The 57,528-nt window shown below is 69.6% G+C and carries 47 protein-coding genes, 1 rRNA gene and 2 pseudogenes; 33 read left to right on the top strand and 17 right to left on the bottom strand.

Annotated features, from left to right (window positions below; translation table 11 throughout):
* Window positions 1-21 precede the first annotated feature (21 nt).
* Both K228_RS0109635 and purD read left to right on the top strand, forming a co-directional pair.
* Window positions 22-1,311: an adenylosuccinate synthase gene (locus K228_RS0109635; protein ID WP_018822460.1), complete on the top strand. Its 1,290-nt coding sequence runs from the start codon at window positions 22-24 to the stop codon at window positions 1,309-1,311.
* Window positions 1,312-1,378: 67 nt separating this feature from the next.
* Window positions 1,379-2,629, top strand: coding sequence for a phosphoribosylamine--glycine ligase (gene purD, locus K228_RS0109630; RefSeq protein ID WP_025618256.1), 1,251 nt, complete (start codon window positions 1,379-1,381; stop codon window positions 2,627-2,629).
* 22 nt (window positions 2,630-2,651) lie between these two features.
* On the opposite strand, the gene K228_RS0109625 is transcribed toward purD, so the two are convergent.
* From K228_RS0109625 to K228_RS0109615, 3 genes are all read right to left on the bottom strand, one after another.
* Entirely contained in the window at window positions 2,652-3,989 is a 1,338-nt protein-coding gene (locus K228_RS0109625; RefSeq protein WP_025618255.1) for an MFS transporter, read from the bottom strand.
* A gap of 265 nt (window positions 3,990-4,254) precedes the next feature.
* A complete protein-coding gene (locus tag K228_RS0109620) occupies window positions 4,255-5,469 on the bottom strand; it encodes an acyl-CoA dehydrogenase family protein (RefSeq protein WP_025618254.1) in 1,215 nt (404 codons plus the stop codon).
* 2 nt (window positions 5,470-5,471) lie between these two features.
* The gene (locus tag K228_RS0109615) at window positions 5,472-5,924 is read right to left on the bottom strand and encodes an SCP2 sterol-binding domain-containing protein (protein WP_025618253.1); all 453 of its coding nucleotides are present in this window, start codon (window positions 5,922-5,924) and stop codon (window positions 5,472-5,474) included.
* A gap of 67 nt (window positions 5,925-5,991) precedes the next feature.
* On the opposite strand from K228_RS0109615, the gene K228_RS0109610 reads away from it, so the two are divergent.
* A complete protein-coding gene (locus tag K228_RS0109610; protein WP_245603438.1) occupies window positions 5,992-6,648 on the top strand; it encodes a TetR/AcrR family transcriptional regulator in 657 nt (218 codons plus the stop codon).
* Window positions 6,649-6,741: 93 nt separating this feature from the next.
* Here K228_RS0109610 and K228_RS0109605 read toward each other — a convergent pair whose 3' ends face one another.
* From K228_RS0109605 to K228_RS0109595, 3 genes are all read right to left on the bottom strand, one after another.
* Window positions 6,742-7,359 carry a DedA family protein gene (locus K228_RS0109605; RefSeq protein WP_025618251.1) on the bottom strand — a complete coding sequence of 206 codons (618 nt, stop codon included), beginning with the start codon at window positions 7,357-7,359 and terminating at the stop codon, window positions 6,742-6,744.
* Window positions 7,360-7,428: 69 nt separating this feature from the next.
* Window positions 7,429-8,322 (bottom strand): MaoC/PaaZ C-terminal domain-containing protein, encoded by an 894-nt coding sequence (locus K228_RS0109600; protein WP_025618250.1) that lies wholly within the window; start codon window positions 8,320-8,322, stop codon window positions 7,429-7,431.
* The gene (locus K228_RS0109595; RefSeq protein ID WP_025618249.1) at window positions 8,322-9,677 is read right to left on the bottom strand and encodes a 3-oxoacyl-ACP reductase; all 1,356 of its coding nucleotides are present in this window, start codon (window positions 9,675-9,677) and stop codon (window positions 8,322-8,324) included. Before K228_RS0109595 ends, K228_RS0109600 begins: the two co-directional genes overlap by 1 nt.
* Before the next feature lie 54 nt (window positions 9,678-9,731).
* Here K228_RS0109595 and K228_RS0109590 point away from each other — a divergent pair, with 54 nt between their 5' ends.
* The 4 genes and pseudogenes from K228_RS0109590 to purB all read left to right on the top strand — a co-directional run bounded on the left by K228_RS0109590 (window position 9,732) and on the right by purB (window position 15,334).
* Window positions 9,732-11,024, top strand: a complete 1,293-nt coding sequence (locus K228_RS0109590) for an acetyl-CoA C-acetyltransferase (protein WP_025618248.1) — start codon at window positions 9,732-9,734, stop codon at window positions 11,022-11,024.
* Window positions 11,025-11,180: 156 nt separating this feature from the next.
* Window positions 11,181-11,895: pseudogene (locus K228_RS0109585) on the top strand (GntR family transcriptional regulator).
* A gap of 201 nt (window positions 11,896-12,096) precedes the next feature.
* Window positions 12,097-13,814: pseudogene (argS, locus tag K228_RS25465) on the top strand (arginine--tRNA ligase).
* 95 nt (window positions 13,815-13,909) lie between these two features.
* Complete coding sequence (gene purB, locus K228_RS0109575; RefSeq protein ID WP_025618247.1) at window positions 13,910-15,334, top strand: adenylosuccinate lyase; 1,425 nt, start codon at window positions 13,910-13,912, stop codon at window positions 15,332-15,334.
* Between the two features lie 56 nt (window positions 15,335-15,390).
* On the opposite strand, the gene K228_RS0109570 is transcribed toward purB, so the two are convergent.
* Window positions 15,391-15,957: a YbjQ family protein gene (locus tag K228_RS0109570; protein ID WP_025618246.1), complete on the bottom strand. Its 567-nt coding sequence runs from the start codon at window positions 15,955-15,957 to the stop codon at window positions 15,391-15,393.
* Between the two features lie 403 nt (window positions 15,958-16,360).
* On the opposite strand from K228_RS0109570, the gene purS reads away from it, so the two are divergent.
* The 3 genes from purS to purL all read left to right on the top strand — a co-directional run bounded on the left by purS (window position 16,361) and on the right by purL (window position 19,843).
* Window positions 16,361-16,624 carry a phosphoribosylformylglycinamidine synthase subunit PurS gene (gene purS / locus K228_RS0109560; protein ID WP_025618245.1) on the top strand — a complete coding sequence of 88 codons (264 nt, stop codon included), beginning with the start codon at window positions 16,361-16,363 and terminating at the stop codon, window positions 16,622-16,624.
* Window positions 16,621-17,301 carry a phosphoribosylformylglycinamidine synthase subunit PurQ gene (gene purQ / locus K228_RS0109555; RefSeq protein WP_025618244.1) on the top strand — a complete coding sequence of 227 codons (681 nt, stop codon included), beginning with the start codon at window positions 16,621-16,623 and terminating at the stop codon, window positions 17,299-17,301. Before purS ends, purQ begins: the two co-directional genes overlap by 4 nt.
* 67 nt (window positions 17,302-17,368) lie before the next feature.
* Window positions 17,369-19,843: a phosphoribosylformylglycinamidine synthase subunit PurL gene (gene purL / locus K228_RS0109550; RefSeq protein ID WP_025618243.1), complete on the top strand. Its 2,475-nt coding sequence runs from the start codon at window positions 17,369-17,371 to the stop codon at window positions 19,841-19,843.
* 175 nt (window positions 19,844-20,018) lie between these two features.
* On the opposite strand, the gene K228_RS0109545 is transcribed toward purL, so the two are convergent.
* Window positions 20,019-22,121, bottom strand: coding sequence for a peptidase associated/transthyretin-like domain-containing protein (locus tag K228_RS0109545; RefSeq protein WP_033776712.1), 2,103 nt, complete (start codon window positions 22,119-22,121; stop codon window positions 20,019-20,021).
* A gap of 132 nt (window positions 22,122-22,253) precedes the next feature.
* Here K228_RS0109545 and K228_RS0109540 point away from each other — a divergent pair, with 132 nt between their 5' ends.
* The 5 genes from K228_RS0109540 (at window position 22,254) to amcA (ending at window position 27,031) form a co-directional block, all read left to right on the top strand.
* The gene (locus tag K228_RS0109540) at window positions 22,254-22,607 is read left to right on the top strand and encodes a sterol carrier family protein (protein WP_025618241.1); all 354 of its coding nucleotides are present in this window, start codon (window positions 22,254-22,256) and stop codon (window positions 22,605-22,607) included.
* A gap of 153 nt (window positions 22,608-22,760) precedes the next feature.
* Window positions 22,761-24,341, top strand: coding sequence for an amidophosphoribosyltransferase (gene purF / locus K228_RS0109535; RefSeq protein WP_025618240.1), 1,581 nt, complete (start codon window positions 22,761-22,763; stop codon window positions 24,339-24,341).
* Between the two features lie 61 nt (window positions 24,342-24,402).
* A complete protein-coding gene (gene purM, locus K228_RS0109530) occupies window positions 24,403-25,557 on the top strand; it encodes a phosphoribosylformylglycinamidine cyclo-ligase (protein ID WP_025618239.1) in 1,155 nt (384 codons plus the stop codon).
* Between the two features lie 165 nt (window positions 25,558-25,722).
* On the top strand, window positions 25,723-26,826 hold the full coding sequence (amcB, locus tag K228_RS0109525) for a cyclophane-forming radical SAM peptide maturase AmcB (RefSeq protein ID WP_342667116.1): 1,104 nt from the start codon (window positions 25,723-25,725) through the stop codon (window positions 26,824-26,826).
* Window positions 26,795-27,031, top strand: coding sequence for a multiple cyclophane-containing RiPP AmcA (amcA, locus tag K228_RS0109520; protein WP_025618237.1), 237 nt, complete (start codon window positions 26,795-26,797; stop codon window positions 27,029-27,031). The genes amcB and amcA overlap by 32 nt, the downstream gene beginning before the upstream one ends.
* 211 nt (window positions 27,032-27,242) lie before the next feature.
* On the opposite strand, the gene K228_RS0109515 is transcribed toward amcA, so the two are convergent.
* Window positions 27,243-27,458, bottom strand: coding sequence for a DUF3073 domain-containing protein (locus K228_RS0109515; RefSeq protein WP_025618236.1), 216 nt, complete (start codon window positions 27,456-27,458; stop codon window positions 27,243-27,245).
* 291 nt (window positions 27,459-27,749) lie between these two features.
* A complete protein-coding gene (locus K228_RS0109510; RefSeq protein ID WP_025618235.1) occupies window positions 27,750-28,832 on the bottom strand; it encodes a Glu/Leu/Phe/Val dehydrogenase dimerization domain-containing protein in 1,083 nt (360 codons plus the stop codon).
* Window positions 28,833-29,050: 218 nt separating this feature from the next.
* On the opposite strand from K228_RS0109510, the gene K228_RS0109505 reads away from it, so the two are divergent.
* Both K228_RS0109505 and K228_RS0109500 read left to right on the top strand, forming a co-directional pair.
* A complete protein-coding gene (locus tag K228_RS0109505) occupies window positions 29,051-29,890 on the top strand; it encodes a DUF8083 family protein (protein WP_025618234.1) in 840 nt (279 codons plus the stop codon).
* Window positions 29,891-30,142: 252 nt separating this feature from the next.
* Window positions 30,143-30,352, top strand: coding sequence for a BldC family transcriptional regulator (locus K228_RS0109500; protein WP_007073996.1), 210 nt, complete (start codon window positions 30,143-30,145; stop codon window positions 30,350-30,352).
* Window positions 30,353-30,505: 153 nt separating this feature from the next.
* On the opposite strand, the gene K228_RS0109495 is transcribed toward K228_RS0109500, so the two are convergent.
* Window positions 30,506-30,886 (bottom strand): PPOX class F420-dependent oxidoreductase, encoded by a 381-nt coding sequence (locus K228_RS0109495; RefSeq protein WP_025618233.1) that lies wholly within the window; start codon window positions 30,884-30,886, stop codon window positions 30,506-30,508.
* Between the two features lie 235 nt (window positions 30,887-31,121).
* On the opposite strand from K228_RS0109495, the gene K228_RS0109490 reads away from it, so the two are divergent.
* Together K228_RS0109490 and K228_RS0109485 are read left to right on the top strand one after the other, a co-directional pair.
* A complete protein-coding gene (locus tag K228_RS0109490) occupies window positions 31,122-31,979 on the top strand; it encodes a 3-hydroxyacyl-CoA dehydrogenase family protein (protein WP_025618232.1) in 858 nt (285 codons plus the stop codon).
* Entirely contained in the window at window positions 31,976-32,719 is a 744-nt protein-coding gene (locus K228_RS0109485) for an enoyl-CoA hydratase/isomerase family protein (RefSeq protein ID WP_025618231.1), read from the top strand. The genes K228_RS0109490 and K228_RS0109485 overlap by 4 nt, the downstream gene beginning before the upstream one ends.
* Before the next feature lie 110 nt (window positions 32,720-32,829).
* On the opposite strand, the gene K228_RS0109480 is transcribed toward K228_RS0109485, so the two are convergent.
* Entirely contained in the window at window positions 32,830-34,164 is a 1,335-nt protein-coding gene (locus tag K228_RS0109480) for an ABC transporter substrate-binding protein (RefSeq protein ID WP_025618230.1), read from the bottom strand.
* A 146-nt stretch (window positions 34,165-34,310) separates the two neighbouring features.
* Window positions 34,311-34,829, bottom strand: coding sequence for an SRPBCC family protein (locus K228_RS0109475; protein WP_025618229.1), 519 nt, complete (start codon window positions 34,827-34,829; stop codon window positions 34,311-34,313).
* Window positions 34,830-35,056: 227 nt separating this feature from the next.
* Here K228_RS0109475 and K228_RS0109470 point away from each other — a divergent pair, with 227 nt between their 5' ends.
* The 3 genes from K228_RS0109470 (at window position 35,057) to K228_RS0109460 (ending at window position 38,020) form a co-directional block, all read left to right on the top strand.
* On the top strand, window positions 35,057-35,518 hold the full coding sequence (locus K228_RS0109470; protein ID WP_025618228.1) for a GbsR/MarR family transcriptional regulator: 462 nt from the start codon (window positions 35,057-35,059) through the stop codon (window positions 35,516-35,518).
* A gap of 1 nt (window position 35,519) precedes the next feature.
* Window positions 35,520-36,818, top strand: a complete 1,299-nt coding sequence (locus tag K228_RS0109465; protein ID WP_025618227.1) for a glycosyltransferase — start codon at window positions 35,520-35,522, stop codon at window positions 36,816-36,818.
* Between the two features lie 353 nt (window positions 36,819-37,171).
* On the top strand, window positions 37,172-38,020 hold the full coding sequence (locus K228_RS0109460) for a hypothetical protein (RefSeq protein ID WP_025618226.1): 849 nt from the start codon (window positions 37,172-37,174) through the stop codon (window positions 38,018-38,020).
* A 244-nt stretch (window positions 38,021-38,264) separates the two neighbouring features.
* On the opposite strand, the gene K228_RS0109455 is transcribed toward K228_RS0109460, so the two are convergent.
* Complete coding sequence (locus tag K228_RS0109455) at window positions 38,265-39,113, bottom strand: CPBP family intramembrane glutamic endopeptidase (RefSeq protein ID WP_025618225.1); 849 nt, start codon at window positions 39,111-39,113, stop codon at window positions 38,265-38,267.
* Window positions 39,114-39,483: 370 nt separating this feature from the next.
* Between K228_RS0109455 and K228_RS0109450 the strand changes: the two genes are divergently transcribed.
* The 4 genes from K228_RS0109450 to K228_RS0109430 all read left to right on the top strand — a co-directional run bounded on the left by K228_RS0109450 (window position 39,484) and on the right by K228_RS0109430 (window position 44,102).
* Window positions 39,484-40,407 (top strand): cation diffusion facilitator family transporter, encoded by a 924-nt coding sequence (locus K228_RS0109450; RefSeq protein WP_025618224.1) that lies wholly within the window; start codon window positions 39,484-39,486, stop codon window positions 40,405-40,407.
* Window positions 40,408-40,587: 180 nt separating this feature from the next.
* Window positions 40,588-42,600, top strand: a complete 2,013-nt coding sequence (locus K228_RS0109440) for a bifunctional copper resistance protein CopD/cytochrome c oxidase assembly protein (RefSeq protein WP_025618288.1) — start codon at window positions 40,588-40,590, stop codon at window positions 42,598-42,600.
* 207 nt (window positions 42,601-42,807) lie between these two features.
* Window positions 42,808-43,470 carry a DsbA family protein gene (locus tag K228_RS0109435; RefSeq protein WP_025618223.1) on the top strand — a complete coding sequence of 221 codons (663 nt, stop codon included), beginning with the start codon at window positions 42,808-42,810 and terminating at the stop codon, window positions 43,468-43,470.
* Window positions 43,467-44,102 (top strand): vitamin K epoxide reductase family protein, encoded by a 636-nt coding sequence (locus tag K228_RS0109430; protein WP_025618222.1) that lies wholly within the window; start codon window positions 43,467-43,469, stop codon window positions 44,100-44,102. The genes K228_RS0109435 and K228_RS0109430 overlap by 4 nt, the downstream gene beginning before the upstream one ends.
* Window positions 44,103-44,660: 558 nt before the next feature.
* Here K228_RS0109430 and K228_RS0109425 read toward each other — a convergent pair.
* Window positions 44,661-46,067: an MFS transporter gene (locus K228_RS0109425; protein WP_025618221.1), complete on the bottom strand. Its 1,407-nt coding sequence runs from the start codon at window positions 46,065-46,067 to the stop codon at window positions 44,661-44,663.
* Window positions 46,064-47,482, bottom strand: coding sequence for an MFS transporter (locus K228_RS0109420; RefSeq protein WP_025618220.1), 1,419 nt, complete (start codon window positions 47,480-47,482; stop codon window positions 46,064-46,066). The genes K228_RS0109425 and K228_RS0109420 overlap by 4 nt, the downstream gene beginning before the upstream one ends.
* A 304-nt stretch (window positions 47,483-47,786) precedes the next feature.
* On the opposite strand from K228_RS0109420, the gene K228_RS0109415 reads away from it, so the two are divergent.
* The 5 genes from K228_RS0109415 to K228_RS0109395 all read left to right on the top strand — a co-directional run bounded on the left by K228_RS0109415 (window position 47,787) and on the right by K228_RS0109395 (window position 54,990).
* Entirely contained in the window at window positions 47,787-51,485 is a 3,699-nt protein-coding gene (locus K228_RS0109415; protein WP_033776707.1) for a nitrate reductase subunit alpha, read from the top strand.
* A complete protein-coding gene (gene narH / locus K228_RS0109410) occupies window positions 51,485-53,104 on the top strand; it encodes a nitrate reductase subunit beta (protein WP_025618218.1) in 1,620 nt (539 codons plus the stop codon). Before K228_RS0109415 ends, narH begins: the two co-directional genes overlap by 1 nt.
* A complete protein-coding gene (gene narJ / locus K228_RS0109405; RefSeq protein ID WP_025618217.1) occupies window positions 53,101-53,772 on the top strand; it encodes a nitrate reductase molybdenum cofactor assembly chaperone in 672 nt (223 codons plus the stop codon). Before narH ends, narJ begins: the two co-directional genes overlap by 4 nt.
* Window positions 53,769-54,512: a respiratory nitrate reductase subunit gamma gene (gene narI, locus K228_RS0109400; protein ID WP_025618216.1), complete on the top strand. Its 744-nt coding sequence runs from the start codon at window positions 53,769-53,771 to the stop codon at window positions 54,510-54,512. Before narJ ends, narI begins: the two co-directional genes overlap by 4 nt.
* Before the next feature lie 145 nt (window positions 54,513-54,657).
* Entirely contained in the window at window positions 54,658-54,990 is a 333-nt protein-coding gene (locus K228_RS0109395; protein WP_025618215.1) for a carboxymuconolactone decarboxylase family protein, read from the top strand.
* A gap of 43 nt (window positions 54,991-55,033) precedes the next feature.
* Here the strand turns inward: K228_RS0109395 and K228_RS0109390 are convergent, their stop codons facing one another.
* Window positions 55,034-55,918, bottom strand: a complete 885-nt coding sequence (locus tag K228_RS0109390) for an AraC family transcriptional regulator (RefSeq protein WP_025618214.1) — start codon at window positions 55,916-55,918, stop codon at window positions 55,034-55,036.
* Window positions 55,919-56,080: 162 nt separating this feature from the next.
* On the opposite strand from K228_RS0109390, the gene K228_RS0109385 reads away from it, so the two are divergent.
* Both K228_RS0109385 and K228_RS0109380 read left to right on the top strand, forming a co-directional pair.
* Complete coding sequence (locus K228_RS0109385) at window positions 56,081-56,752, top strand: class I SAM-dependent methyltransferase (RefSeq protein WP_025618213.1); 672 nt, start codon at window positions 56,081-56,083, stop codon at window positions 56,750-56,752.
* Between the two features lie 637 nt (window positions 56,753-57,389).
* A 16S ribosomal RNA gene (locus K228_RS0109380) occupies window positions 57,390-57,528 on the top strand; the annotation flags it as partial.

The raw sequence follows: 57,528 nt of genomic DNA, 5'->3' as shown, positions 1-57,528 counted from the left end.
GCCTTCTGGAGGCTGAAGAAGATGCCAGCGATCGTGCTTCTCGGGGCCCAGTGGGGCGACGAGGGCAAGGGCAAGGTTACCGACCTGCTGGGGGAGCGGGTTGACCACGTGGTGCGCTACTCCGGCGGCAACAACGCCGGCCACACGGTCATCACTCCGGACGGGCAGAAGTATGCGCTGCACCTGATGCCCTCGGGTGCGCTCTCGCCGAACGCGAAGATTGTCATCGGGAACGGTGTGGTGGTCGACCCGAAGGTGCTGCTGGACGAGATCGACGGGCTCGCCGAGCGCGGTGTGGACGTCTCCCGGCTGCGGATCTCCGGCGACGCCCACCTGATCATGCCGCACCACCGGGCGTTGGACCGGGTGGTCGAGCGGTACCTGGGGTCGTCCCGGATCGGCACCACCGGCCGGGGCATCGGCCCGGCGTACGGGGACAAGGTCGCCCGGATGGGGATCCGGGTGCAGGACCTACTCGACCCGGGAATTCTCCGCAAGAAGCTGGAACTCGCGCTACGCGAGAAGAACCAGATGCTGTTCAAGGTGTACAACCGTAAGGCGATCGACGTCGAGGCGACCGTCGAGGAGTACCTGGGCTACGCCGAGCGGCTCCGCCCGTACATCGCCGAGACCCGGGCGATGCTCTGGGAGGCGCTGGACCGCGGCGAGACCGTGCTGCTGGAAGGCGCCCAGGCGACCATGCTCGACATGGACCACGGCACCTACCCCTTCGTGACCTCCTCGAACCCGACTGCAGGTGGGGCCTGTGTCGGAGCGGGAGTTCCGCCGACCGCCATCACGAAGGTGATCGCGGTCAGCAAGGCGTACGCCACCCGGGTCGGCGCCGGACCGTTCCCGACGGAGCTGCACGACGACAACGGCCAGCACCTGCGCAAGATCGGCCACGAGTACGGCACCACGACCGGTCGGGAACGACGGTGCGGCTGGTTCGACGCGGTCGTCGCCCGGTACGCGTGCCGACTCAACGGGGTCACCGACCTGGTCGTCACGAAGCTCGACGTGCTGACCGGCCTGCCGAAGGTGCCGATCTGCGTCGGGTACGAGATCAATGGCAAGCGCTTCGACGAGATGCCGATGACGCAGACGGACTTCCACCACGCGACTCCGATCTATGAGGAGCTCGACGGCTGGTGGGAGGAGATCACCACGGCGCGGACCGAGGCGGAGCTGCCCGCCGCCGCCCGCCGTTACATCGCCCGGATCGAGGAGCTCTGCCGCACTCGGGTCAGCGTGGTCGGCGTCGGCCCCGGCCGGGAGGAGAACGTCGTCTACCACCCGCTGCTGCCCTGAGTTCCCCGCCGCCCGTCCCCACCCCAGGACCGAGCGGGCTGCGAGTGGGGGCCGTAGGATCATCCCCGTGCGGGTACTTCTGATTGGTAGCGGTGGGCGGGAGCATGCCCTCGCGCTCGGGTTGGTGGCCGATCCCTCGGTCGAGGTGCTTTTCGCCGCGCCGGGGAACCCGGGGATCGGCACGGTCGCGGGGATGCGGGACGTGGTCTTCACCGATCCGGCCGCGGTGGCGGCGCTCGCGGTCGAGTGCAGTGCGGACCTGGTGGTCGTGGGGCCGGAGACGCCGCTGGTCGCCGGGGTTGCCGACGCCGTACGAGCCAAGGGCATCCCCGCCTTCGGGCCGTCCGCGGCGGCGGCGCGCCTGGAGGGGTCGAAGGCGTTCGCGAAGGACGTGATGACCGCCGCCGGAGTGCCGACCGCCCGCGCGTACAGCTGCGCCGACGCCGAGAGCGTCGGTCGCGCGCTGGACGACTTCGGCGCGCCGTACGTGGTCAAGAACGACGGCCTCGCCGCCGGTAAGGGAGTCGTGGTCACCGAGGACCGCCCGGTGGCCGAGGAGCACGCGCGGGCGTGCGGCCAGGTCGTGATCGAGGAGTATCTCGCCGGCCCCGAGGTCTCGCTCTTCGTCGTCACCGACGGCGAGACGGCCGTTCCCCTGCTGCCGGCGCAGGATTTCAAGCGGGTCGGGGACGACGACACCGGTCCGAACACCGGCGGCATGGGGGCGTACGCACCGCTGCCGTGGGCGCCGCCCGGCCTGGTCGACGAGGTGATGCGCGACATCGTCCACCCGACCCTGGCCGAGCTGCGTCGGCGCGGCACGCCGTTCGCCGGGCTGCTCTACGTGGGCCTGGCGATCACCACCACCGGCCCTCGGGTGATCGAGTTCAACGCCCGCTTCGGCGACCCGGAGACGCAGGCGGTGCTGGCCCTGTTGGAGACACCGCTCGCCGGGCTGCTGCACGCCGCCGCCACCGGTGAGCTGGCCGCGCACCCGCCGCTGCGGTGGCGTGCGGGCGCGGCGGTCACCGTCGTGGTGGCCGCCGAGGGATACCCGGCGAAGCCGCGCACGGGCGACGTGATCCACGGGGCGGAGGTCTCGGGCATCATCCACGCGGGCACGGTGCGTCGGGCTGCCGACGGCGCGCTGCTCTCCGCGGGTGGCCGGGTCCTCTGCTGCACGGCCACCGGCTCCGATCTGGCCGCTGCGCGCGACGCCGCCTACGAGTTGGTCCGCGGCGTCGAGCTGGCCGGCTCGCACCATCGCACCGACATCGCCGCCGCGGCGGTGGCCGGCCGGATCACCATTCCCGGCTGACCGCCGTCAACGGGCCGCCGCCTCATCGGGAGGCTGGCGGGTCGCGGTGCGCGGCGGGCAACCACTGCTCCCCGAGCGGCACCGGCCCCTCGCTCCGCCCCGTCGTTCCACCGGGCGGGGCGGGCGGATACCGGGGCGGGTCGTCCAACGCCGCCAACACCGGTAGCGGCGCGGCGACCAGCACGGCCACCAGGAGCGCACCGGCGAGCACCAGGAACGCGGTGGCGAGGCCCAGCCACTCCACCAGCGGGCCGGCCAGCAGGTAACCGGCGGGCCCGGCGGCGTACGCGAATGAGGTCATCACCCCGACCACCCGGCCGCGGAGTCGCTCCGGGGTGCGGGTCTGCATGGCGTAGTTGGCCAGCGGGTTGACCGGTCCGTAGGCGAGCCCGACCAGGCCGGCGAAGGCGAGCATTCCCGGGTACGGCGGCAGGAACGCGAGCCCGAGCAGGGCCAGGCCGGTGATCACGAGGGCGGCGGCCATCAGGGAGCGGCGGCGGATGAACCGACCGGCCGCCGACGAGCCCAGCGCACCTGCCACGGCTCCGGCGCTCATCGCCATCAGGACGGTACCGAGGCGGGCCGGTTCCCCTTCGGCGACGAACCAGGCGGGCAGCAGCACCCCCTCGACCGGCAGGTAGAGCGCGACCAGCACCATCGTGACCAGGGAGAGGGTGCGCAGCAGTGGGTCCCGCCAGACGAAGCCCAGCCCTTCCAGCGTGCCCCGCCACAGGCCGCTGGGTGGGCGTTCGGGACGGCCGGCGCCGGGCAGCCGGACGGCCGCGACCAGGAGAACCGACAGCGCGAAGCCGCCGGCGGTGACCCAGAATGTCGCCTCTGGGCCGACCGTGGCGATGAGTAGGCCGCCGACTCCGGGGCCGATCAGGAAGGCCAGCCCGAAGATCGCTTCGTGTACGCCGTTCGCCCGTTCGATCCGCCAGCCGGCGGCCTGTGCGGCGGCGGGCAGCAGCGTCTCCCGGGCGGTCATCGCGGCCGGGTCGAAGACCGCGCCGAGGACGGCCAGCGCGACGATCCAGCCGAGGTTCAGCCCGAACAGGGCGTCGACGAGCGGGATAGCGGCGACTGAGACGGCGGAGAGGGCGTCGGAGACCAGTGCGGTCCGGCGACGCCCGAGCAGGTCAACGACCGTGCCGGAGAAGAGGCTGGACAGCAGGAGCGGTAGTCCGCTGGCGGCGGCCACCACACCGGCCGCGGTGGCGCTGCCGGTGCGTTCCAGGACCAGCCAGGGTAGTGCCACGACGGCCACGCCGTTGCCGGTGGCAGAGAGCAGCGTCGCCGCCTCGACCAGCAGCAACGGTGTCCGGCGTCGGTGTTCGGTCCGAGTCATTGCGAAGATCATCCTAGCCAGTCAGCGGGGACTGGCAGCGGCGGATCGCAGTGCTGGCGGATCCGATCGGCGGCGACGGCGAACAGCCGTCGTGGGGAACTCGGATCGCGGTCACCCTCGAGCGCGGCGCGCCGGGTGGCCGTACCCGGGCCCGGCAGCTTCCGGGCCCGGGTACGGCCGGGAGTATCCGGGTCCGGGTACGGCCGGGGTTATCCGGGCCCGGATACGGCCGGGGAGCAATCCGGGCCCGTGGGGTGGCCGGAGAGCCCGCCGCGGGTCAGCGGATCTGGACGCCGGAGATGGCGCGGGCGACGACGAGCCGCTGGATCTCGGAGGTGCCTTCGAAGATGGTGTAGATCTTGGCGTCTCGGTACCACCGCTCGACCGGGTGGTCGCGGAGGAAGCCGGCACCGCCGAGCAACTGCACGGCCTTCTCGGTCGCGCTGACCGCGACCTCGCTGGCCTTCAGCTTGGACATCGAGCCCTCGCCGGCGGTGAAGGCCCGGTTGTTGCGCCCCATCCAGGAGGCGCGCCAGACCAGCAGCCGGGCGGCGTCGATCTCCATCTTCATGTCGGCCAGCGCGAAGGCCACCGCCTGGTTCTCGATGATCGGTCGCCCGAACTGGACCCGTTCCTTCGCGTAGTCCAGTGCGTACTCGTAGGCGGCCCGGGCCACCCCGATCGCCTGCGCGCCGACGGTCGGCCGGGAGAGCTCGAACGTACGCATCGCCGCCTGGGAGGAGGCCCGCCGTCCGGAGCGGGCCCGGGCGAGCCGTTCGTCCAGCGCGTCCTTGCCGCCGAGCAGGCAGCGGCCGGGTACCCGGACGTCGTCGAGGAAGACATCGGCGGTGTTTGACGCGCGTAGGCCCAGCTTGCGGAGCTTGCGGGTCGCGGCGAGCCCGGGGGTGCCCGGCGGTACGACGAACGCCGCCTGCCCGCGGGAGCCGAGCTCCGGGTCGACCGAGGCGGTGACCACGTGCACGCCGGCGATTCCGCCGTTGGTCGCGTACGACTTCTGGCCGTTGAGTATCCACTCGTCGGTGGCCTCGTCGTAGACCGCGCGGGTGCGCATCGCGCCGACATCGGAGCCCGCCTCGGGTTCGCTGGTGCAGAACGCCGCCACGGCGGGGGAGTCGAGGTCGCCGAAGCACTGCGGCACCCACTCCATCAGCTGCTCCGGGGTGCCGGTGCCGTAGATGGCGGCCACGGCGAGGCCGGTGCCGAAGATGCTCAGGCCGATGCCGGAGTCGCCCCAGAAGAGTTCCTCACAGGCGATCGGCAGGGAGAGGCCGCTGGGGTCGCCCCAGCAGGTCGCGAGGAACTCGAAGCCGTAGAGGCCGACCTTGGCCGCTTCCTGGATGATCGGCCACGGGGTCTCCTCCCGCGCGTCCCACTCGGCCGCAGCTGGGCGGACGACCTCGCTGGCGAAGCCGTGCACCCAGTCACGAAGGTCCCGCTGCTCCTCGGTCAGATCGAGCGAGAACTCGGCCACTGTCAGGCCTTGGGAATGTCGAAGAGGTTCGCGATGTTGGCGGCCAACCCCAGATCGCCCTTGGCCTTCAACTTGCCGCTCATGAACATCATGACCGGGTTGGCGCCACCGGAGACGGTCTTGAGGAACTCCACCGGGCCCAGGGTGAGGCTCAGCTTCGGGTCGTGCTGGGAGGTCTGGTTGACGGTGCAGGCGCCGTCGGCGATGACCACCTCGTAGGTGTCGGTGCTGCCGCCGGGACCGCCGGTGATGTTCCAGTGGATGACCGTGTTGGTCGAGCCCGCCCGGTCGGCGCGGAACAGCTGCGGCATCCGGCCGAAGACCTCGTCGAGGACCTTGCCGCGGAGGTCGCCCGACATCACCTCGGCGATCTTGCCGTCGGGGGTGGACTTGACCAGCTGCGCGAACTCCTTGGGGCCGACGTTGGCGAACTTGGCCGGGTCGAAGTCAGTCATGGGGCGCACCTTCCGGAAATTGACTACTCGCGCGTAACCCTACGCACGAGTAGGTATGCTCGCAAGGGTGTCCAGTACCCCCACCTTCCGCCGTCTGCCCCGAGCCGTCCGCGAGCAACAGATGCTCGATGCCGCAGTAAAGGTCTTCTCCCGGCGGGGCTACCACGGGGCCAGCATGGATGAGATCGCCGACGACGCCGGCATCTCCAAACCGATGGTCTACGCGTATCTGGGCACCAAGGAGGAGCTCTTCGTCGCCTGCCTGCACCGCGAGGGCACCCGGATGATGCAGGCCATCGCCGACGTCGTCGCCCCCGACCTGTCAGCCGACGAGCGGCTCTGGCGGAGTCTGCAAGCTTTCCTCGGCTTCGTCGGCGCGCACCGCGACGGCTGGGCGGTGCTTTACCGGCAGGCCCGGGGCGAGCAGCCATTCGCCGGCGAGCTCACCGCCCTGCGGCTACGGATCGTCGAGGTCGTCGCCGGGATGCTCGAACACACCCTGCGCAGCGAGGGGCGCGAGGTGACCGAGACCGAGCTGGAGGTCGTCGCGTACGCCCTGGTCGGCGCGACCGAGTCAGTCGCCGACTGGCTGGTCGATCACCCGGAGGCGGACCCGGAGCAGACCGCGACCCGGATGATGAACGTCGCGTGGGTCGGCGCTGCCCAACTGCTCGCCGGGACCACCTGGCGCCCGCCCAACCGGCGGGGAGAAGCCCCCTCCTGACGCGCCCTCCGGGTCGCGGTCGGCACCGACGTGGCGGCAGCCCTGGTCACCGACGGGCGGCGGTCTCGGTCACCGAAGGGGTGGCGTACTTGATCACTGACGGGCGGCGGCCCGGCGGCGCGAGCGCCGGCGTAGCCGCCGGGTCAACTCCAGCAGGCCGGTCACCGCGACCGACAGGGTCAGGCCGGCGAGCACGCCAAGCAGCGGCTCCTGCTGGAACGCCAGCCCGCCGAAGTGGCCCAGCAGCACGCTGTACAACGCCCAACTCCCCGCGCCGATCGCGTCAAAGAGCAGGAACGACCGCAGTGGATAGCGCACCGCGCCCATCGTGAGGGTCACCGCCGTTCGTCCGCCGGGGAGGTAGCGGGCGGTGGTGAGGACAAATCCGCCCCGGCGATACAACGCCCGTCGGGCCCACTCCGAACTGGCTCTCCGCCGACTCTGCGCCGGCAATCTCGCCAGCCGCCGTGCGCCGCCGCCCCGTCCGATCACGTACGAGGCGTGGTCGCCGGCCAGTGCGCCGAGGGCGGCGACGGCCCAGATCCCCGCCAGCTCCGGTACGTCGCCGCTGACCAGCACCGCTGCGGTGATCACCGCCGTCTCGGCCGGCACCATCGGGACGACCGCGTCGACCGCGGTGAGCGCGAACAGCAGCAGATACACCACGGGTGAGGTGATCAGCTGCCGCAGCAGGTCGAGCGCGGACTCCATCTCCTCATGCTCGGGGTGCCGGTATGGAAAGGGGGCTCTTCTGCTACAAAAGGAAGGATGAGGGCGCCCTCACTGCTCCCGGAGCGTGCCGAGGAGGTGGGGGCGGCCCCGCAGGTCGCGCAGCGCGAAGTCGCCCGCCGAGGTGCTGCCGAAGGCGACGGTGCCGGGCAGCGGCACCGGCAGCTTGAACGCCACGTCAACGGTGTACGCATCCGGCAGCCGTGGCTCCAGCGCGGCCAGGCAGCGGGCCTTGCTCCACATACCGTGCGCGATCGGGCGCCGGAAGCCGAAGAGCCGCGCGCCGAGCCAAGAGGTGTGGATCGGGTTGTGGTCGCCGGAGACCCGGGCGTAGGCGGGCCCGAGCTGGCGCCCGACGCGCCAGTGTGCCCCGGCGCGCGGTGCCGGGGGCTGGTCACCCCGGTTGGCTCGTTCGCCACCGCCGGAGGTCTGTTCCCGGCCCAGGTAGGTGGAGACACCACGCCAGACCTCCGCCCCGCCGACGGCACCCACCAGAACCACGTCGATCTGCCGGCCCCGGTCGTGCGGGCGCAGGTTCGTCGCGTACGCGACGAAGTCGAGCGTCTCGGCGGCGTCGATCGGGCGGTGGACGGTGATCCGGTTGCCGACGTGGACCACGCCGGCGAGCGGGATCGGGAAGTCTGGCGCGGTCATCAGGCGCAGCGCCAGTGGGAAACCCAGGACGTGCGGGAACGTCGCCGGCAGTCGGTCGGTGAGCCGGAATCCACAGACCCGGTCGTAGTCGGCGAGACGCCCCCGGTCGACGGCGATTCCGGCCACCCCCAACTCGACCGCCGGGGGCTGCTCGGCCCGCCGGGACCCGGTCCCGGGCAGCGCGCCGAGCAGTGCCCGTCGGTAGAGCGCCCCGACCGCCGGCAGCGCTGCCAGCTGAACGCGGGACCGGGTGGTCTGCCCGGCGTCGGACGGCTCCTGCGGACCTCCCATCACGCCCCCAGCAGGCTCTGGCCGCAGACCCGGACCACGTTGCCGCTGACCGCGCCGCTGGCCGGCCAGGCCAGCCAGCTGATCGTCTCGGCGACATCCACCGGCAGGCCGCCCTGGGCGAGGCTGTTCATCCGCCGGCCGGCCTCGCGCAGCACCAGCGGGATCCGGGCGGTCAGTCGGGTCTCGATGAACCCGGGGGCGACCGCGTTGACGCTGATGCCGCGTTCGGCCAGGACCGGGGCGAGCGACTCGACCAGACCGATCACGCCGGCCTTGCTGGTGGCGTAGTTGGTCTGTCCCCGGTTGCCGGCGATCCCGGCGATCGAGGAGACCGCGACGATCCGACCCCCGGCCGGGATCAACTCGCGTTCCAGCAGGAGATCGTTGATCCGCTCCTGGCTTGAGAGGTTGACATCGATCACCTGGTCCCACCGGTCAACATCCATCCGGCCGAGGGTCCGGTCCCGGGTGATGCCCGCGTTGTGTACCACCACGTCAACCCGGCCGTGCCGGGCGGAGAGGTGATCGGCCAGCCGGGCCGGGGCGTCCGGGGCGGTGAGGTCGAGCTGCACGGCGGTGGCGCCGATGTCGTTGGCCACCTTGGCCAGCTCGTCACCGGCGGCCGGGATGTCCAGGGCGACCACCTCGGCGCCGTCTCGGGCCAGGACCCGGGCCAGCGCCGCGCCGATCCCCCGCGCCGCACCGGTGACCAGCACCACCTGGCCGTCCAGCGGGCGGTCCCAGTCCGCCGGGAGCGCGGCCTGCCCGGCACCGACCCGGATCATCTGACCGGAGACGTACGCGGAGCGCCCGGAGAGCAGGAAGCGGAGTGTGGCCTCGAGGCTGGTCGCGGTGCCGGGGTCGGCGGCGTCGGTCACATAGACCAGCTGGGCGGTGACACCCCGGCCGAACTCCTTGCCGATGCTGCGGGTCAACCCTTCGAGCGCCCGCTGCGCGGTGGCCTCCCGAGGCGTGGAGCATTCGGCGGGCGGGGTACCAAGTACGATCACCCGACCGCTGGGCAGCACCGAGCGGGCATGCGGGTGGAGACAGTCGTAGAGCTGGCGCAGCGCGGTCGAGTCGGTGATGCCGGTGGCGTCGTAGACGAGGGCGCCGAGCCGGGCCCCGGGAGCGATATCGGCCGGGTCGCGGAGTTCGACTCCGGCGGCGGTCAGGAGTTTGCCGATGCTGCCGGCGAGCCGGCCACCGGCGGCGGCACCGAGCAGGACGGATCCGGGGATGAGGGGGTCACCGCTCCGGTACCGGCGAAGTTGGGGCGGGTCGGGCAGCCCGAGGCGCTTGACCAGCCCCCGGCCGACCCCTGATTGGACGAAGCTCGCGTACCTGTCGGTCATAGGCGTAGCCTACTGGCGAGTAGGTTGAGAGCAACCCCAGAGGAGGCGGGAAACGTGCAGAACATCCGGCGGGTCGCGGTCATCGGCGGCAACCGCATCCCCTTTGCCCGCTCCAACTCGCGATACGCCGAGGCGTCCAACGCGGACCTGCTCGGCGCGGCCCTCGACGGGCTGGTCGCCCGTTACGGCCTGGCCGGCCAGCGGGTCGGCGAGGTGGTCGCGGGCGCCGTGCTGAAGCACTCCCGGGACTTCAACCTGACCCGCGAGGTGGTGCTCGGCTCGAAGCTCGACCCGCACACCCCCGCCTACGACATCCAGCAGGCCTGCGGCACCGGCCTGGAGGCCGCCATCCTGGTCGCCAACAAGATCGCTCTGGGGCAGCTCGAGGTCGGTATCGCCGGTGGCGTCGACACCACCTCGGACGCGCCGCTCGCCGTGAACGAGCAGATGCGGCGCACACTGCTCAAGTTGAACAGTGCCCGGACCCTCGGGGAGCGGGTGCGGACCGCCAGCCGGCTGCGCCCCTCACATCCGTTCCGGCCGGAGCTTCCCCGCAACGCCGAGCCCCGCACCGGCCTGTCCATGGGCGAGCACGCCGCCCGTACCGCCCTGCGTTGGCAGGTCGACCGGCAGGCGCAGGACGAGCTGGCGTTGCGGTCGCACCACCGGCTGGCCGCCGCGTACGAGCGGGGGTTCTTCGACGACCTGATGACGCCGTACCTCGGGCTCACCCGGGACCAGAACCTGCGGCCCGACACCAGCCTGGAGAAGCTCGGCAGCCTCCGCCCGGTCTTCGGCACGAAGGGCCCGGACGCCGAGCAGGCCACCATGACCGCCGGCAACTCGTCGCCGCTGACCGACGGCGCGTCGACCGTGCTGCTCGCCAGTGAAGAGTGGGCGCAGGCGCACAACCTGCCGGTGCAGGCGTGGTTCACCTGGTCACAGACGGCCGCCGTGGACTTCGTACCCGGCGAGGAGGGGCTGCTGATGGCCCCCGCGTACGCGGTGCCCCAGCTGCTGGCCCGTGCCGGGCTGACGCTCCAGGACTTCGACTTCTACGAGATCCACGAGGCGTTCGCCGCGCAGGTGCTGGCCACCCTGGCCGCCTGGGAGTCGCCGGAGTTCTGCCAGGACCGACTCGGCCTGGACGCCCCGCTCGGAGCGATCGACCCGGAGCGGATCAACGTCAACGGTTCGTCGCTGGCCGCCGGGCACCCGTTCGCCGCGACCGGCGGCCGGATCGTGGCGACCCTGGCCAAGCTGCTCGACGAGCGCGGCGGCGGCCGAGGGCTCATCTCGATCTGCGCCGCGGGCGGGCAGGGCGTAACGGCCATCCTGGAACGCTGACCGCGCCCGCCAACCGTGCGAGGCCGTCCGACTTCTCGCTGAGGTGGGCTATCGTCCCAAGCAGGTACGGGAGGATATCGACGCGCAGCTCTCGAGCCAGATGGACGGTGCCTCCGGTACGAGCTGGCGATTGACTGACGGAGCGGAGCAGCGGACATGGCGAGTGGATCCGACAGCCGTCCCCGTCATGAGCAGGTCGCGGCAGACTTGCGATCCCGCATCATGTCCGGCGAGTTGCCCGCCGGGGTCAGCGCTGCCGTCGATCCCGACGCTCGTGCAGCAGTACTCCGCTGCCACCGCGACAGTCCAGCGTGCCCTCGGTGCGCTGAATGCGGAGGGCTCTGTTTACAGCGAGGTGGGTAAGGGCGTCTACGTCCGACCGAGGCGACCGCTGGTGGTGGCGGCGTCGGCTTACCTCGCTCCCACCTCCGACGGGTACGCCTACCGGCTCCGCTCGGTGGCAGAGGTGGTGCCGCCAGCCGAGGTGGCGCGGGAACTGGGGATCGGTGCGGGCGAACGAGCGGTCCTACGGCATCGGCTGCTCATGTGTGGTGACGAGCCGGTCGAGCTGTCCTGGTCGTACTACCCGGCGGCCATCGCCAGCGGTACGGAGCTCGCCGAGCGGCGCAAGATCCCGGGTGGTGCCCCGCGGGTGCTGGCGGATCTGGGGTACCCGCAGCGGCAGACGCGGGACCGGGTTTGCGCGCGGATGCCCACGACGGAGGAGGTCGAAGCGCTTGACCTGCCGCCGTACGTACCGGTGCTCCGCCAGCTACGGGTGATCCGATCGGTCGACGCCAGACCGGTCGAGGTGTCGATCCTCATCAAGGGCAGCCACCGGCACGAGCTGCACTACGACCAGCGGGGGTAGTCCCGGGCCCAACTTCCGGGCACATCGCGGGCGGAAACCGGTCGATGGTGCGCCCGGAGTTTCGGTAGGTTTCGGCCCGTGTCCAGCATCGAACTCCGGCGAACCGTCCTCGACCGCCTGAGTTGACCCTTCGTGTCCGGCGGATCGAGCCGCCGGACACCCTGGTCGTCGATCCGCTCCCCTGAGATTGGCGTACCTTTCATGAATCTTGAGAAGTTGCTGGCGGACCGGCTGGCACCGGCGTTCTCGGCGGTGGCCGGGGCACCGGTCGACCCGGTTCTGCGGCGGTCGCAGCACGCCGACTACCAGTGCGACGCCGCCCTCTCCCTGGCGCGTCGGCTTGGTCGCCCGCCCCGGGACATCGCGGCCGAGGTGCTGGGCCAGGTGGAGTTGGCGGACCTCTGCTCAGCGGTGGCGGTGTCCGGTCCCGGTTTCATCAATCTGACGGTCGTCGACTCGGCACTCGGCACGCTGCTGTCGACCGCGGCCGCCGACACCCGGCTCGGGGTCGCGCCCAACGCCGCCACCGAGACGGTGGTTGTCGACTATTCGTCCCCGAACGTGGCCAAAGAGATGCACGTCGGGCACCTGCGGGGGACCGTGATCGGTGACGCCGCCGTACGGCTGCTCGAATGGCGCGGGCACCACGTGATCAAGGCCAACCACCTGGGTGACTGGGGCACCCCCTTCGGGATGCTCATCGAGCACCTGCTCGACCTGGGTGAGTCGGAGGCTGCCGACGAGTTGTCCGTCGGGGATCTGGACTCGTTCTACAAGGCGGCCCGGGCCAAGTTCGACGCCGACGGCGCGTTCCGGAGCGGGCCCGGCGGCGGGTGGTCGCCCTGCAGCGCGGGGACGAGCTGACGCTGCGGTTGTGGCGGCTGCTCGTCGCCGAGTCGGAGAAGTACTTCCTCACCGTCTACGACCAACTCGGCGTCCTCCTGACCGAGCAGGACTTCTGCGGGGAGAGTTACTACAACGACCGGCTCGCCCCGGTGACCGACGAGCTGGACCGGCTCGGCCTGCTGCAGGAGAGCGGCGACGCCGCCTGCGTCTTTCCGGCCGGCTTCACCGGCCGTGACGGGCAGCCGCTACCGATCATTGTGCGGAAGCGGGACGGCGGCTACGGCTACGGCGCCACCGACTTGGCGGCGATCCGCCACCGCACCCAGGATCTCGGCGCGACCCGGTTGCTCTACGTTGTCGGCCTGCCGCAGCGTCAGCACTTCGAGCTGGTGTACGCGGTCGCGCGGCAGGCCGGCTGGCTGAGCCCACCGGCGCGGGCCGAGCATCTCGGCTTCGGCTCGATCCTCGGCTCGGACGGCCGGATGCTGCGCAGCCGGACCGGTGACTCGGTCAAACTTGTCGGGCTGCTCGAGGAGGCCGTGACCCGGGCCGCCGAGTTGGCCCGGCAGAAGAACCCCGACCTCTCCGCGACGGAGGTCGCTGACGTCGCCCGCGCGGTCGGCATCGGTGCCATCAAGTACGCCGACCTGTCCACCGACCGGAACAAGGACTACGTCCTCGACTGGCAGCGGATGCTCTCCCTCGACGGCAACACCGCCCCGTACGTGCAGTACGCCCACGCCCGGATCCGGTCCATCTTTCGCCGGGCCGGGATCGAGCAGTTCACCCCCGCCCCGATCACGGTCCGGCACCCGGCCGAACACGCCCTCGCCCTCGAACTGGCGGGTTTCGGAACCGTGGTGGCCGGCGTCGAGCAGACCCTGCAGTTCCACCGGCTCGCCGGCTACCTGCACACCCTCGCCACCACCTTCAGCGGCTTCTACGAAGCCTGCCCGGTACTGCGGGCCGAGGACGCGGTGCGCGACAGCCGGCTCGCCCTCTGCGATCTCACCGCCCGGGTCCTCCGGCAGGGCCTGTACCTACTCGGCATCGCCACCCCCGACCGGATGTAGCGCCCGGGCGCACCGGTGCGGGCCGCGCGCCCGGATCGCGTGGTCCGCGGCGGCCCGGCCGGGAGTGCTGCGCCCGGGTACCGGAGAATAGGGCCGTGACGACGATCCCGAACGTGCTCGCCAACCGGTACGCCTCCCCCGAGCTGGTCGCCCTCTGGTCCCCGGAGGAGAAGATTCGGATGGAGCGGCGGCTCTGGCTGGCCGTGCTCACCGCCCAGCGGGATCTCGGCGTGGACGTGCCGGACGGGGTGGTCGAGGCGTACCAGCGGGTGCTCGACCAGGTCGACCTGGCCTCGATCGCGCAGCGGGAGCGGGTCACCCGACACGACGTGAAGGCGCGGATCGAGGAGTTCAGCGCGCTTGCCGGGCACGAGCACGTGCACAAGGGCATGACCTCCCGGGATCTGACCGAGAATGTCGAGCAGCTTCAGGTGCGGGCCTCCCTGGAGCTGATCCGGGACCGGGTGGTCGCCACCCTGGCTCGGCTGTCCCAGCTCGCCGTCGAGCACTCCGGCCTGGTGCTGACGGGGCGCTCGCACAACGTGGCGGCGCAGGCAACCACGTTGGGCAAGCGGTTCGCGTCGGCGGCGGAGGAGCTGTTGATCGCGTACGAGCGGCTGGACGACCTGATCGGGCGGTACCCGCTGCGGGGGATCAAGGGCCCGGTCGGCACCGCCGCGGACCAGCTCGACCTGCTCGACGGGGACGCCGGCAAGCTGGCCGAGTTGGAGCGACGGGTGGCGAAGCACCTCGGGTTCGGTCGGGTGCTGGACAGCGTCGGGCAGGTCTACCCGCGTTCGCTCGACTTCGACGTGCTCTCGGCGTTGTCCCAGGTGGCGGCCGGGCCGTCGTCGTTGGCCACCACGATCCGGTTGATGGTCGGCCAGGAGCTGGCCACCGAGGGCTTCCAGCCGGGCCAGGTCGGCTCCAGTGCGATGCCGCATAAGATGAACACCCGGTCGTCGGAGCGGGTGAACGGCTTCGCGGTGATCCTCCGGGGTTACCTGTCGATGGTCGGTGAGCTCGCCGGTGACCAGTGGAACGAGGGGGATGTCTCCTGCTCGGTGGTGCGTCGGGTGGCGCTGCCGGACGCCTTCTTCGCCGCTGACGGGCTGTTCCAGACGTTCCTCACCGTGCTGGACGACTTCGGTGCGTACCCGGCGGTGGTCAACCGGGAGTTGGAGCGGTTCCTGCCGTTCCTGGCCACCACCAAGATCCTGGTCGCGGCGGTACGGCGGGGTGTCGGCCGGGAGGTCGCCCACGAGGTGATCAAGGAGCACGCCGTGGCGGTCGCGCTGGCGATGCGCGAGAAGGGCACCACCGAGAACGACCTTTTCGACCGGCTCGCCGCCGACGACCGGCTGAACCTGACCCGGGCCGACATCGCCGAGCTGGTGGCCGACCGTACGGCCTTCGTCGGTGCCGCCCCCGCCCAGGTCCAGGCGGTGGTGCAGCGAGTCGCGGCGGTGCTCGACCGCCACCCCCGGGCCGCCGCGTACGGCCCGCCGCCGATCCTCTGATCGCCGCCCCCGCCCTGGGCCACCGGCGTCGGTCCCCGAGGGGCGGGACGCGGTGGTCAGGGTTCGGGGGTGGGGGTCTCGGCCGCGCTCCGCAGGTCGGGTGCGGTGGCCGGCTCGCCGATGCCGCTGGGCTCGGGCGTGATCGTCGGCTCGTGTGCGGTCTCCGCCGCCACCAGGGGCTGGTCGGGGGGCATGACGTCGGGGACCCGGGGTACCACGATCACCGCTGTGCCGTAGGCGCAGATCTCCATCCACATCTCGCCGCAGTCCCGGCTGTCGAACCGCATCCCGATCACCGCGTTCGCGCCGAGCCGGCGGGCCTCCTCGCCGAGGCGGGCCACCGAGTCGGCCCGCCAGCGGGTGAGGTTGTCCGGCGCCATCGGGTCGTAGGCGCCGCCCCGGAGGTTCTTTACGCCCTCGCGGTACGGGTTACGGGTCCTGGCCATCGAGGAGACCACCTCGCCGAGGATCTGGCGGACCTCATAACCGGGTAGTTGATCCGTCGTCACGACCAGCACGGTTCTGATGCTGTCAGTCGGCGCTGGGGTTGAACGTGGGCCTTGTTCACCTGATCGGATGGTGAAAAACAGCGCGGCGCGGACGGTCGGCGCTTGGTCGACCACCTGCGCCGTGGTGGCGTTAACCGTCAGACACCGGAAATCGAGGCGATCCAGGAACGGTTGTCCGTGACCCCGCCGCGGATCCGGAGGCTGATGCTGCTGACGACGCCGACCTGCTGGTTGGTGGGACTCCCGTGACGGTTTCCGGGATTTGCATTGAAGGGTTTAGATTGGTTCGGTCGTATCACCCCGCGGGTAGCTCCCGGTACTGCGCGGTAGGTGGCAACGAAATCGCATCGAGAGCACAACGGAAAGGCATCGGTCTTGGTGTCCCGCCTTAACTGCGCCCGGAGATCGCCCAAACCGCGTGCGGCCGGTGCGGCCCGCGCGATATCTGCCAGGTAGGCTGGCTGCGCTCGCCCCTAGTGGGTCGGCACCCAACTGCGTACACAGTCAGGAGTGCCCAGTGCCTCGCGTCGTCGTCGACGTCATGCTCAAACCTGAGATCCTCGATCCGCAGGGACAGGCCGTCGCTAACGCGCTGCCCCGGCTCGGCGTCACCGACGTCGCCTCGGTCCGGATCGGCCGACGGATCGAGATCGAGTTCGCCGGGGAGCCAGATCTGAATCAGACCCGGGAAATCGCCGACAAGCTGCTCGCCAACCCGGTCATCGAGGATTTCACCATCCGCCTGGCCGAGGATGGCGAGACCGTGGACGCCCAACCGTGACCGCCCGAGTAGGCGTGGTCACGTTCCCCGGTTCGCTTGACGACGGGGACGCCGCCCGGGCCGTCCGGCTCGCCGGCGCCGAGCCGGTCCGTCTCTGGCACGCCGACCCGCAGCTGCACGGGGTGGACGCTGTCGTCCTGCCCGGCGGCTTCTCGCACGGCGACTATCTGCGCTGCGGCGCCATCGCCCGGTTCGCCGCGGTGATGGAGACGATCGTGGACGCGGCCCGAGCGGGTCTGCCGGTGCTCGGCATCTGCAACGGCTTCCAGATCCTCTGCGAGGCCCACCTGCTGCCCGGTGCGCTGACCCGGAACCAGCACCTGCACTTCCGCAACCGGGACCAGGTCCTGCGCATCGAGTCGGCCGGCACCGCCTGGACCAACGCGTTCCAGCCCGGCCAGGAGGTGCTGATCCCGGTCAAGAACGGCGAAGGCTGCTACGTCGCGGACGACGCGACGCTGGACCAGCTCGAAGCCGAGGGCCGGGTGGTCGCCCGCTACGTGGGCAACCCGAACGGATCCCAGCGGGACATCGCCGCGATCACCAACTCCGCCGGAAACGTCGTCGGCATCATGCCGCACCCGGAGCATGCGGTGGAGGAGCTCACCGGCCCCTCCCTGGACGGCCTCGGCTTCTTCACCTCGGCGCTCAAGCACCTGGTGGAGACCGCGGCGTGACCGCAGGCGGCATCATCGGTCGGCTCACCCGCCCGACGGGCGGCCCGCTGCGTAACAAGGAGAGGTCATGACCACCCAGGACCCGGCCCGGGACACCTCAGCCGCCGCAGTAGCCGGACCGACGGCCGCGCCTGACCGAGGCGCCGCCGTCACCGGCTGGGCCGGGGGCGTGGACACCGTCCCCCACGCTGGCGACAGCCCGGACGAGCTTCAGCCCTACGCCGACCTCGGTCTCCGGGACGACGAGTACCAGCGGATCCGGCAGGTGCTTGACCGGCGGCCCACCCAGGCCGAGCTGGCCATGTACTCGATCATGTGGAGTGAGCACTGCTCCTACAAGTCGAGCAAGGTGCACCTGCGCCAGTTCGGGGAGAAGGCCCCGGCCAGCGACCGGATGCTCGCCGGTATCGGTGAGAACGCGGGTGTGGTGCGGGTCTCCGACGAGCTCGCGGTGACCTTCAAGGTCGAGTCGCACAACCACCCGAGCTTCGTCGAGCCCTACCAGGGCGCGGCGACCGGCGTCGGCGGCATCGTCCGGGACATCCTCGCCATGGGTGCGCGTCCGGTCGCGGTGATGGACCCGCTGCGCTTCGGCGCGGCCGACCACCCCGACACCGCTCGCGTGCTACCCGGCGTGGTCGCCGGGGTCGGCGGCTACGGCAACCGCCTCGGCCTGCCGAACATCGGCGGCGAGGTCGTCTTCGACCCCTGCTACCAGGGCAACCCGCTGGTCAATGCCCTCTGCGTCGGGGTGCTGCCGATCGACCGACTCCAGAACAAGGCCGCCGCCGGCGACGGAAACGTCGTGGTGCTGATGGGCGCCAAGACCGGCCGGGACGGCATCGGCGGCGTGTCGGTGCTGGCCAGCGCCACCTTCGACGAGGGCAGCGAGCAGCGCCGCCCCTCGGTGCAGGTGGGTGACCCGTTCATCGAGAAGCTGCTCATCGAGGCCTGCCTGGAGCTCTACGACGAGCAGCTCGTCGTCGGCATCCAGGACCTCGGCGGCGCCGGGCTGACCTGTGCCCTCGCCGAGACCGCCGCCGCCGCGGGTACCGGCATGCGGGTCTGGCTCGAGCGGGTCCCACTGCGGGAAGCCTCGATGGAGCCGCACGAGATCCTCGCCAGCGAGTCCCAGGAGCGGATGCTGCTGGTGGTCGAGCCGGAGAAGCTGGAGGCGGTGCTCAAGACCGCCGAGAAGTGGGGCGTGCTCGCCACCGCGATCGGTGAGGTCACCCCACCGGCAGCGGACGGGCAGCCGGGCCGCCTGGTCGTCACCTGGCGGGACCATCTGGTCGTTGACGTCCCGCCGGGTTCGCTGGCCGACGACGGTCCGGTGTACCACCGGCCGATGCGGGAGCCGGCCGACCTGATCCTGCTCCAGGCCGACCGAGCAGAGACCCTGCCCCGGCCGAGTGACCCGGAGGCCCTGCGGGAGACGGTCCTGCGGATGATCGCCTCGCCGAACCTCGCGGACAAGACCTGGGTCACCGAGCAGTACGACCGGTACGTGCTGGGCAACACCGTGCTCGCCCAGCCCGAGGACTCCGGTGTGATCCGGATCGACGAGCGCAGTGGTATCGGCATCGCGCTCTCCGTCGACGGCAACGGCCGGTACGCGCGCCTCGACCCGTACCACGGTGCCAAGCTCGCGCTGGCCGAGGCGTACCGGAACGTGGCGGTGAGCGGCGCCAAGCCGATCGCCGTCACCGACTGCCTCAACTTTGGCTCGCCGGAGGACCCGGGCGTGATGTGGCAGTTCGCCGAGGCCGTCCGGGGCATCGCCGACGGCTGCCGCGAGCTGGGCATCCCGGTGACCGGGGGTAACGTCAGCTTCTACAATCAGACCGGTGCGGCAGCCATCCATCCGACCCCGGTGGTGGGTGTCCTCGGTGTGCTGGACGACGTGGCCGACCGGGTCCCGATGGGCTTTGTCCCGCGCGACGACGGACACGACCAGATCTACCTGCTCGGTGAGACGCACGTGGAGTTGTCCGGCTCGGAGTGGGCGTGGGCTACCCACAAACACCTCGGCGGCGTACCTCCCCGGGTGGACCTCGACCGCGAGCGGGCGATCGCCGACCTGATGGCGGTGGCAGCCCGGGGCGGGCACCTCAGCTCCGCGCACGATCTCTCCGACGGCGGTCTGGCGCAGGGCCTGGTCGAGTCCTGCCTGCGCCGGGGGGTCGGTGCCCAGGTCACTCTGCCGGAGCAGTTCACCGACGGCTCGATGCCGTTCGTCTTCCTGTTCAGCGAGTCCGCTGGCCGGGTGTTGGTCTCGGTGCCGCGCGGGCACGAGAAGGCGTTCACTGGGCTGGCCGCCGAGCAGGGCGTGCCGTGCGAGCGGATCGGCGTCACCGATCCGGCGGGTGGTGCGCTGGAGTTGCACGGGCAGTTCCGGCTCAGCCTGGCGGAGTTGCGTGCGGCGCACAGCGCCACCCTGCCCCGCCTCTTCGGCGGAGCGGAACTCGCCACCTCGCCGGTCGAGACGGCGACGCCCGCCAGCTCCGAGCCGCAGCCTGGGGGACCGAGCGAACCGGCGTGACCGCCGCCGTGCCGGCCCCACCCGGTTCCGGCACCCGATCCGAGTAAGGGCGATCCGGCCCGGCTGAGCTCAGCCGGGCCGGATCTCTTTTTGTTGCCGGGATCCGCAGATCCGCAAACCCAAGGACAAACGGTTGAGGGCCACCCGAAGCCGGGTGGCCCTCAACCGTCTGTTGTCAGTCGTCCAGCCAGTCCAGCCGGCGACCGGCCCGGTCCGGCGGGGGAGCGTCGGACCGGGCCCGACCGGCCTGCGTCGGGTCCCCGTAGCCACCACCGTAGCCGCCCTGGCCATACCCACGGTCGTCGTAGCCGCCGTACTGGGCGGGTGTTTCCTGGCCGTAGCCGCCGTACTGGGCGGGTGCTTCCTGGTTGTAGCCGTCGTAGCCGCCGCGTTGGGTTGGCAGTTCCTGGCCGTAGCCGCCCTGCTGGGCGGGTGTTTCCTGGCCGTAGCCGCCGTACTGGGCGGGTGTTTCCTGGTTGTAGCCGTCGTAGCCGCCGCGTTGGGTTGGCAGTTCCTGGCCGTAGCCGCCCTGCTGGGCGGGTGTTTCCTGGCCGTAGCCGCCGTACTGGGCGGGTGTTTCCTGGTTGTAGCCGTCGTAGCCGCCGCGTTGGGTTGGCAGTTCCTGGCCGTAGCCGCCCTGCTGGGCGGGTGTTTCCTGGCCGTAGCCGCCGTACTGGGCGGGTGTTTCCTGGCCGTAGCCGCCCTGCTGGGCGTAGCCGTAGCCGCCGTAGCCACCGCCCTGTTGGTCGTAGCCGCCGGCCGGCTCGGCGCCGTGTCCGTACCCGGGCTCGGCCTGGCCGTAGCCGGCACCCTGCTGGTACCTCCCGGTGGGGTACGGGTCGGCCGGGGCCGGGTACTGCGTGGCGTCCGCCTGGTAGCGGCCGGTCGCCTCGTCGTACCGCTCGTCGTAGCCGCCGTAGGACCCGCCGGAGGTGGGCGGGTAGCCGGTTCCCGCCGGCGAGGACATGCCGTAGTCGCTGGCGCCGTAGCCGCCACCGGAGGCGGGGGAGTTGGCGCCGTAGCCGCTGTCGGCCCAACTGGACTGGCCGGCGGACGCGCCGTAGGGCTGCGGCGGAGCGCCGTAGGGGTCCGGTGGGACGTCGTCAACCACCGGGTGGTGCATCATCGTGGGTGCCTCGGAGAGGGACGGATCCCCGCCGACCAACGTCGGTGCCGCCGCGGTCGGATTCACGATCCGCGTCTGGTCGTCGGCGCCGCCGTAGCCACCGTGGGCGACCGGGACGGCGCCCGTGGCCGCGCCGGAGGGCTGGCCGCCCGCCTCGTCCTCGTCGTCGTTCTCCTTGCGGCGGAGCCACAGCAGCACCATGGTGCCGACGCCGGCTGCGACGAGGAGGCCACCGAGCAGGATGACGAGCAGGGAGCCGGTGCCGCCGGACTCCTCCGGGCTGGCGTCCGCGACGGGGGCATCCACGATGGCCTCGACCGGCTCCTCGGTCACCTCATCCACCCCGACGGTCGGGGCCGGCTCGATACTTGATGTGGGGGTGGGACTCGGGGTTGGCTCTTTGATCTCCAGTGAGATTCGCTGGCCGGAGATGCTCTGCCCGGCGGAGGCATTCAGCGTCTTGGTGGCGTTGGTGCCGTCGTGGCTTGCGCCGATGGCGAGCTTCCCGGGGGCGATCGGGTTCTGGGTGCTGCCGGTGAACCGGAAGTTGCCACCGTTGTCGGTGATGGTGTCGAACCGGTTGTTATCGGAGTCCTTGAGGATGACCTGGGCTCCCGGCACCGCGCTGCCGGTGCTCTTGTTGACCACCTCGCCGGAGACCGACTTCACCGTCTGCACCTCGGGGGCCTGGGTCGGGCTGGGCTGCGGCTCTGGCTCCGGCTTGCCCACCAGAGTGACCTTGACGGTCCCGTTGTGCCCACCGCCGTCGGTTTCGTTCGCGGTGACGGTAATTGTCGCCTTTCCGTCGGCCGCGTCGTCCGCCAGTCGGAAGGTGGCCTCGTAGTCCGCGCTCTGATCGACGTTGCCATGGCTGCAATCGCTGACGCAGGCGAGCTTGCCGTTGTCGGATGACACCCCCACGTTGACAGTCGTGCCTTCCGAGACCTCCACCGAGTAGCGGACCGTCACGCTCCCGCCCGCCTCGACCCGGCTCGGTGAGGCCGAGATGTTGCTGACCTTGGGGGCGGCGGAGGCCGGGGTGGCGGGGGCGGTGAGCAGGGCGCCGACCAGCAACGCCACGACCACACCGGCCCGCTGCTTCCAGGCACGTCGGTGTGTTGACACGTCCACCGCCTTCCACTGGAGTCCCACGTGGCCGGCGTTCGCCGGGCCGGGGATCATCACGGTACGAATACGCCGTGGGCTACTATGCCTTGTCCAGTCGGATCGGCGCGACCCAGGGCCGGTGTGAGAGCATCCGCGCGCGCGCCGTATCGTCCCGCTGTGGCCCCTTCATACGCTAGGACGCCTGCCGTCCAGGCAGCGCTGTCGGCGCTTGATGAGGGGTCTACCCCCGATCGTCCGGTGCTCCGGGCGGCGGTCCGTGCCCTGTTGACTGTGCTCGCGGAGCGGGTACCCGGTCGATCGGTGGAGGTGCGGGTCCCACCCTACGGCGCGGTGCAGTGCGTCCCGGGCCCCCGGCACACCCGGGGCACCCCGGCGAACGTGGTCGAGACCGACCCGGAGACCTGGTTACGGGTCGCGACGGGACGGGTCCCCTGGGCGGAAGCGGTCGCTGAGGGCCGCGTACGGGTCAGTGGGGTGCGGGCGGACCTGGCCGCGTACCTGCCGCTTTAGCCGGCGGCAGCGGTCGGGCATTACAGGATGCAGTGATTTCGTGACTTTCTGTGTAGGTGGGGGTTCGCGTACACTGTCAGCGACGACAAGCGGTCCCGGCCGGGGAGCGGATCCCATGATTCGCCTGGCCAGTCCAGCAAGAGGGAGCGGCAGGTGCCCCGAGGCGATGGCCGGTTGAGCCACGACCTTGACCCCCAGCGTCCCGGCCCCCAGGACGCCTGTGGCGTCTTCGGGGTCTGGGCCCCCGGCGAGGAGGTCGCCAATCTGACCTACTTCGGGCTGTACGCGTTGCAGCACCGGGGGCAGGAGGCGGCTGGCATTGCAGTCAGTGACGGCACGGGCGTGGTGGTCTACAAGGACCTGGGCCTGGTAGCCCAGGTCTTCGACGAGCCGACTCTGGCCAGTCTGCGCGGGCATGTGGCGATCGGCCACGCGCGCTACTCGACTACCGGCGCCTCCACCTGGGAGAACGCCCAACCGACCATCCGCTCCACCGCCTCTGGCACGACGATCGCCTTGGCCCACAACGGCAACCTGGTCAACGCAGCCGAGCTGCAGCGGGAGGCCGGCGAGCTGGCGTTGGCCGGCGACGGGGCCACCAACGACACCTCGCTGGTGACCATGCTGCTGGCCAGCCGGCCCGACCTCTCGGTGGAGGCCGCTGCGCTGGAGGTGTTGCCGCAGCTGCGGGGAGCGTTCAGCTTCGTCTTCATGGACGAGTCGACGCTCTACGCGGCCCGTGACCAGCATGGGGTCCGTCCGCTGGTGTTGGGCCGGCTGGAGCGCGGTTGGGTGGTGGCCAGTGAGACAGCCGCGCTCGACATCGTCGGTGCCAGCGTGGTCCGCGAGGTCGAGCCGGGTGAGCTGATCGCTATCGACGAGGACGGGCTGCGCTCTGCCCGCTTCGCCGCACCGGAGCCGAAGGGCTGCCTCTTCGAATACGTCTACATCGCCCGTCCGGACGCCACGATCGCCGGCCGGAACGTGCACGCGGGTCGCGTACAGATCGGCCGTCAGCTTGCGCGGGAGCACCCGGTAGAGGCCGATCTGGTGATCCCCGTGCCCGAATCGGGCACTCCCGCCGCGATCGGCTACGCGGCGGAGTCCGGCATTACCTTCGGGGCCGGTCTGATGAAGAATCCGTACGTCGGACGGACCTTCATCCAGCCGTCGCAGACGCTGCGTCAGCTCGGTATTCGGCTCAAGCTCAACCCGCTGCGGGAGAACGTACGAGGTAAGCGGCTGGTCGTCGTGGACGACTCCATCGTCCGCGGCAACACCCAACGGGCCATTGTGCGAATGCTTCGCGAGGCCGGCGCGTTGGAGGTACACGTTCGGATCTCCTCACCGCCGGTCGCCTGGCCATGCTTCTACGGCATCGACTTCGCGACCCGCGCCGAACTGCTCGCCAACGGCCTGGACAACGAGGGTATCCGGCGGTCGATCGGCGCCGACACGCTCGGCTACGTGTCGCTCAGCGGTCTGATCGCGGCCACCGAGCAACCGAAGAGCCGGCTCTGCCGGGCGTGCTTCGACGGCGAGTATCCAATCGAACTGCCCGCTGACAGCTTGATCGGCAAGCACGTGCTCGAGGGGGTCGGTCGGCGGGTCGCCGCCGAATCCTCCGAACCGCACGCCACTCCGTTCGTCGCCGCCCACAGCGGTTACGAGGCGTTCAGCTCGGCGCGGGTGCCGCGCCCCGACCCGGAAGAGCCGAAAAACCACATCCGGTAGCACCACCCGGGTGCGGTCCGGTCATCGCCGGTTCGCACCAGGACCATCTAAGGGGAGAACCGTGACGCACGTGTCCGAGCGCAGCGGCGCAGGAAGCAGCCAGACCGGTGCCGGCGGCGACCGCCAGCCCTGGACCACCGCCACCGGGCGCCCGGTGCGCAAACGCTCGGCCTCGTACCTGGATGCCGGTGTCTCGATCGAGGCGGGCGACCGCGCGGTCGAGCTGCTCAAGTCGAAGGTGAAGCAGACTCGACGGCCGGAGGTGATGGGCGATCTGGGTGGCTTCGCCGGCCTGTTCCGGCTGGATACGAAGAAGTACCAGAACCCGATCCTGGCCTCCTCCACCGACGGCGTCGGCACGAAGCTGGTGATCGCACAACAGCTCGACATTCACGACACGGTCGGCATCGACCTGGTCGCCATGGTCGTGGACGACCTGGTGGCGTGCGGTGCCGAGCCACTGTTCCTGCTCGACTACATCGCTACCGGGGAGGTTGTCCCGGACCGGGTCGCCGAAATCGGCGCTGGTATCGCCGATGGCTGCCGGTACGCCGGTTGTGCCCTGCTGGGTGGGGAGACCGCCGAACACCCTGGTGTCCTCCGCCCGGACGAGTACGACATCTCGGCCACCGGCGTGGGGGTGGTGGAGGAGAGCGGAATCCTCAGCTCCGAGCGGGTCGAGGTCGGCGACGTAGTGATCGCGATGCGCGCCTCCGGCCTGCACTCGAACGGATTCTCTCTGGTCCGGCACGTGCTGCTCGGTGCCGGGCGGATGCGGCTGGACGTGGTCATCGAGGACTTCGGCCGGCAACGCACCCTCGGCGAGGAGCTGCTGACCCCCACCAAGATCTATGCCCAGGACTGCCTGAAGCTGATCGCCGAGGCGGAGGTCCGGGTGTTCGCCCACGTGACCGGGGGCGGTATCCCGGGGAACCTGGTCCGGGTCCTGCCGGAGCACGTGGACGCGGTGGTCGACCGTGCTACCTGGAAGCCACAGCCGATCTTCGACCTGGTGCAGTCCAAGGGACGGATCGAGGCTCCGGAGATGGAGGCGACGTTCAACATGGGCGTCGGCATGTTCGCGATCGTCTCCGCCGAGGATGCCGACCGCGCACTGGCCACCCTCACCGGCCGCGGCGTGGATGCGTGGCAGGCCGGCGAGATTGTCGAAGGCACCGGCAACGTTCAGATGGTCGGGCAGCACACCCGTGGCTGATCACTGGGTGCCCGGATGGACTGCCGATCAGGGCTTCACCCGGGTGGCCGACTCCGCCTAGCCTGAGGAGCACCCTCAACGTTGCCAGGCACGTCGGGGTGTCGACACCGCGCCTAGGCCTGGTAGAGGAGGGCGATGGCGGTGCGGGGACAGTCGACAGGCGGGATGCACGGTGTGGCCGCCGTCCCCGCCTATGTGGTTATGCAGCCCACCACCCTCTGCAATCTCGACTGCGCCTACTGCTATCTCCCGCTCCGCCACGCCGACCGGCGGATGCCGGTCGGCGTGGCGGAGGCGGTGGCCGTATCGGTCAATCCGTGGGCGCGGGCTGGGCGATTCTCCGTGGTGTGGCACGGTGGTGAGCCGCTCGCCGCCGGGCAGGAGCTGCTCGCCGCGCTGATTGCCCCGTTCGGGCCGGAGGTCGAGCATCACGTCCAGACCAACGCGACGCTGATCGACGATGCCTGGTGTCGGTTCTTCGCGGAGCACCGGATCCGGGTGAGTGTCAGCGTGGACGGGCCGCGGGAGCGCAACGCGGATCGGGTCACCCGGGGCGGGCGTCCCGCGTACGCCCAGATCATGCGGGGAGTCGAGGCGCTGCGTCGGCATGGGCTGCCGTTTTCGGCGCTGGCCGTGGTGGGACGCCCCGAGCCGGGTCTCGCCCGCGAACTATACGACTTCTTCCTCGATCTCGGTCCGGACGTGTTGGGCGTGAACATCGAGGAGACCGAGGGGGTCAATACGCGGGCCAACCGCCACGACGCGGCTGCGGTGACCACCTTCTGGGCAGAACTGGTGGCGGCCTGGCGCCGGAACCCCCGCATCCACCTGCGTGAGATCGAGTGGTCCCTGCGGTACGCCGCTGCGGTGTTGGACGGCGTCGAGGAGCAGTTGCTACCTCGTCGGCTGGATCCGATTCCCACGGTCGGCTACGACGGTTCGGTGACTGTGCTCTCGCCCGAACTGGCCGGCTTCACGAACCCCCGGTACGGCGACTTCAGCAGCGGCAACGTGCTGGTCACTCCGCTGGCGGAGATCCTGGCCGAGGCCGCGGAGACACCCTGGGTCGGGGAGTTCCTCGCCGGGGTGGAGGCTTGCCGGGCATCGTGTTCCTACTTCGGCTTCTGCGGCGGTGGCCACGCGGCCAATCGCTACTTCGAGCAGGGACGCTTTGACGGTACGGAGACCGAGCATTGCCGCAACAGCAAGATCCGCCTACTGGAGGGAGTGTTGGAGCATGCCCGAGAACACCGGTCCCCGGCGACCTGAGCGCACGGCGGGCGCGGTCTCGGACGACGTGGTTGATCGGGTCCGCGCCGCGGGCGTCGACCTCACCACGTTGCTTCGCGAGGCCGAGGCGGCCCGCCACCTACGGGCGGAGGCGGCAGGAGACGGCACCTCCAGCGCGGTCTGCGCCTGGAACCACTTCGAGAACATCCCGACGTTCTATAACTGGAACAACCGTCCACGCTGAGTCGACTGGCCACCGCGGGGTCACGCTGAGTCGACTGGCCCACCCCGAGCCGTCCACGCTGTGCCGGTGCTGCCCGGTATCTGCCGAACAGGACGTGTCTCGGAGCCATCGCCAGCACTCCGAGACCCGCCCTGTCTCCGTCGGGGACCGTTGACCGATGGGCACAGACATGAGCACGCGGATCGACCGCGTGCTCAGTTGCGACCAGGGGTCAGCGGTTGGGACGAGCCCGGTTTTCCGGGTCGTCGTCCACGTGGTCCTCGTCATCGTCGTCGACATACTCTTTGTAGTCGTCGTCGAAGTCGTGGTCCGACTTGTGGCTGCCGCCGAGTTCGCGTTGCAAGGCGGCGAGGTCGGTGTTCGGGGAGTGGTACTTCAACTCCCGGGCCACCTTTGTCTGCTTGGCCTTAGCTCGGCCGCGCCCCATGGCTCGACCCCCTCGCACAGAATGCGGGGCAGCCCGAAGGCGGGCCCCGATGACGTCAGGCATCTCTCGTGGCTCTTACGGTACATGGAGATGCCATCGTTCGGCACCTCGGGTTACCGTCGCCCGGCTCCGCGCGTCGCGGCGGGCCGGTCGTCACCCAGTGTACTCGGTAAGGGCCAATCCGGGGAGTGCCCCTAACAGCAGGCGAATCACCGTGAATCCAGCTTAACCGCGTCGCGTCGCTCTGTCGGCCCAGGGGCGGAACCAACCCGGCCCGCCCCCGGGGCGTGATCAGGGCAACAAGATCGTTCGCAGCCGGCCTACCTCAGCCATCCGTCGCTCGGCCAGCCGGTCCGCTGCCACCGCCGGCGGCACCCCCTCGGCATCGGCGAGCCCCAGGATCTCCCGGGTGGTGTCGTAGATCTTGGTCGCCCGCAGCTTGGCGCGGTCGAAGTTGAAGCCCTCGATCTCGTCGGCGACCTGGATCACGCCACCGGCGTTGACCACATAGTCGGGCGCGTACAGGATGCCCCGGTCGGCGAGGAGCTTTTCGATGCCCGGGTGGGCGAGCTGGTTGTTCGCCGCCCCGGCGACCACCTTCGCCCGTAGCGCTGGGACCGTGTCGTCGTTGAGCGTGCCCCCCAGCGCGCACGGGGCGTACACATCAATGTCAGCGGCGGTCAGTGCGGTGGCGTCGTCCAGCAGCGTCACCTGCGGATAGTTCGTCCGCGCCCAGGCCAGGGCCCGCGGGTTCACATCGGTCGCCACGACCTCGGCGCCATCGTCCACCAGATGGCCGACCAGGTACTTGCCGACCTTGCCCAGGCCGGCGACGCCGACTCGTCGTCCGCGTAGCGTCGGCGTGCCCCAGGCGTGCTCGGCTGCGGCGCGCATGCCCTGGAACACGCCCCAGGCGGTGAGGATCGAGGAATCGCCGGCGCCCCCGTGCTCACGGCTTCGGCCGGTGACGAACCGGGTCTCCCGGGCGACCACGTCCATGTCGGCCACGTAGGTACCAACGTCGCAGGCAGTGTAGTAACGGCCACCCAAGGTGCCCACGAAGCGGCCGTAGGCACGCAATAGTGCCTCGCTCTTGAGCTGTTCGGGATCCCCCCAGATGACCGCCTTGCCGCCGCCCAGGTCCAGCCCGGCGAGGGCGTTCTTGTACGCCATCCCGCGGGAGAGGTCGAGCACGTCGGCGAGGGCTGCCTCCTCGCTCGCGTACGGGTAGAACCGGGTGCCGCCGAGCGCGGGCCCCAGCGCCGTGGAGTAGATGCCGATGATCGCCCGAAGGCCGGACTGTTTGTCCTGGCAGAACAGAACCTGCTCGTGGCCGACCGACCCGGGGTCGTCGGCGGTGGCGAATACGCCCATGACTCACTCCTGGTGTGGTGTGCGGCCTTGTGGGCCGCGGACCTGCGGACGCCGGCGGGATGCTGCCGGTGCCGCTGAGCCTAGTATCGGCCGACATCGTCTCCGTCGTCACCGGCGTGTGCGTCCGTACGGCGGGACCAGCCGCTCGGCGACTCTCCGGAGTGCACGCGAAACTGTGCCACCAGGGATTCGCATCCGACTCGTGGGAGGATCGCGCCGTGCCCTCGCTCTTCGCCGCATACCTGCGCGTGTACGAACCGCTGACCGCCTTCGACCGTGACCGCCAGGCGTACTGGCAGAGTTACGTCGAACAGGGACGGGCCGTCGCCCCGGCGGAGGGGCCCGGCCGGCAGCTCACGTCGGTGATCGAGGCGCTCGGAGCGGGCTGGACGCGGCTGCCGAATCTGCCGGACGAGGCGTACGTCCTGGAGGCCGACGACACGCTGCTGGTCTGTCCGTGGAACCTGCGCATCCGGGTCGCCGAGGCGGCGCTGAACGCGCGCGATGGCGTACCCCCGGTGTTGGCTGACGCCTTTGTGCCGCCGGTGCTGGCCGGTAAGGCCAAGGCGGTGGTTGACGACTGGCGTAGCGGGGCGCGTGTCCTGGAGCACGGCGTTCCCCGGGTACACGAGCAGATCGCCACGTGGGGCGTGCCGCTGCGGTGGTTTGTCCTCTTCGAGCCGGCGGAGCGGCACCAGGTCACCGAGCCCGGCCGGCGGGCACTGCGGTACCGGACGGAGATTTCCAAAGCCCGCCGTCGCTCGTCGCGGGCCCTTGCCGTGCTGCGCAAGTCGGTCGGTGCCGCGCCGATCACCGAGGCGGTGGAGGAGGCCGCGCGCTGGCTGGAGGAGTTCCATCCACGGTCGGTGGTGGAACTGGACTACGGCGGGCTGGTGTCGCTGCTCTCCGACGAGACCCTCGCCGCTGACGACTCGCCGGAGTTGGTCGCCGCCGGTCTGGCCGGGCTGTCTCGGGGCGAGGCGGAGGAGGCGTCAACGGCTTACGACAAGCTGGTTGCGCGGTGGCGTGCGGTGCAGTTGCTCGAGCGGTGCAACTGACCCCAAATCAGTTGATTGAACCTCGCTGATCCGGGAACCATTCGCGTTTGATACGTCACGACCCGTGATCATGAGATCACATAAGGTGTGCCCTGTCATGTTAAAGGCGAATAATTCGGTCATGGTTCATCCGTCCGTCTAGGGACGTTCGGCCGTTCGGCCCATGTCGGACATCGGGGACTAGCCGGACCATGGGAGACGCGTCGGCCGGCGGGACCCCGGCCGATGTCTATACATGTGGAGGAGTGACCCATGGCATCGCGAACGCACGAACCGGAGCCGCTGCTCACGCCGGCCGAGGTGGCGTCGATGTTCCGTGTCGACCCGAAAACGGTGACCCGTTGGGCCAAGGCCGGCAAGCTGAGTGCGATCCGGACTCTTGGCGGGCACCGTAGATACCGGGAGTCGGAGGTCAGAGCGCTGCTGCAGGGGCAGATCCCACAGCAGCGTCAGGGGGACTGACCGGGTGAGAGCCAACGGACAATGCGCGTAGGGCGGTGGACGATCTGTCCACCGCCCTACCCGCATTTCTGCGGGCGAACGCCGCTTAGCCCCCGGAGTCTCGGTGGGGGGCGGACGCCGTTAGCCCCGGGTCTCTTGTGGGGCGGACGCGGTTCAGTCCTTGAGCGTGACCCGGATTCCCACCGTGCCCTGCTCGCCCCGGCGTAGTCGGCTCCCCAGCAGGGTGAGCCGGCCGAGTACCCGGTACTTCTCCTTGATCAGGCTGCGGACGCGCCGGGTGCCCGCCGAGTCGGCGAGCGCGGCGTATCCGGGCACCGCCGGACCGTGCGGTCGACCTCGGACATCGCAGGGGGCGACGGTCACATCGCCGCTGCGCCGGATCCGCTTCACCTTGCCGGAGTTGGCAACTGTCCAAACTACGAGCGCATCGCCGTCACGGACCGCCCAGACCGGGGTCGGCACCGCACGGCCGTCCTTGCGGAAGGTCGTGAGCAGGATGTACTTCTCGGTCGCGAGTCGGTCCAGCGTGGTCACGCCGCCAGGATACGACCCCCGCGGCCGGTTGACCGGGCAGTAGCCGGGCCGGCGTGCCGTACGTCGCTGAGCTGATCGTGGAACTGCCGCGGTGGCGTCCATCCCGGAGCGGCCCTCCGCCCGGTGCGGGCTGCCGCGCGACGCCTCCCAACCAATAGGGTCGCGGGGACGAGCGAAACGGGTAGGCGGGACGGCGCGGGTGACCCCCGGGGCGCCGCCGGAGGGAGGAGGCACCATGGGTGACCGTTGGGTCGTGATCGGGGCCGGCACGATGGGCCTCGGGATCGCGTACGTGGCCGCCGGTGCCGGCTACGACGTGGACCTGGTCGAGGTCGATCCGGCCCGGGGTGAAGCCGCCGCGGTGCGCCTCGGCGAGCTGTGGGACCGGGCCGCCTCCCGCGGCCGGATGACGGTTGAGCAGGCCGGCGCCGGCCGGTCCCGGGTGACTGTTCGGAGCACCCTCACCGAGGTCAGCGCCGGTCCGGAGGTCGTGGTGGAGGCCGTACCGGAGCGGGCCGACCTGAAGCGCTCCGTGCTGCGCGACGCCGAGAACCTGAGCCCGGCGCTGTTGGCCAGCAACACCTCCAGCATCTCGATCGCCGAGCTGGCCGAGGGGCTGACCCGCCCGGACCGCTTCCTCGGCCTGCACTTCTTCAACCCGGTCTGGGCGATGACGCTGCTCGAGGTCGTGGTCGGTCCAGGGACCGCACCGCAGAGCACGGACGCGGCGGTCGCGCTCGCCGCTCGGCTGGGCAAGGACCCGGTCGTCGTACGTGACCTGCCCGGCTTCGCCACCTCCCGGCTGGGGGTGACGCTCGGTCTGGAGGCGATTCGAATGGTCGCCGACAAGGTGGCGGAACCAGCGGACATCGACAAGGCGATGGTGCTTGGCTACCGGCATCCGGTGGGGCCGCTGGAGCTCACCGACCTGGTCGGGCTGGACGTGCGGCTCGACATCGCCCGCACCCTGGCGGCCGCGTACGGGGAGCGGTTCGCGCCGCCGCCGCTGTTGGTCGAGATGGTCGCCGCCGGACACCTCGGCAAGAAGTCCGGCCAGGGCTTCTACCGGTGGGAGAACGGGGTGAAGGCGTGAGGGGCCTGCGGATCGAAGAACAGGCCGACCGGGTGGTGGCGATGCTGGACCGCCCAGAGAAGCGCAACGCCATCGACGTTGACCTCGTCCACGCGCTCCACGAACTCTGCGCCGAGCTGGAGGCCCGGCCGCGGCTGCTGCTGCTCACCGGAGGCGCGGAAGGCATCTTCGCCGGGGGCGCCGACATTGGTCAGCTCCGCGAGCGCGACCGGCTGGATGCCCTCGCCGCGATCAACTCGGCCGTCTTCGCCCGGATCAGGGCGCTGCCGATGCCGACCGTGGTAGCGGTCGATGGGCCGGCTCTGGGCGGCGGTGCCGAGTTGGCGTACGCCGGCGACCTACGGGTGTGCACCGCGCGGGCCGTCTTCGGACAGCCCGAGGTGCGGCTCGGCATCCTGGCCGGGGCGGGGGCGACGCACCGGTTGCCGGCGCTGGTCGGCGAGGCGCGGGCGAAGGAGCTGCTCTTCACCGGCCGGCGGGTGGATGCTGCGGAGGCCCTGCGGATCGGTCTGGTCAACCGGGTGGTCGCCGAGCCCGCCGAGCTGCTGCCGGCGGCACACACCCTGCTCGACGAGGTGGCGAAGGGCTCCGCGCTCGCGTTGCGGCTGACCAAGCTGGCCGTGGATGCTCCGGCCGCCGCGCACCCGCACCTGGATCTGGTCAGTCAGGCAGTGCTCTTCGAGGACGAGGAGAAGCACCGGCGGATGACCGACTTTCTCGAGCGTCGGCGTCGGTCCTGACCGGGTCGATGCCGGCAGCGGTGCGGGGCGCGTAGCTGGCCCGGTGGGCGCGTGGTGCGGCCAGCACCCCGACAAGCGGCCCAGTGGTGCGGCCAGCACCCGATCACGGCTCAGTGGTGCAGCGGCACCCCGGCGTCGGCGAGGTCCCGGATCAGCCCGGCTGACTCACTGAAGCCGATGATCAGGACAGCGTCGGCCCCAGACTCCTTGATCTCGCGGACCACGGAGGTGAAGTCGACCGCTGTCGCCTCGGCGCCCTCCGGTGGCTGATATGTGCTCAGGTTGAGCTGGTCCGGTCCGAGGCCAGCACGTTCCAACTCGGACCGGACGATCTCCTGTAGGCCCTCGCCGTACGAGTCCTGACGGGCCACGATGGCGATCTGCTCCGGGCCGTCCCGCAGGATGACGTCAGCCAGCGCCCGGCCCTGCAGGCTGTCGGGTGGAGCGGTTCGGAAGTAACGGCCCTCGTCGTTCAGGTCGGTGAGGCTCGCGTCGGTGTTCGACGGGGAGAACAGCACGAGCCCGGCCCGCACCACGTCGGGTAGCACTGCCCGGGAGACTCCCGACGCCCCGGCGCCGATGATCACGTGGACGCCGGCGGCGGCATGGCTCGCCACCGTCGCCCTGGCGACCGCCGGATTGGTGCCGTCATCGCCGTCGATCCAGGTAACCGGGTTGCCAAGGACGCCCCCGGCGGCGTTGATCTCCTGGATCGCGAGGGCGGCGCCGGCGGCGAGGGGTGGGTTGGACAGCGCGAGGTCCCCGGTCTGTGGCAGCAGGCCGCCCAACACCAGCGGGGCGTCCTCGTTCTGGTCGGCCGCCTCGGCGTCCGGCGGCGGTGCGCTGCTCGCGGTGGACTCGGAGCCCGCACCGACGAACTCCGTCTTGGCGTCGTTGATCTGAGTCCCGTCGAAGTGCAGGGTGGCATAGCTGGCGGTGGAGGGTTCGCCGGCTGCGGTGAACCCACCCCGGGTGATCGAGACACTGCGGTACTCGATGTCCTGCCCGTCACGGGCCAGCTCGAGGCAGGCCACGGCGGTCTCACACCGTTGGCCACCGTTGGTGACGCCGACGATCTGTGCTGCGACAGCCGCCGGATCGGTGGTGCCGGCGAGCTGCGCGGCGAGCGCACTGATCAGCACCGCGTCGTAGGTCTCCGCCGCATAGACGAAGCTGGTCAGGTTGGGGTCGATCGACCGCAACCGGTCCTTGAAGTCCTCCGGCAGCGGGGTCAGCGGTGTGGTGCCCTTCATCCCGTCAACCAGGTCGGCCCGGTCCCCCAACTCGGTGGGGAACGAGTTGAGCATGTTGCCGTCGGTGCCGTAGAGGCGGACGGAGGTAGCGGTGACCTCGTCGGACTCGTTAGTTCCGCAGGCGCTACTGGCGAGCAGGAACGTCGCGCAGGCGGCCAGAGCGGCAGCTCGCGGGGCGCGTGAGATCAGCATCGCGGTCCTTCCTCGGGCGAAGGTAACGCTGCGCAGAGTAGCGCGCTCTGCCCACGCCCGGGGCCCTGCTATTCCACGGTCCGCAGGTGGACCGTGTTGATTTGCCAGGGTTTTGTAAAAGTGGCGGAAATGGTCGAGCCAGTGCCTTAGCCGACGGTGCGCTTTGCGACCACGCTCGCATAGCGAGCGAGGAGTTCGGACCAGCCAGTGGTGAGCGCCCGACGGTAGCCCTCCGCTGCTGGGCCGTGCCGATCGAAATGCCGGTGTTCTACCTCTACTCGGGTCTGTCCCGACTGGTCGGACCGGAAGAGCGCCTCGACCTCGCTGGCCCGAGCCGGGTCGGGCGCGGGGACGCGGTCCGCCCCGATCTGCCAGGTGAAGACGAGCCGGCGGGGCGGGGTCCAGGCCAGTACCCGGCCCCAGTCGTTGCGGAAGCCGTGCGGGCCGATTTCGAACAGCATCCCGCCGGTCCGTGGCTCCATCTCCAGCGTGGTTAGTAAGTCGGGGCCGGACCAGGTGTACTCCATGACCCACCAGTCAGCTATCGCGCCGGTGAATACCGCGAATGCCTGCTGCGCCGACGCGGAAACGAGGATCGAGCTGCGGAGTGAGTACCGTGCGAAATCCTGCCGGACATCGACGGGATCGATCATCTCCTGTCCCATAAGCCCGGACCATACCGGCTGATGCGTGCTGGTGCAGCATTGCAAGGCGCTTGATTCCAGTTGGTTAGCAGCAGTCATGCAGGAGGGCGGATCGTCAATACTTCCCTTGGGAATAGATTCGTGGTGGAAATTTTCGTATTTCGCTCTGTCCTGGTTTCCAATCCAGGTCTAATTTCTTTTTTAGAAAGTTCTGAACGTTCGAGACTATCGTGTCAGGAGGGGAGTTTATGGACTCGGAGGCTCGCCGGCGGTACGCCGAGGAGGTCGGTGTCGTCCTGGCTCGGATGGGCACCACCCCCGCCTTCGGCAAGTTGCTGGGCTGGCTGCTCATCTGCGACCCGCCGACCCAGACCACCGCACAGCTGTGCGAGGCGATGGGGCTCTCCAAGGCCTCGGTGTCCACCGGCATGCGGGTGCTGGAACAGTCCGGCCTGGTCCGACGGGTGCCGAGCCAGGGCCGGGGACACGCGTACGAGATGCATCCAGATGCCTTCGCCCGTGCCATCGACCCAACCGACAAGATGCGCGTCTTCATCGCTCTGATGCAGCGCGGGATCGATCTGATCGGCGACGCGGCAGCACCCGAGGCCAGCCGATTACGCCATACCCGCGACTTCTACACCTTCATGGTCGAGCGCACCCCAGCCCTGATGGAGGAGTTCCGTCAACAAGCACGAAAGGACAGCTAGGATGCGAATCCTGGTGATCACCGTAGGGTCGCGAGGGGACGTTCAGCCGTACGTGGCCCTCGGCAAAGGTCTCCAGTCGGCCGGCCATGAGGTCACTCTGGCCACCTGCGCCCGATTCCGGTCGTTCGTCACCGACCAGGGTTTGGCGTACGGCGAGCTCAGTGACGACATATTGCAGCTGCTGGATTCGGCCGCAGGCCGGGCCGCGATGGAGGACACCACCGGGGTGCTCGGGGCGGTCAAGACCAACATTAGGCTGGCCCGTCAGGCGAATCCGATCAACCGGAGTCTGCTCGCCGATGCCTGGGCGGTGGCCAGGCAGGTCAAGCCAGATCTGGTCGTCTACCACCCCAAGGTGCTGGCCGGTCCGCACATCGCCGAGAAGCTCGGCGTACCGGTAGTACTGGCGCTGCCGGTGCCGGTCTCCGTACCGACCGGTGACTTCCCCCTCGTCGGGCTACCCGAACTGCCCCTGGGCCGTTGGTACAACCGACTGACCTACTGCCTGGCCGGTGCCGGCTACCGGATGTACGATGGCATGGTTAACACGTTTCGTCGCGACACGCTTGGACTCGCCAAGACCAGCGGTGCCGCGCTGACCACCCGACTCCCCGACGGGCGGCCGATCCCGGTACTGCACGGCATCAGCGAGCACGTCCTGCCACGCCCCGCCGACTGGCCCGGGCACGCGCACCTCACCGGCTACTGGTTCCTTGACGATGCCGCCCGCTGGCAGCCCCCGGCCGCCCTGGTCGACTTCATTGCGGCGGGCGACCCGCCGGTGTACGTCGGCTTCGGCAGTATGGCCGGACGCGACCCGCGCCGCCTCACCCGGCTCGTCGGTGAGGCCCTGCGCCAGGCCGGCGTCCGCGGCATCGTCGCCACCGGCTGGGGTGGCCTGGCGGAGACCGAGCCGTCAGACACCGAGCCGTCAGACACCATCTGGCACCTCACGCAGGCCCCACACGACTGGCTCTTCCCTCGGGTGTCCGCCGTCGTGCACCACGGTGGGGCCGGCACCACCGCGGCGGCGCTGCGCGCGGGCAAGCCCTCGGTGATCTGCCCGTTCCTCCTGGACCAGTTCGTCTGGGGCCGGCGGGTATTCGCGCTCGGCGCGGGCAGTGCGCCAATCCCACAGCGGAAGCTCACTCCGCAGCGGCTGGCTACCGCGATCCGTGCGGTCACCACTGACGCCGAGATCCGGGCCACCGCGGTCCGGCTGGGCCGGAGCCTCGCGGCCGAGGATGGAGTCGCGAACGCGGTCGATCGGATCGACGCTCTCCGCAGCCCGGCGGGGTAGGTCGCCAGCGGCGCCGAGGGGCCGCACTCCTAGCCTGAGAACGCCCGCGGCTTGCTGGAAAGGGCGCCGGAGAGTGACGTCGGAGAGTACTGCGACGCGTCACTGTCACCCGATCACAATCAGCGGGACAGTGGGACGCACTCGCGTCCCATCCCCGTTCCTACCTGCGATCTCGCGGGGGTCACCACACTACGCAACCCCCGCGGCTGGAGTAGGTTGTCTGATTTGCCGGCTTGGCTAATCTACGAATTCACCATATCCTACCGGTGTAGCACCCGTTGCCTCCGGCCGCCGCAGGTCGGAGGCTGTGTTTGGGCCCTGAGTTTGCATCCGGAGTAAAGGGAGTCAAAGCGTTGACCGACGAGTCCGGTAAGGCCAACTTCAGCGGAATCTACAACCAGGAGACGCCGCGTGCGTATTACGCCAACCTGCGACGGTTGAAATACGAGATCCCGCAGCATGGGGCGACCGTATTCAACCAGCTGATCGATGCCCAACCGTGGGGTGACGGCTATCGCCCCACCGTGCTCGACGTGTGCTGTTCCTACGGCATCGTCGGCGTCCTCACCAAGACCGATCTTGAGCTGGACGACGTGTACACGTACTACCAGGGTGCCAGTGCCGACGGGCGTTCCGTGGACCAGGTGCGCCGCGCCGAGACCGAATTTCTGGGTCAGCGGGCCCGGCCAGCCGCTCCGCACGTCATCGGGTTGGACGTCGCCGAGAACGCTACTCGGCACGGTGTGGCAGTGGGTGCGCTCGACGATGCCTTTGTCGAAAACCTGGAGGCGGAGCAGCCTTCGTCGGAATTGGCCAAGAAAATGTCCGAGGTTGACCTCATCACGACCACGGGTGGCATTGGCTATGTCACCGAGCGGACGTTCGAGCGGCTACTCACCTGCACCGAGGCACCGCCCTGGGTCGCCGCGTTCTGCCTTCGGACATACGACTATGAGCCGATCTCGGACGTGCTCGCGCAGTACGGGCTCGTGACCGAGAAGGCGGACCAGGCTGTTCGGCAGCGGCGGTTTATCGACGATACCGAACGGGAGTGGGCGATGGCGGAGCTGGCGGCGCGGGGCGTCGACCCGGCCGACATGGAGAGTGCGGGATATCTGTACGCCGACTTCTACCTCTCCCGCCCGCAGGAAGATGCAACCGAGAAGCCGCTGGCAGACCTGGTGACGATTCCAGCCAACTAGCTGACTCTGCCCCCGGCCTCGTCAACACTGCGCCGGGGGCGCTGGGTGAGTCGGTGAGAGTTCCCTTCGGGCTTGCAGGATCACGCTTGTCGTGACTTCTGCCGGCCCGTTCGAGGGCTGCTACGGCGTGAGATCGAGGCTTGGGGACTGCTGCCCCGGACGCGGGCAGGTCCCCAAGCCTCTCCCAGGTGGCTGTGGTGTTGGGGAGCCCGGGCGTTGAGCTTTCCCGGTGGTGCCGGCGGTGTCACACCGTGCCCCGCATGAGGCCGAGCAGCATGCCAAACACGATCACCGTTTGGATCGAGTGCGGAATGACCGAGAGCCACATGCTTCGGTAGCGCCTTACCGGTAGCGACATGATCAGTCCGCTGGTCAGCATGATGCCACCAGCGGTCCAGGGCTGATGTATGTGGTACAGGCCGAACAAGACTCCGTTCGCGAACCAGTCAGCTGATCCGAACACGCCTTGCATCCTGGGTAGGAGGATTCCGCGGAAGATAAACTCCTCACCGAGGAAGACGTTGAAGATGCTGAGCGTCAGAAACAGTGCAAGGAACCACCAGGCCCCTTTCATCTGTGGGGCGACTTCGGCCGAGAAGAGCGTTTCGGCTTTCTGGAAGGGCAGTGGAGCCGGCCCGGGTAGCAGGTGCTGCTGTAGTTTCTCAATCACCGGCGCCACGTACATCATGTTGAGCACGAACGCGATTCCCAGTGGCGCCAGCAGCCAAAGGAGGCGCTTGCGGGGCCGACCGTTCACCGGGTTTCTGGGAACCTGTAGCCACAGTCGGCGGGCCATGGCGGAGCGGCCTACCGACCCCTCCTCGCGCCAGAGGATCAACAATGCCAGCACGAACTGCCAGATCAGGCCAGCCGCCAGCGTGACGGTGGCCAGCACCACGGTGTCGTAGGGGCCGTCTGCGACGGCGGGGGTGATCACCCAGTAACCCAGTCCCATGGGTAGGGTGGCGGCTGCCCAGATTCCCAGGATTTTCGCCAGCGAGTACTGCGCCGGCAGGTTGGTCGATGTCGGGGCGGATATGTCGGGTCGCTGTCCCGGTGGCCCCGGCCGATTCTGTGTGGTGCCACCGCCCATGCCGCTCAGCTCCTCGCAAATGTGCTGTGCCCTGGATTCGGGCTAATTCTGGTGCCGGCGAAAGGCGCTCGTCCATGGCGGTAGGCCCGCCAAATTCGGGCAGGGTCATCCCTACCTTTCGGCTTGGGGCTCTCCCTACCTTTCGTGCCGGGATTCAACGCTCCGGGCGGGCGCGGGGTTCGCTGCTGCCCTAACCTCAACGCTGTTTCAGCGGTTATGTCGCTTTTTGTCGGCATTGGTGCCGTGAGCGCGTGCAGAAGTAGCTGGGTGGAGCCCTCAGGTCACCGCTGGTGGCGCCCGCCATACTTGCATGTATAGCGATGTGAGCATATGTTCATAGCGGCACTGCTTGATGGGAAGGGAGAAGCGGATGGGTGCGGGGCACGATCACGGTCAACAAGCGGCGCGGGCCGGTGAGAAGCACCGGGGCCGGTTGTGGGTGGCTTTCGGGCTGCTCCTCACTTTCATGGTGGTGGAGGCGGTCGCGGCGGTTATGACCGGCTCCTTGGCGCTACTCTCCGACGCCGGCCACATGTTCACCGATGTCCTCGGTATTGGCATGGCCCTGGCTGCGATCACCGCCGCCAGCCGGGCGTCCCGGTCTGGCCAGCGAACGTTCGGGCTCTATCGGATGGAGGTGCTGGCGGCGCTGGCGAACGCCGTACTGCTGTTCGGAGTGGCCTGCTACGTGGTGGTCGAGGCGGTACGTCGGTTCAGCCAGCCGCCGGAGGTGCTGGCGGGGCCGATGCTGGCGGTGGCGGTAGCGGGCCTGGTGGCCAATGTCGTCGCCTTTTTCCTCCTGCGCGCGGGCTCGCGGGAGAGCCTGAACGTGCGGGGCGCCTACCTGGAGGTGCTGGGAGACCTGTTCACCTCCGTCGGGGTGATCGTCGCCGCGGTCGTGATCGCCGTGACCGACTGGTGGTACGCCGATCCGCTGATCGCAGTGGCGGTGGGGCTGTTCATCCTGCCCCGCGCGTACCAGTTGGGTCGCGCCGCGCTGCGGGTATTGGTGCAGGCCGCGCCGGCGCATCTGGACATCTCCGCGGTGCGCGCGGAGCTACTCGCCGTGGACGGGGTGGCCGACGTGCACGACCTGCATGTATGGACGCTAACCTCGGGGATGGACGTTGCTTCGGCGCACCTGGTTCTCGAGCGTGATGCCGATCTTGCCGCAGTGCTGGCCATGTCCCGGCGGCTGCTGCAGGATCGTTTCGCAATCGAGCACGCCACCCTGCAAGCCGAACCGGCGGAGCCGGCCGACGCGGACGCTGTCTGCCACGGGAGCGGATGGTGACCTGTATCGCTCCTGGGAACCAGCGGGCGTGACAGGCCGACTACCTGATGTTTCGCCCTCTATCCGGGAGCTGTTCGTGAACCGCCCATCCAGCCTGACTCCCCGCCGGGCCGCCGTCTGGCGGGTAGTCGCCGGTCTCCGGCCGCTTCCCCGCCACCCGCGTCGGTTGGCGACCCGGTGATGAGTCTCGCCGCTGTTCGGCGCCGGCCGTTTCTACTGTCAGCGGGGACGGTGCTGGTGGCCGCCGCCGTCGGTGCGGTGCTGTTGTGGTGGGGTGGCGGTGCCGTCGCGGAGGCCCCGCCCGGGCTTCCGAACCCAGGACCAACCACGGCCTGGCTGCTGCCGGCCTCCCGACTGGGCATGCAGGTCAGCGCGGTCGCCACGGTCGGTCTACTGCTGGCAGCGGTGGTGCTCTCGCCCCGGGACGACGGTGGGCGGTTGTCCCCGATCGGCTATCGGCGGATGCGCGCTGCCGCCGGCGCGGCCTCGGTGTGGGCCACGGCGTCCGCGGTTGCGGTCTGTTACACCCTGGTCGATCTCTTCGGCCTCCCCGCCTCGCAGGTGTTGTCCCTGCGGGCGGTGCTCAACTTCGCCACCACCGTTCCGTTCGGGCAGTCCCTGGCACTGAGCGGCACCCTGGCCCTGACCGCGGCGGTGGTCGCCGCGACCAGCCTGCGACCCGGTGGTGCGCTGACCGCCCTGCTGCTGGCGCTGGGCGCCCTGGTGCCGCCGGTCTTCACCGGCCACGCCGCGGCCAGCGGCGACCACCAGCTGGCGGTCTCCGGTCTGCTCCTGCACGTGCTGCCGGTCACCCTCTGGGCCGGTGGCCTGCTCGCCCTGGCCGTTACCAGTCGCGGCACGACCGCCGACCTGGCGCGGGCCGTGCGCAGGTTTTCCCCGCTCGCCGTTGGCTGCCTAACCGCAGTGGGCCTGTCCGGGCTGCTGTCGGCCGCTGTTCGGCTCCCGAGCGCCGCCGACCTGCTGGGCACCCGCTACGGGCAGGTGCTTCTGATTAAGGCTGCGGCGCTCGTCGCGATCGCCGCAGCGGGGTTGGCGCACCGTCGCCGGGCCCTGCCGGCCCTGGCGGCAGGCCGGCGTGGGCCGTTCCTGCGGGTCGCGGTCGTCGAAACGCTGCTCTTCGCTGCTGCGATCGGTACCTCGGTCGCCCTGTCCCGCACCCCGGCACCCATCGGGGAGGACACGGACGACCTCGCCACCGCGCTGCTCGGCTTCCCGATGCCGCCGCCGTTAACCATCGGCAACCTCGCCACCGAGTGGCTGCCCGAGCCGCTGATCATTACGGCCGCGCTCGTCGCCGCCGGGTTCTACACGGCCGGGGTGTGGCGGCTCCGCCGCCGCGGTGATGCCTGGCCCGTCTCCCGTACCGCCATGTGGCTGGTGGGTTGTGCCCTCATCATCGTGGCCACCTCGAGCGGTCTGGCCCGCTACGGGCCGCTGCTGTTCTCGATCCACATGATTCAGCATCTGCTGCTGATGATGATCGCCCCGATTCTGCTCGCGCTCGGCGGACCGATCACCTTGGCGCTGCGCGCCCTGGCCCCGTCGACCGACCCGCGCTGGCCGGGCCCCCGGGAGTGGCTGCAGGTGGCGCTGCACTCACGGCTCTCGCGCGTCCTCACCAACCCGGTGGTCGCGTTGGTGATCTACGTCGCCAGCCTCTACATGATGTACTTCACCGGCCTGTACGAGCTGGCACTGCGCTCGCACGCCGCGCACCTGGCCATGGTCGGACACTTCCTCGGCGCCGGCTATCTGTTCTTCTGGGTCGTTATCGGGGTTGATCCTGCACCCCGGCGCATCCCACATCCGCTGAAGTTGATCCTGGTCCTGATCAGCATGGTGCTGCACGCCTTCCTCGGCGTCACGCTCATGCAGTCCACCACCTTGATCGCGGAGAACTGGTGGATCGCGTTGGACCGTCCCTGGGGCGCCACTCCGCTGGAGGACCAACGCACCGCTGGCGGCATCGCCTGGTCCTTCGGTGAGTTGCCCACCGTCGTCGTGCTGGGCGCGTTGATGCGCCAGTGGATGAAGGCCGACGAGCGGGAGGCCCGCCGCCGGGACCGCGCCGCCGACCGCGCCGAAGCCGAAGGGCGCGAGGACGCCGAGTTGGCCGCGTACAACCGGATGCTGGCGGATCTGGCCGAACGCGATCAGCAGGTCCGTCGGTGAGTGGGCGGTTGGCCCGCCCGGGTGCGGGCGTCAGCGAGCCGGATGGTCGTCCCGGTGGCCCCGCCGCTGGGTGCAGCCCTGCCCGTTCCGCGCCGAACAGGTGAATCACAGTGAGCTGCGGTGGTGCGCCCGGTACCTTTGCCTCCGGCGCCTTGCCTGCTCAGGGCGGTCGCCGCGGGATCGGACAGACCGACAGGAGATGGAGATATGACGAGGAACATCCGGCTGACCCTTGCCGCGGTCGTGGCGTTGATTCTGGTGATGGTCGGCGTGCTGGCGCTCAACCGCCGGGACGCGATTCCCAGCGCGGAGACGACCGGCGGCACGGTCGAACCCACGGTGCTGGTCCGGGAGGACAGCCACCTACTGACCTCCGCTTCCGACGGCAGAGTCACCCTGGTGGAGTTCCTCGACTTCGAGTGTGAGGCCTGCAAGGCGGTGTACCCGACGGTCAAGGAGATCCTCGCCGACTACGAGGGGCAGATCACCTTCGTGGTGCGGTACTTCCCCATCTCCAGCCACCTCAACGCCGAGCTTGCCGCCCGCGCCGCGGAGTCCGCGGCCAACCAGGACCGCTTCGCCGAGATGTACCAGCTGCTCTTCGAGAACCAGGACGTCTGGGGTCACCAGGAAGAGCCGCAGACCGAGGTCTTCGTCGACTACGCCCGTACCCTCGGTCTGGACATCGACCGCTTCCAGCGCGACCTGGACGATCCCGCCACCGCCGCCCGGGTGGCGAAGGACCGGACCGACGGTGAGGCCGTCGGTGTGCAGGGCACCCCCACCTTCTTCCTCAACGGGGAGCCCCTCTCCGACCTGCGCAGCAAGGACGACCTGACCGCCATGATCGACGCTGCCCTGGCCGGATGACGACCGCCACCGCCGACCGACCCGTCACCGCCCCCGCGGAGCGCCACTTCCTGACTGTCGTCACCGCGTGGATCCTCGCTGTCGGCGGTGGCGTCGGCCTGCTCGCCGCCGCCACCCTCACCGTCGAGAAGATCAACCTGCTGGCTAACCCCGATTACGTCCCCACCTGCAGCATCAACCCGGTTCTGTCCTGCGGCTCGGTGATGAACACCGAGCAGGCCGCGGTGTTCGGATTCCCCAACCCGCTGCTCGGCATCGCGGGGTTCGCCGTGGTCACCACGCTCGGCGTCGTCCTGCTCGCCACCGGAGGCATCCCCCGGTGGATGTGGCTCGGTCTGCAGGGAGGCGTCACCTTCGGTGTCGTCTTCGTGCACTGGCTCATCTACCAGAGCCTCTATGTGATCGGCGCGCTCTGCCCGTACTGCATGGTGGTCTGGGCGGTCACCATTCCGATCTTCCTCTACACCACGCTGCAGACCCTGCGGGACAACGCGACCGTACTGCCGCGGGCGCTGCGGCGGGCAACGGAACAGGTCGCCCTCTACCACAGCCTGGTCCTCGTCATCTGGTTCGCGTTCATCGTCGTCGCGATCCTGCACCGCTTCTGGGACTACTGGATCACCCTGGTCTGAAGCCGTCGCGGCTCCCGACCGGCCCTGGCCGTCCAGAAAGCAGCCGGCTTTGCCGCTGTCCATGGGAGGAACTGGAAGATCCTGCCGGTCGTGGTCAGTGGCTGCGGGGTGCCGGTGAAGCGGTGGACCCCGACCGAGAAGAGCTCTCCTTCCGGCGCGGTGAACCTCGCTCGGCGGGCACGGCGTCCCGGTACACATGCTGACCGCGGAGCGGGGCTGCTCCGGTTGTTCGTCGAGCCAGGCGGCGATGTACTGCTGGACCAACCGCAGCCGACGCGCCAGTGCTGATTTCGGATCGGTGTAGGGGCGGTGCCAGTGGCATCAGTCCTTGCCGTCGGCCATGGAGCTGAGCCTGCCAGAGTCACACCGCAACGGTGGGGCACGGCACGGCCGGCCGTAGCGGGGCCACCGGGCGCCGACCGGCGGCGCGTGCCGCGCATGGGACGGCCGGGTGCGGAACAGAAGAGACCGGGCTGACCTCGTTGCCGGTTTCAACGAGGTCAGCCCGGCTGTAGATGTGCCCCAGGTCCGCAGGTCGGTTGGAGCGGGACTGGACGGTCAGCTGGGCTTGGGCGCTCCCGGCCGGGCGTAGCGTTGCCAGGTGATGACGACGCAGAGGGCAGCGAATGCCAGCCCGATGAGGTAGAACGCGGTCGGGGACATGAGCGTCAGGCCGATGCCGAAGAAGAACGGGCCGAAGGCGGCGATCGCCGCGGTCCACCCGATGACGCCACCGGCCTGCCGGCGCTCGAAAATCATCGGCATCTGCTTGAAGGTGGACGCGTTACCGATCCCGCTGAACAGGAAGATCGCGAGCATTCCCCAGAGGAACCGGTCGAAGCCGGCATCCAGCGCCGCGGCCGAGCTGGTGTCGGGTCGCAGTGCGGTGATGGTGAAGCCAATGGAGACGACGAGGCCGATTCCGGAGATTAGGGTCCACCGGGCACCGCCGAACTTGTCGGTCAGCGGCGAGAACGCGACGCGGGCCGCGGCACCGACCAGCGGGCCGAGGAAGACGAACTTGACCGGGTCGGGTACGGCGTAGCCGTCCACGAGAAGCTGCGCGGCGGCCCCGCTGCCCTGCACGATGTCGGGGTTGCCGGCACCGTAGAGGTTCTTCATCAGCAGCCCGAACTGGGCGGACAGCCCGGCGAAGGTGCCGAAGGTCATGATGTAGAGCAGCGTCATCCACCACGTGTCAACGTTGCGGAAGATGTCGAACTGCTGCCGGATGTTCGCCTTGACGGGGACCGACCGCAGCATGGTCCAGGCGAGCACGGCACCGACGATGATGAACGGAACGTAGATGTACGCCGCGTTCTGGTACCAAACGTCCCTGGCGGGCTCGCCGGGTGAGGTGGCCATCGGCCGGGAGCTGCCGAGGAAGCCGATCAGCGAGAAGCCGATGACCCACGGGGTCAGCAGCTGCACCAGCGAGACGCCGAAGTTGCCGATACCGGCCTGAACGCCCAGCGCGGTGCCCTGGAGTCGGCGGGGGAAGAAGTAGGAGGTACTCGGCATGAAGCCGGAGAACGCTCCGCCACCGATACCGGAGAGGAACGACAGCGACAGCAGCACCCAGTATGGCGTGGTCGGGTCCTGAACAAAGATTCCCCAACCCAGGACGGGGAGGAGCAGGAGCACGGTGGTCAGGGTGACCATCTTGCGGGTGCCCATGATCGGCGGCAGCACCATCCAGATCAGGCGCATGAGACCGCCGGCCAAGCCGGGCATGGCGGTGAGCCAGTAGAGCTGGCTGGTGCTGAGGTCGAAGCCGAGATTCGTCAGCTTCGGGGCGATCGCCGAAGCGAGGAACCACGACGTGAAGCAGAGGGTCAGCGTGAAGGTGCTGATCCAGAGGGTCCGCCACGCCAAGCCCTTGTCCCAGGAGTCCGCATCTTCCGGGTTCCAGGATTCCAGCCACTCGCGATTCCCGGCTCTCCGGGAGGAACTCGTGGTGTTCATTCGTGGGCCTCCTCGGGCGCACGGGTCGCCGCCGAAGCGGGAGCGGCCGAACGGGTCGTGAAGTCGGGCTTTTCGAAGTGGTCAGCGAGCTGGGGTGACTCACCGTGCAGCATGCGCACGACGGTGAGGTGCATCCATATCGCGCAGATGAGGGTGAGGACGAACAGGACCAGGAAGGTGCTCGACGGGAGTCCGGTCCAGGCCTTGGTGTAGGCGAACAGCGGGGGCAGGAAGAAGCCGCCGAGGCCGCCGAGCATGCCGACCAGACCGCCGACAGCTCCCACCTGGCTCGGGAAGTACTCCGGGATGTGCTTGTACACCGCGGCCTTGCCGATGCCCATGGCGCAGCCGAGCAGGACGACCAGCACGGTGAAGGGCACGATGCCGAGCTGGTAGGCGAGGTGGGTGGTCTGGGTGCCGTCGGGGTGGTCGACGACGATGTGGCCCGGAGGCATCATCAGAATGCCCGTGCTGAGCAGCATGAGGCCGAACGTCCAGTACATGACCCGGCGCGCACCCAGGCGATCCGAGAGCGATCCACCGACCGGTCGCAGCAGCGAGGCGGGGAAGATGTACAGGGCGGTCAGGTAGGCCGCGGTCTGCAGGGACACGTCGTAGTTGTTCATGTAGTAGGTCGGCAGCCACGCGGCGAGCGCCACGTAGGCACCGAACACCGCCACGTAGTACAGGCTGAATCGCCAGACTCGCAGCTGCTTGAGCGGTTTGAGCTGTGCCCGCAGCGGGGTGCCGTGGCTCGGTACGCGATCCCGGTGCGGCGTGAGGAACCAGGTGGCCGCCGCGAGGACGAGCAGCAACACCGCGTAGACGACGGGGACCAGGCGCCAGCCGCCCTCGATGACGCCGAGGTAGGTGGCACCGGCGGTGCCGGCGATCAGCGGTGGGCCGATGAACTTGGTGACGGAGGCGCCGACGTTACCGGCGCCGAAGAGGCCGAGCGCGAAGCCCTGCTTCTCCCGCGGCTGCCACGCGGAGTTCCAGGCGATACCCGCGGTGAAGGAGTTACCAGCGAAACCGACCAGGAACGCCAACGCCAACAGCATCGGGTACGAGTCGGCGCGGGACACGAGGAAGGAGGCGACCGCGGTCAGGAGCAGCATCGCGGTCATCACTCGGCGTCCGCCGATCCGGTCCGCCACGATCCCGGCGGGGAGCCGCCAGAGCGAGCCGTTGAGCACGGCGGCGGCGATGATCCAGGACAGCTGCACCTCGGAGAGCCCGAACTCCTCGCTGATCGGCTTGCCGAGGATGCCGAACATGAGCCACACCGCGAACATGACGGTGAAGCCGATGGTGGACAGGGTCAGGACCCGGGTCCGTCCACGATCGTTACGGCTGTTCTGCCCGGCCGCGGTCTCTTCCGGCGTCGGGTCGTCTGGAGCGGGTCTGACGTACACGGCAATTCCTCGATCAGCGGTAGACGGAGGTCGGCGCTAGCGTCGCTGGCGCGCTGTCTACCCAAGGCTGCTGTCGTTTATCAGCAGTGGGTAGGGACCTTCTCCCCCGTCTGGCCGGCAGCAGGTCCCGTCGGGTGCACTCCACGCGGTGGAATGGCGGGATGGCCGGGACCTTGGTCCCGACGGGTCAGGACCGCGGCCTCCCGATCTGGCGGTTGATTTCGCGAACCCTGGTATGCGTGGCGCACTGCCGTGTGCCGCCGACAGCCCTCGCGTTGTCGCTCGCCGCCGGAGGAGTGCCCACGTGTCAGCGCACCGCCCGCCAGAAGTTCATGATCCTGCGACGGACCAGGTCCCCGGCGCGGCGCCGCTGCTGGCTGCTCGGCGCTTCCTCCGCCGGGAAGCGGTCGGTGACCACGGCCGGACGCTGCACCAGATCGCCGACGGCGACTGGGACCGGTTCTACCGCGACCGGTGGCGCTACGACCGGGTGGTGCGCTCCACCCACGGCGTCAACTGCACCGGCTCGTGCTCGTGGAACGTCTTCGTCAAGGACGGCCTGATCACCTGGGAGCACCAGGCCACCGACTACCCGACGACCGGCCCGGACTCGCCGGACTACGAGCCGCGTGGCTGTCCCCGCGGCGCCTCCTTCTCCTGGTACGAGTACTCGCCCTCCCGGGTGCGCCACCCCTACGTACGGGGGGTGCTGGCCGAGATGTTCCGCGACGGGCTCGCGCGCCTGGGCGACCCGGTGTCCGCCTGGGCCGAGATCGTGGAGAACCCGCTCAAGGCGCGCGCCTACAAGTCCCAGCGGGGACGGGGCGGCTTCGTCCGCGCCAGCTGGGACGAGGTCACCACGATGGTTGCCGCCGCGCACGTCCACACCACGAAGACGTACGGGCCGGACCGGGTGGTGGGCTTCTCGCCGATCCCGGCGATGTCGATGGCGTCCTTCGCCGCCGGCACCCGCTACCACGCGCTGCTCGGCGGCACCCTGCTGAGCTTCTACGACTGGTACGCCGACCTGCCGATCGCCTCGCCGCAGATCTGGGGCGACCAGACCGACGTGCCCGAGGCCGGCGACTGGTGGAACTCCACCTACCTGATGATGTGGGGCTCGAACATTCCGGTCACCCGTACGCCGGACGCCCACTTCCTGGCCGAGGCCCGCTACCGGGGCACGAAGGCCGTCGCGGTCAGCCCGGACTACGCCGACAACGTCAAGTTCGCCGACGACTGGCTGGCCCCGCACCCGGGTACCGACGGCGCACTGGCAATGGCGATGGGCCACGTCGTGCTCACCGAGTTCTTCCGGGACCGCACGGTTGACTACTTCGCCGACTACATTCGCCGCTACACCGACCTGCCGTTCCTGGTCACGCTGCGCCCCGCCGCCGACGGCCGGTGGGCCGCGGACCGGTTCCTCACCGCAGCAGACCTGGGCCAGGAGGACGGCACGCACAAGACCGTCCTGGTTGATGAGCGCACCGGCGAGTTGGTCGTGCCCAACGGGTCGCTGGGCTTCCGGTACGGCGAGGCCGGCCAGGGGCGCTGGAACCTCGACCTGGGCGAGGTGCTCCCCGCCCTTGGGCTGCTCGACCGGAGCGATGAGGCGATCGAGATCGAGCTGGCTCGCTTCGACGTCGGGGAGACCGAGGGCGGGTCCACCATCCGCCGCGGCGTACCGGTTATGCGGGTCGGCGAGCAGCTGGTCACCTCGGTCTACGACCTGGTGCTGGCGCAGTACGGAGTGCGCCGCGGCGACCTGCCGGGGGAGTGGCCGACCGGCTATGACGACGCGGACTCCCCGAACACGCCGGCCTGGCAGGAGCGGATCACCGGGGTGCCGGCCGCGGTGGCGGCCCGGATCGGCCGGGAGTTCGCCCGCAACGCCGAGCGTAGCCAGGGGCGGTCGCTGATCGTCCTGGGCGCCGGCGCGAACCAGTGGTTCCACTCCGACATGACCTACCGGGCGCTCATCTCCCTGGTCACCCTGACCGGCTGCCAGGGCGTCAACGGCGGTGGCTGGGCGCACTACGTGGGGCAGGAGAAAGCCCGACCGATCACCGGCCAGCAGCACATGTCCTTCGGGCTCGACTGGCAACGGCCGATGCGGCACCAGGCAAGTACCCCGTTCTGGTACCTGCACACCGACCAGTGGCGGTACGAGCGGGTCCCGGTCGATGAGCTCTCCTCCCCGTTGGGCACCGGCCGGTTCGCGGGGATGGCCTTCGCCGACACCGTCGCCGCCGCGCAGCGGATGGGCTGGAGCCCCGGCCACCCGTCGTTCAACCGCAACCCCCTCGACCTCACCGATGAGGCGGCGGTGGCCGGGGTGACGGTGCAGGAACACATTGTCGCCGAGCTGAAGGCCGGCCGGCTGCGGTCGGTGGCGGAGGACCCGGACGACCCGGCGAACTTCCCGCGCTGCCTCACCCTGTGGCGGGCGAACCTGCTCGGCTCCTCGGGCAAGGGCAACGAGTACTTCCTGCGCCACCTGCTGGGGATCGACTCGACCGCCACCGCCTCGGAGTGCGACCCGGAGCACCGACCCCGGGACCTGGTGTGGCGGGATGAGGCGCCGACCGGGAAGCTTGACCTGCTCACGGCGATTGACTTCCGGATGACCAACACCGGCCTGCACGCCGACGTGGTGCTGCCCACCGCGACCTGGTACGAGAAGCACGACATCTCCACCACGGACATGCACCCGTTCGTGCACGCGTTCAGCCCGGCGGTGGAGCCGCCCGCCGACGCCCACTCCGACTACGACACCTTCCTGGCGCTCGCCGACCGGTTCAGTGAGCTGGCCGTCGACCATCTGGGGGTGCGGCGGGACGTGCTGGCCGCGCCACTGCAGCACGACACCCCGGACGAGTTGGCCATGCCCAGCGGACGGGTGCGGGACTGGAAGGCCGGCGAGTGCGAACCGATCCCCGGCTCCACCATGCCGAAGCTCATCGAGATCGAGCGGGACTACGCCCAGATCGGCGCGAAGATGCGTGCCGTCGGCCCGCTCCTCGACCGGCTCGGCACCACCACGAAGGCACTCACCGTGGACGTGACCGCGGAGGTGGAGTACCTGCGGGAGCGAAATGGGGCCGTCACCGAGGGGCCGTTCGCCGGCCGGCCGTCGCTGGCCACCGCCGACCGCATGTGCGAGGCGATCCTGGCGCTGTCGGGCACCACGAACGGTCGGGTCGCCGCGTCCGGTTTCGCGGCGTTGGAGCAGCGGACCGGGCAACCGTTCGTCGATCTGATCGCCGGGCACGAGACCGACCAGATCACGTACGCGGACACCCAGCGGGCGCCGCAGTCGGTCTTTACCAGCCCGGAGTGGTCCGGCTCGGAGAAGGGCGGCCGTCGCTACTCGCCCTTCACCCTCAACGTGGAGCGGCTCAAGCCGTGGCACACCATCACCGGTCGGCAGCACTTCTTCGTGGAGCACGACTGGGTGGCGGAGTTGGGCGAGCAGTTGCCGGGCTTCCGGCCCCCGCTGAACATGGCCCGGCACTTCGGTGCGCCGGGTGAGTTGGTCGACGGCGGCGTCACCGTACGCTTCCTGACCCCGCACGCGAAGTGGTCTATCCACTCGATGTACCACGACAACGAATTGATGTTGGCGTTGTCCCGAGGTGGGCCGGTGATCTGGATGAGTGTGCCGGACGCCGCCAAGGTCGGCGTTCGGGACAACGACTGGGTCGAGGCGCACAACCGCAACGGAGTCATCGTGGCCCGGGCGGTGGTCAGTCACCGGATGCCGGAGGGCACGGTGTTCCAGTACCACTCGCCGGAGCGAACGATCAACGTGCCCAAGGCGGAGAAGAGCGGTCGCCGGGGTGGTTACCACAATTCGTTGACCCGGCTGCTGGTCAAGCCCACCCACCTGGCTGGCGGACACGCCCAACTCACCTACGCCTTCAACTACTACGGCCCGATCGGCAGCCAACGCGACGAGATCACTGTGATCCGCCGCCGCGACCAGGAGGTGGAGTACTGATGAGGATCCGAGCGCAGGTCGCCATGGTGATGAACCTGGACAAGTGCATCGGGTGTCACACCTGCTCCGTAACCTGCAAGCAGACCTGGACCAACCGGGACGGCACCGAGTACGTCTGGTTCAACAACGTCGAGACCAAGCCGGGCATCGGCTACCCCAAGCACTACGAGGATCAGGACCGCTGGCACGGGGGCTGGCAGCTGGACGAGAAGGGCCGGCTGAAGCTGCGCTCCGGCGGCCGGGTCAAGCGGCTCAGCCGGCTGTTCGTCAACCCGGATCTGCCCTCGATCGACGACTACTACGAGCCGGCGGCCTTCGACAAGGACATCCTGGTCAACGCCCCCGCCGGGCTCAAGGACACCCCGGTGCAGCAGCCCCATTCCGCGCTGACCGGCGAGCCGATGGCCCTCACCTGGGGGGCCAACTGGGAGGACAGCCTCGGCGGGGCCCACGAGCACGCCACCGGTGACCCGAACCTCGCCCGGATGTCGGCGGAGGCGGCGGCGCGGGTGAAGTTCGAGTTCGAGAAGACCTTCCTGTTCCACCTGCCGCGCATCTGCGAGCACTGCCTCAACCCGGCGTGTGTGTCGGCCTGCCCCTCCGGCGCGATGTACAAGCGGGAGGAGGACGGCATCGTCCTGGTCGACCAGGACCGCTGCCGGGGCTGGCGGATGTGTGTCTCCGCCTGCCCGTACAAGAAGGTGTACGTCAACCACAGCACCGGTAAGGCGGAGAAGTGCACCCTGTGCTTCCCGCGGATCGAGGCGGGGCAGCCGACGATCTGCTCCGAGACCTGCGTGGGTCGGCTGCGCTACCTGGGCATCGTGTTCTACGACGAGGACGCTGTGCTCGCTGCCGCTTCGGTGACCGACGAGCACGACCTGCTCGAGGCGCAGCGCGCGGTCTTCCTCGACCCGACCGACCCGGCCGTACAGGAGGCCGCCCGAGCCGCCGGGATGCCGCAGGAGTGGCTGGACGCCGCCGAACGGTCCCCGGTATGGCGGCTGATCAGCGAGTACAAGGTGGCGCTGCCGCTGCACCCGGAGTATCGGACGCTACCCATGGTCTGGTACGTCCCGCCGCTGTCGCCGGTGCTGGACGCGGTGGGGGAGGCAGGCCGGGACGACACCGACGCCGACGACATCTTCCACACCATCCGGGAGCTGCGGATTCCGGTGGAGTACCTGGCCGAGCTCTTCACCGCTGGTGACGTGGAGGCGACCGCCGGGGTCCTGATGAAGCTGGCGGCCATGCGTTCCTACATGCGCGCTCGCACGCTGGACGGTACCGTCGCCGACGATCTGCTCGACGGAATCGGCATGACCGCGGACCAGGTCGAGGCCATGTACCGGTTGCTGGCCATCGCCAAGTACGACGAGCGCTACGTGATCCCGGCCGCCTACAGCAAGGACGCCGCCGCGCTGGAAGCGCAGGCCACCGCGAACCAGGACTGCGCGCTGGACTGCGAGGGCGGCCCGGGAATGACCAAGCAGGCCTCCGCGGAGAGTTTCCACCTGGTCGAGGGCGAGCAGGTTCGTCCCGGCCGGCCCGGACTCTTCTCCCGGCGCGCCGACGGCCGGCGTGGCTTCACAATCAACCCGCTGCGAGGCGGCGCATGACCGCCGCGACCGACCGGGCCCGCATCTTCGAGCTGATCTCGCTGCTGCTCACCTACCCCGATGACGAGCTGCTCGGTGCCGGCGCCGAGCTGCGCGGTGCCGCCGCGCAGATCGCGGCGCCGGAGGCGCGGGGGCAGATCGACGAATTCCTGGACTGGCTGCTGGACAACCCCCTGATCGACGTACAGCAGCACTTCGTACAGACCTTTGACCTGCGCCGCCGCTCCGGGCTGTACCTCACCTACTACCTGCACGGAGACACCCGTAAGCGGGGAATGGCGCTGCTGGTGCTCAAGCAGCGATACCGGGCGCACGGACTGCGGCTCGCGGATGGCCAGCTGCCGGACCTGCTGCCGGTGGTGCTTGAGTACGCCGCCATGGTGGGCCCGGGTGAGGGGGAGGCACCCCTGCGCCAGCATCGGCAGGGCATCGAGCTGCTCCGTGCCGCACTGACCGACTGCGGCACCCCCTACCGCTTGTTACTGGACGTTGTCTGCGCGGTGTTGCCGGCGCTGACCGACGCTGACCGGGCCGCCATCGCGGCGCTCGCTGTTGACGGACCGCCGGTGGAGACCGTCGGGCTGGACTCCCTCGGCGACGGTCCGGACCTGCACGCCGCCGCGCTTGCCCCTTATCCCGCCTGCTCCCCGTCGGAGGCATCGCGATGACCAACTTCGTCTGGACCGTCCTGCCGTACCTGTGCCTCGCGGTCTTTGTCGCCGGCCACGTCTGGCGGTGGCGCCACGACCAGTTCGGCTGGACCACACACACCAGCCAGGTGCTGGAGAACCGCCTCCTGCGGCTCGGCGCACCCCTGTTCCACCTCGGTGTTCTCGGGGTTGCTGGCGGGCACCTCATGGGCCTGCTCGTGCCCGCGTCGGTGACCGAGAAGATCGGTATCAGCGAGCACGCCTACCACCTCATCGCGGTCTGGGGCGGCACGGTGACCGGCCTGATGCTGGTGACCGGCCTGGTCCTACTGATCATCCGGCGGGTGAGCAACGGACGGGTCCGTCGGGTCACCACCCGGATGGACAAGGTGCTCTACGCCGCGCTCGCCGGCATGGCGCTACTCGGCATGATCGCCACGGTCGGGGTCAACCTGCTCGGTGGGGGCTACGACTACCGGGAGACGGTCGCCGTCTGGTTCCGGGGGGTCTTCTGGTTCCAGCCCGACCCCGCGCTGATGAGTGGGGCTCCCCTGGTCTATCAGCTGCACGCGATCGGCGGCTTCCTCTTCCTGGCCCTGTGGCCGTTCACCCGACTGGTGCACGTCTGGTCGGCCCCACTGGCGTACCTGTGGCGCCCGTACGTCGTCTACCGCGCCCGCCGCAGCCCGGCGCCGTCGCCAACGGCCTCGCCGGACCAGGTACGGGATGCTGCCCGGGAGCCGTCGGTCCGGCGGTGACCGTCGCGGGGTTGGCGCGGGCGGCCGGAGGGCCCTGCCGACGCGATGGCAGCCCAGGTGTGAGTTCTTCCCGGATGCCTCCGCGGACCACGTGACCCTGGCGCGATGATTGATGTGTCAGTATCGGGCAGAAGCGGAGGGTGATATGCAACAGCAGTATCTGCCGGATGTCTACGTGAAGTTTCTGGAACGCTTTCCGGAGATCGCGGAGGCGCAGGGCGAGCTGGCGCGGACGGTGCGGGAGCGCAACTCTTTTGACGACCGAACCGACCGGTTGATCAAGTTGGCGGTGGCGGTTGGGGCCGAGGCGGAGGGAGCGGTGCGTTCCAATGTCCGAAAGGCGCTCCAGCACGGGGCGACCGTGGACGAGGTGCGAGCCGTTGCGCTCGCCGCCATCACCACCTGTGGCTTTCCTACCGCCGTCGCGGCGCTGGGCTGGATCGATTCGGTCGTCTTGGCGCCGTCGGACGACGCGTGATCCCACAAGCCACCACCGCGGGGTGTCGCCGCGTGGGGTGACCTCAACCGGTGGGCGGTGCGGCGTCCCGCCACTGGGTGGGGGTGACCCCGTGGCGGGCGCGGAAGCGTTTGCTGAAGTAGCTGGTGTCGGGGTATCCGACCCGACGGCTGATCGCGCCCACGGTCAGGTCGGTCTCCGCGAGCAGCAGGCGGGCCTGCTGCATCCGGCGCTGGGCGATCCACTGGGTGACGGTTCGGCCGGTTTTGCGACGCACCACGGTGGTGAGGTAGCCGGCGGTGAGCGCGAGGTCGGCCGCGATGTCGGCGAGGGAGATGGGCTGGTGGTAGCGTTCTTCGATGGCCTCGAAGACGGCGGCCAGCAGCGGCTCGTCGGCGCAACGTAGGTGATCAGCGAGGCCGGTCGACAGTCGGGCCACGGTCACGAGCAGCAGGGTCAGGTGGGCGAGGGCGGCCTCCTGGTGACCGTCGCGGCGGGCCCGGAGCTCCGCGTCGAGCGCCGCGAAGCGCTCCACCAGGCCGGCCCGGTCGACCGGTGGGACCGGTAGCCGCTGTGCCCGGTTGATGCCCTGGGCGAACGGGAAGAGCAACGGGTGCGTCCGCCACGACGAGTAGGCGCCGGGCGTCCCCGGCCGGACCACGTCGGCCGGAAACCACATGGTCCAGCCGTCGGTCGTGGCCTCCTTGAACTGGTCACCGGCGGAGACCACCTGTCCCGGTGCGATGACGAAGAGGTCTCCGTCGCGCACGGTCCAGGTGCCGTCGTCGATGCGTACCGTCCCGTGGGCCCGGTGGGCGTAGAAGAGCACCAGGAAGTCGTGGGTGTGGGCGCCGATGGCGCCGAGGTTGGGGGCCGGCTCGCCGCGGCGGTGATGGGAGACCGCGACCGGGGCGATTCCGGGTACGTGGCCGAAGCCGAAGACCGGCACGCCCTGCCCGGTAACGCCGACATGGTGGGTTGCGTGCGCTGCGGCTGGACTTGTGAGAGCCAAGTTTCGTCGCACTCCGTCCACAGTTCCGCCATTGTCCGTAGCTCCACCTGCCATGAGGCTGAGGGTACGACCGAGTTTCCTCGAATACCGGAGCGTGCCATGACCGGACACCACAACTTCCATTCCGATGGTCGGGGCTATCTGTCCGCCATGGGCAGGCAATGGCTACTGCCCATCTACGATCCTTTTGCCCGGTTCATGGGGATCAGGCGGGCTCATGAGAAGCTGCTGGATCGGGCAAACCTTCAGCCGGGACAACGAGTCCTGGAGGTCGGCTGCGGCACCGGCGAACTGCTGGGGACGCTCAAGCAACGGTATCCGGACGTAGATGCACTGGGTATTGATCCGGACCTGAGCGCCCTGCGCCGCGCTCGTCGCAAGGCGACCCGGGGCAAGCTGCAGATCCGATACGAGCACGCGTTCGCCGATGACCTACCGCAGTCGGATGACAGTGTCGACCGGGTGCTCTCCTCGTTCGTGTTGCATCACCTCCCCGTAGCCGAGTGGGTGCCGATGTTCCGGGAGGCCCGGCGGGTGTTGCGCCCCGGCGGCGAGCTGCACCTGGTTGACCTTGGCTGGAGCCGGTCCGGACAGAACCGGGGCCATCCGCACCGCTTCGGACACACCGCGGAAAGCCCCCCCGAGCAGGTGCTGGCGGCGCTTGCTGATGCCGGTCTGAGCGGGGTGCGGGAAAACGGCTACGGCCGGGCCCGACTGGGTGGGTACGTCTTCTACCGGGCTGCCACCGAGGGCGGTGGGCAGTCGGACTGACCGGGCTGTCGCGGGTGCGGGATGGCGGTGTGACGGGGGCCGCACCCTCTCGATTTGACGTGCGAACCCGAATCCGCGTAACTTTCTCTCTGCCAGCGCGGAACGGGGCAAACAGGGCGAAAGTCCTGAGGCCCACACCAAGCGGCACCGGCGCCAAGGAGGTTTCACCTTCGAGTCGCCGGTCGGGCGGTGCCCGCCGATTCTGCCGAGAGGCCGATTTGGTGCGGCGAAACCGACCGGGTAAGGTAACAGCCGGCAGGAACCGGGCGAGGCAGCGGGAAACCGCGGCGGCCGGTCTGCCAAATCCGAGGATCACACACGTGGGTAACCTCGTGTGCGCTCAGCGGAAGCTGAACCGTGCGAAGCACGACAGACCGGGACAAACGGTTTGACACGGCGGAGACGGTGAGGTAAAGTAGTAAAAGTGCCTGACGCGAGAGTGGCAGGTGGGAGCGGTTGCCTCTGGAGGGGCCCTGGTGTGGGGTTCTGATGGTGTGTGGTTGTTCTTTGAGAACTCAACAGGGTGTTTGGAAAGCCAGTGCCGTTTTGGTCTGGGTTGGCCTGCTGTTTGGTGGGTTGGCTTGGGCTTGAATTTGGCAGCAAATTTTGGTTTGTTGCTGGGATTTTCTTCAAGTTTTTGTTGGAGAGTTTGATCCTGGCTCAGGACGAACGCTGGCGGCGTGCTTAACACATGCAAGTCGAGCGGAAAGGCCCTTCGGGGTACTCGAGCGGCGAACGGGTGAGTAACACGTGAGTAACCTGCCCCAGGCTTTGGG

This window comes from Salinispora cortesiana (assembly GCF_000484695.1).
GTDB classification, from domain to species: Bacteria; Actinomycetota; Actinomycetes; order Mycobacteriales; family Micromonosporaceae; genus Micromonospora; species Micromonospora cortesiana.
This window is presented reverse-complemented; position numbering and strand designations above follow the sequence as displayed.

Bases quoted from the DNA above. Each gene is read 5' to 3' on its own strand.
- purL (WP_025618243.1), top strand. From the start codon at position 17,369: ATGACCACCCAGGACCCGGCCCGGGACACCTCAGCCGCCGCAGTAGCC.
- narI (WP_025618216.1), top strand. From the start codon at position 53,769: ATGACCAACTTCGTCTGGACCGTCCTGCCGTACCTGTGCCTCGCGGTC.
- amcA (WP_025618237.1), top strand. From the start codon at position 26,795: ATGCCCGAGAACACCGGTCCCCGGCGACCTGAGCGCACGGCGGGCGCG.
- K228_RS0109385 (WP_025618213.1), top strand. From the start codon at position 56,081: ATGACCGGACACCACAACTTCCATTCCGATGGTCGGGGCTATCTGTCC.
- K228_RS0109595 (WP_025618249.1), bottom strand. From the start codon at position 9,677: ATGACCGACAGGTACGCGAGCTTCGTCCAATCAGGGGTCGGCCGGGGG.
- K228_RS0109515 (WP_025618236.1), bottom strand. From the start codon at position 27,458: ATGGGGCGCGGCCGAGCTAAGGCCAAGCAGACAAAGGTGGCCCGGGAG.
- K228_RS0109490 (WP_025618232.1), top strand. From the start codon at position 31,122: ATGGGTGACCGTTGGGTCGTGATCGGGGCCGGCACGATGGGCCTCGGG.
- narJ (WP_025618217.1), top strand. From the start codon at position 53,101: ATGACCGCCGCGACCGACCGGGCCCGCATCTTCGAGCTGATCTCGCTG.
- K228_RS0109470 (WP_025618228.1), top strand. From the start codon at position 35,057: ATGGACTCGGAGGCTCGCCGGCGGTACGCCGAGGAGGTCGGTGTCGTC.
- K228_RS0109600 (WP_025618250.1), bottom strand. From the start codon at position 8,322: ATGGGAGGTCCGCAGGAGCCGTCCGACGCCGGGCAGACCACCCGGTCC.
- K228_RS0109435 (WP_025618223.1), top strand. From the start codon at position 42,808: ATGACGAGGAACATCCGGCTGACCCTTGCCGCGGTCGTGGCGTTGATT.
- K228_RS0109450 (WP_025618224.1), top strand. From the start codon at position 39,484: ATGGGTGCGGGGCACGATCACGGTCAACAAGCGGCGCGGGCCGGTGAG.
- K228_RS0109440 (WP_025618288.1), top strand. From the start codon at position 40,588: ATGAGTCTCGCCGCTGTTCGGCGCCGGCCGTTTCTACTGTCAGCGGGG.
- K228_RS0109430 (WP_025618222.1), top strand. From the start codon at position 43,467: ATGACGACCGCCACCGCCGACCGACCCGTCACCGCCCCCGCGGAGCGC.
- K228_RS0109455 (WP_025618225.1), bottom strand. From the start codon at position 39,113: ATGGGCGGTGGCACCACACAGAATCGGCCGGGGCCACCGGGACAGCGA.
- K228_RS0109475 (WP_025618229.1), bottom strand. From the start codon at position 34,829: ATGGGACAGGAGATGATCGATCCCGTCGATGTCCGGCAGGATTTCGCA.
- narH (WP_025618218.1), top strand. From the start codon at position 51,485: ATGAGGATCCGAGCGCAGGTCGCCATGGTGATGAACCTGGACAAGTGC.
- K228_RS0109425 (WP_025618221.1), bottom strand. From the start codon at position 46,067: ATGAACACCACGAGTTCCTCCCGGAGAGCCGGGAATCGCGAGTGGCTG.
- K228_RS0109480 (WP_025618230.1), bottom strand. From the start codon at position 34,164: ATGCTGATCTCACGCGCCCCGCGAGCTGCCGCTCTGGCCGCCTGCGCG.
- K228_RS0109635 (WP_018822460.1), top strand. From the start codon at position 22: ATGCCAGCGATCGTGCTTCTCGGGGCCCAGTGGGGCGACGAGGGCAAG.
- K228_RS0109395 (WP_025618215.1), top strand. From the start codon at position 54,658: ATGCAACAGCAGTATCTGCCGGATGTCTACGTGAAGTTTCTGGAACGC.
- K228_RS0109625 (WP_025618255.1), bottom strand. From the start codon at position 3,989: ATGATCTTCGCAATGACTCGGACCGAACACCGACGCCGGACACCGTTG.
- K228_RS0109500 (WP_007073996.1), top strand. From the start codon at position 30,143: ATGGCATCGCGAACGCACGAACCGGAGCCGCTGCTCACGCCGGCCGAG.
- K228_RS0109615 (WP_025618253.1), bottom strand. From the start codon at position 5,924: ATGACTGACTTCGACCCGGCCAAGTTCGCCAACGTCGGCCCCAAGGAG.
- K228_RS0109465 (WP_025618227.1), top strand. From the start codon at position 35,520: ATGCGAATCCTGGTGATCACCGTAGGGTCGCGAGGGGACGTTCAGCCG.
- amcB (WP_342667116.1), top strand. From the start codon at position 25,723: ATGCACGGTGTGGCCGCCGTCCCCGCCTATGTGGTTATGCAGCCCACC.
- K228_RS0109605 (WP_025618251.1), bottom strand. From the start codon at position 7,359: ATGGAGTCCGCGCTCGACCTGCTGCGGCAGCTGATCACCTCACCCGTG.
- K228_RS0109510 (WP_025618235.1), bottom strand. From the start codon at position 28,832: ATGGGCGTATTCGCCACCGCCGACGACCCCGGGTCGGTCGGCCACGAG.